The sequence below is a fragment of the Paenibacillus agri genome (assembly GCF_013359945.1).
GTDB classification, from domain to species: domain Bacteria; phylum Bacillota; class Bacilli; order Paenibacillales; family Paenibacillaceae; genus Paenibacillus_AQ; species Paenibacillus_AQ agri.
In genome coordinates this window covers 1-57,671 of record NZ_JABWCS010000202.1, presented here as the reverse complement: position 1 = coordinate 57,671, position 57,671 = coordinate 1, and the positions used below count along the sequence as shown (strand labels likewise).

Below are 57,671 nucleotides of genomic sequence, written 5' to 3'. Positions count from 1 at the left end.
ATATGATTAGAGATTCAGGATTGTCTTTGATTATAAAAGACAATAGTGAAATCCCAGGTGCCGACAAATTCGAGTTCCTCTGCTATACGCCTGAATTAAAAGAAGGAAGCGAAAATGAGGTTGTGCCTGCAAATGCAGGACCTAGAACTCCTGAAAGCTCAGCCTATATTATTTATACTTCAGGAACTACAGGAATGCCTAAAGGAGTCGAAATCGCTGATAAAGGAATTGTTCGATTAGTATATAATAATGATTTGTATCCTATTTCTGATGAAGATGTATCTATGTTCTCAGCTTCGGTTGCCTTTGACGCAAGTGTGCTGGAAATCTGGAGCGCGCTTTTGAACGGAGCTCGCCTTATTGTTCTTCCGGATAAATTACCCTCACTGGAAGAAATGTCAGCTTTAATGAATATAAAGAAGGTATCTGCGTCCTTTATAACAACACCACTTTTTCACCAGCTGATTGCTCACTTTCCCGAATCCTTTAATACAGTCTCCAAAGTTTGGACTGGCGGAGATGTGATTTCCAAAAGCCTGCTGATAAGACTGTTTGAATTGTATCCGAATATAACAGTATACAATTGCTATGGTCCCACCGAAAATTCTGTTGTAACAACCATTCAGATCGTCAATCAGACCAATTTATCAAGCTTTGATTATTCAATCCCTATCGGAAGGCCCATACCCGGTACCACGACTTACATCCTTGATGAACATCTGCAACCGGTTCCTATTGGGGTTAAGGGAGAATTGTATACAGGTGGTTTAGGTGTTGCTAAGGGCTACGTTAATAAAGAGCATTTGACGAGGCAGGCATTTATTAACGATCCCTTCTCCACTGACGGGAATAGCCGGCTTTATAAAACCGGTGATATTGTCCGCTACACCCCAAACGGACAGATTGAATTTTTTGGACGAGAGGACAGTCAGGTAAAAATACGGGGATACCGGATAGAACCTGGAGAAGTAGAGATGAGATTATCGCAGTGCAGCAATGTTCAGCTCTGTGTAGTAAAGGCTGTAGAGGATTTGAAAAACGAAAAATCAATCATAGCTTATATCGTTCCTCAAGATCCTAAAGATGCTTCAGAAAAGGCATATCGGAAAGAACTGGCTGAATCATTGCCTAATTTTATGCTTCCCGCATGTTTCGTGCTATTAGACTCTTTTCCGCTGACACCAAACGGTAAAATAGATAAAAATAATCTTCCAAATCCGTTTAACTTCATATTTGATGATAGCCATAACGTTGACAATCTTTCACTTCCAGATACTCATTCCTATATTGCTAATTTATGGAAGGATATCATGGATGTTCCTTTCATTAAAAGCGACAGCAATTTCTTTAGTCTTGGAGGAAACTCGCTGCATGCCGCCGTCATTATAGGCAAAATTCGTAAGGAAAAAGGACTTGATATCTTAGTCCAGACCCTTTTTGAAAATCCTGTGCTTTATAGTTTTGCTGAGTGTGTAGAAGCATGTTCTAAAATTCAGGTCCCACCTGTGCTGCTGGAGTCAAACTGCTTAAGCAGTGCTCAGGAACGATTGCTTTTTCTTGAAAGAATGGGTTTCCTGACAGAGGGCGTATACAATATTCCTGTAGGGTTTGAAATTAGCGGACCGGTTGATGTGCACATACTAAAAAAGAGCATAGAGCGACTCATAAAAAGACACGAAGTATTAAGAGCAGGCTTTAGGATGGATGGAGAACAGGCTTCTTTATTTTATGTTTCTGATATAGAAGACACTCTTAACGTCCGAGATTGGTCACATCTGCTGCCTAACGAGGCTGAGCATCTAGCTCAAGAGGAGATCATGACCACAGCTGCTAAGCCGTTTGATTTGCAGAAGGGGGGACTTTTCCGGACAAGCTTGTTGAGAGTAACACCGGATCGCAGCATTTTCACACTGGTTATTCATCATATTATTTGCGACGGCTGGAGCCTAGGGCTGCTGCTGCAGGAAATCTCGGAGCTCTATAACGCGTATACCCAGGGAATTGAATTAAGGGATGAAGGACAGGTGCTTTCCTTCAAAAATTATGTGTACTACGAAAATTCGCTGAAAAAAGAATCACAACTGGAAAAAAGCCAGGAATTCTGGGAAAACGAACTTAAAGATCTTTCAGAGCAATATAGTCTGCCTTTAGATTCAAAACGGCCAAGCCAAGAATCCTTTAAAGGCTCATGGATCGAACGCCGTTTAGATAAGGAATTGAGCCGGAAAATCAAAGAATTTGCGATGTTAGAAGAAGTGACTGTTCATTGTGTCTTGCTTGCGGCATTTAATATTATGCTAGCCAAATATACAGGTATGGAGGATCAATGCATCGGTACCCCTTTTCTAAACAGGGTTGAAAATGAGTTTCAGAATATTGTTGGATTTTTCTCAAATACGGTGGTCATAAGAAATCAGGTAGTCGGAAATCTTAGTTATTCCGAGTTTATCCAAGAGGTTCAGGCGAAGACAAAACTTGTTTTTAAGCATGCGCATATTGCGTTTGACGATGTCGTAAGAATTGGAGGGAAGAGTCGAAGTACTGCATATAACCCTATTTTTCAAATAGTTTTCAGTCATCAGGATTTTTCTAATTTGAAGCTTGATTTCCGAGATACGGTTTGCAGAATGATTGGCAATAAATCTATGAACTCAGGAACTGCCAAGTTTGATCTTTCAATGTTTACTTCTTTTGATGAAGATATGCTGCGTCTTGAATTGGAGTATGCCACTGATATCTTCAGTGAAAATACGGTGGAGACGATGATAGACAGATTTATTTATTTAATCGAAACTATTTTATCAGCTCCTTCCGCAAAGATATCGGCTACCTCCTTGCTTGATGAAAGAAAACAACATCAGATGTTGGAAACTTACTCCGGGTTCAAGTCTGAGTATCCACAGGACAAGTCCGTAGCATCGATCTTTCGTGAAGTGGCAGCGGCACATCATAATAAAACGGCCTTGCTATTTGCTAACGATACACTTACTTATGCCCAGTTGGATGTTTATTCTGATGCACTGTCTTTTGAATTGTCCGCACAAGGGGTTTGCAGAGGCGACAGAGTTGCGATAAGTATGGATCGTTCCATGGAACAAATAATTGCGGTTCTCGCTATACTGAAATCCGGAGCTTCTTATGTTCCTATTGATTATAGATACCCGGACGAACGTATGCATTTCATGATTCAGGATACCCGGTGCCGGCTGGCGATTGTTGATGAACATTCTTGTTCAACTATCAGGAAATTTGGAGTGTCGGTCCTAACCGTAAATATGGATAGCATACGTTATCTTGTCGATACCAATGAGTTTGCGGCGCCGTTGATTGAGGGGGAATGGGGAAGAGACGAAGCCTACGTTCTGTACACATCAGGTTCGACTGGCCAGCCTAAGGCCATTATGGTCCCAAATCGGGCAATTGCAAGACTAGTACTTCACACCAACTATATTCCACTGACGGAGGATAATACCTTTCTTCATATGGCTTCAATGTCTTTTGATGCCGCGACTTTTGAGATTTGGGCACCGCTGTTGAATGGTTGGAAGCTGGCGCTTTATCCGGATAGAATCCCTGACCCTGAAGAGTTTCGGAATATTGTTAAAGAAAAACGTGTTACACACTGCTGGCTGACCACAGGGTTATTTAATAGTATTGTCGATGAGGATGTATCAGCTCTGGAAGGTGTTCCCTTTATTTTTACCGGTGGTGAGAAAATCTCTGAAGAGCATGTCAGAAGGGCAGTGCAGGCGAATTCAGCACAGGAGATCATTAATTGCTACGGTCCAACGGAGAATACAACCTTTACCTGTACTTTTTCTAGTAAAGAATGGAATACAGATGAGGATACCTTCCCTATAGGTTATCCGATTGCCAATACTTATTGTTATATTCTAGATGAAAACAGGATTCCTCTCCCGGAAGGCATTGTAGGAGACCTCTATGTTGGAGGGGATGGTCTTGCCTTGGGGTATTTAAATAGAGCGGATTTAACAGAGGAAGTCTTTGTGAACAGTCCTTTTGCCCCTGGAAAGATAATGTACAAAACAGGTGACAAGGCACGTTATCGAAGAGACGGTAGCATTGAATACATTGGGAGAGCAGATGACCAAGTTAAAATCAGAGGATTCCGCATTGAATTGAAAGAAATAGAAAAGGTCTTATCAGCTGTACCTGGGATAGCCAGTTCTGCGGTTATTGTAAGAGATACACGGTTGCTGGCTTATTATACAAGCAGTACGGCTGAGGGGGTCAGCGAATATTACGTTCAAAGATCACTTCATGAACGTCTTCCGGAATATATGGTGCCGCTAGCGTTCATGCAGCTTGAGAAGCTTCCGTTGAATGTAAATGGTAAGGTGGACCGAAAGCGGCTTCCGGAAATGAATTTTGGTCATAACGATTTGAAAAAAAGACTGGAGCATACGTACACTTCCACTGAGTTAATAGTGTGTGAAATCTGTCAGGATATTTTGGATGTGGCAAAAGTAGAGATAAGTGATGACTTTTTCGCCTTGGGCGGACATTCTTTGCTGCTTTATAAGCTGGTTGCCCGATTAAATCAAAAGTTTGAAATTAAGATGGGTCTAGCAGAGGTTTATAAGAATTCTACCATTCTAGGAATTAGTGAAGCTATTGTTAATCACTCAGCCAACCGGCACCTGCTGCCCTATGCTGGAAAAAGGAAACCGGCAGGGGCCGACCATGGTGAACTTTCTTTTTCCCAACAAAGACTTTGGCTATTTGACCAGCTGAATCCGGACCAACGTATATTCAACATGCCGATTAAGCTGGAGTTTAAAGGTAGATTAAATGTTAAGGTATTAGAAGAAACTATTAATGTCCTCCTCTCCAGACACCAATCATTACGTACCAATTTCCAAGCAGAGGAGGGAAAGGTGACTCAACGAGTCCGATCTTCAAGGGTTTGTCAGCTTCCGGTGGTGCACTTAAGAACAACAGAAGAAGCAGAACTTCTTGTAGCAGAGGAAATTCAGAAACCATTCAACCTGGAGACGGATTCTTTGATCAGACACCAATTACTTTCCATTCTTAAAAAAAATCATATTTTACTGATTACCATGCATCATATCATTTCCGATGGCTGGTCCTTTGAAATCTATCTCAAGGAATTCTCTCTGATCTACGAGTCCATTGTAACCAAAACAGAATATTCACTGCCCGAACTTCAATATAATTATCTGGATTTTGTGCAATTTGAGAAGGAGAGAATGGTGTCTTCCGAATTTAAAAACGATATGGAAGAGCTTAGCGCGATACTCGAAGATCTTCCATCCAGCACGTTGCTTCCTTCGGATTATGCAAGGACGGAACAGAAGCAATTCAAGGCAAAACGGACAAGCCTAGAAATTGAGCCTGGAACCATCGAAGCTATACGTGGAGTTGCCAAGAGACATGGAGCCAGTTTGAACATGACCGTACTGGCAGTATTCCATGCATTGATCTACCGCATGACCGCTCAGGAGAAGATCGTTACCGGATCACCAATGACCAATAGAGAAGGTAGCGAATTCGAGAATATAATGGGCTTTTTCGTAAATAATCTTGTGAATGTCACTGACATTAGGGATGATATGAGCTTTGATGAGCTATTGAGTCAGGTTCGAAACCGTTCTCTGCAAATGTATCGTTTAGGCTACATCCCGTTTGAATATATTCTTGATTTCACCAAAAAAGAAAGACGTGTGGATCAGACACCTATTTTTCAGATGATGTTTAACTGGTTGGACAATAAAATAGAAAAATTGGACTTAGGTTCACTTCATGCAGACATTTACTGGGATGCACTCCCGGGATCGAAGTTCGATCTTACCTTATATGCTTTGGAAGCGGACTCCAGATTGAAGTTGGATTTGGTTTATGATTCCGGCTTGTTTAAGAAAGAAAGAATGGAGCTTCTACTGAGAGATTTTGAGAGTCTGCTTGCCGAGTTTGCAGTATCTCCCGGTAGAACGATCATTGATCCGCAATTGATTTCCAGCCATGATTCAGCTCTTCCCAATAGCCTTGAAAGGCTGGAATACAGACCCTCTGGTACAGTTCTTGACAGGTTCAAGTGTAATGCGGAGAGAAATCCTTACAAAGCTGCGATCTGCTATGGAACGGAAAGGCTTCATTATCTAGATCTTGATGTGCGTTCAAGCAGTCGGATGAAGCGCCTCGCTGAGGCTGGGTTTAAAAAAGGGGATATCATTCCGATTTTTGCCGAACGTAATCCAGAGCTGATTATCACTATTCTAGCTATTCTGAAGCTGGGTTGCTGCTTTTCTATTATTGATGCAGGCTATACTTGCGAAAGAGTCCGGATGCTTTTAGAGGTATTAAAATGCACTCGCTTGGTTCATATTATCAGAGAAGATCCAAATGATCTCATTCAGTCATTGTCTGCAGATCCTGGCGAACTTTTCATATTGGATTGCAGTGTTAATGTGCCTTATGCCGTTATGCCGGAGAATAACGTTTCAGAAATCCCTTCCGCCGTTAATCCGGATATGCCTATGTATATTTGCTTTACATCGGGTTCTTCAGGGGTTCCCAAGGCCGTTGTTTCATCGCATGCATCCGTATTTCAATCGCTCGAATGGTTTATTGATTATTTTGAAGTGCAGGAAAATGATCGGTTTGCCAATTTGGCGGGGGTTTCCCACGATCCACTGATTAGGGATATCTTTGTCCCTTTATGTGCCAACGCTGAGCTGTTTATTCCAACAGCTAATTTATTGGACAAGCCGGCCAAGATCGGAAATTGGATGTATGACAGTCAGGTTACTATAATTGCACATACCCCCCCAAGTCTGGCGGAGATTCTGAGTATCAGTTGGGAGAACCGGAGTCATGTGCTGGATCAATTAAGATTAGTATGTTTTACTGGGGAATCGCTGCGGCGAAGTCATGTTGTCAGCTTTACCGAAATTGCACCCCAAGCAAAAGCTGTGAATTTTTACGGCGCTACGGAGGCCCCGCAAGTCCGAAGTTTCTTGGAGGTGGATGAATCAGTCCTCACAGGAAAAAATGTTATTCCGGTTGGTAAGGGAATTCGCGATACTCAACTTTTGATACTCAACAAGAGCAACAAAATGTGCGGAGTAGGGGAATTGGGGGAAATCTGCATAAGAACGCCGTATCTCTCTCTTGGCTATCTCGGTGAAAAAGAAACTACGGACCAGGTTTTTCAAAAGGAGCCTGGCAGTGGGGACAGATATATGCTTTACAAGACTGGCGATTATGGCAGATATCTGCCTACAGGATATATTGAATTTGGAGGGCGCAAGGATAGACAGATAAAAGTTAGAGGATACCGGGTGGAGCTGGATGAAATTGAGCAAACATTGTCCCAGATGCCTGGTGTTCAACTGGCAGCGGTTAAAACACAAAAAAAGGACGACGACAATGAGCAGATTGTAGCCTTTTATATTCCATCATCTGAGAATAGTATATCTTTTAAGGAGATGAGAGAGCACCTGCTAAAGACCCTGCCGCAATATATGATTCCTATCGGGATCGATCTCATTTACGAAATGCCTCGCACCCGGTCCGGCAAAATTGATTATCGTTCGTTGGTGTTTGGAGGGAGACTCCCTTCGCTGCAAACGACAATTCAGCCGACAACGGAAGTTCAGATGCTGCTTTTTAACGTATTCAGCAAGGTGCTTAAAGTGGAGAATATTGGTGTTAACGATAACTTTTTTGATATAGGGGGTAACTCCTTACTGGGGTTTCAGATTATCGCTGAAATAAATAGGTTATTGTATTTAAATCTTGGACTAAAAGAAATTTTTCTGTTCCCAACCATAGAAACTCTTGCAGATAATATCGAAAGTATTCTGCTGGAGGATGAAATGGAGCACAGCCTGGTATAGCTGAATGTGTTATAACTGAACAAAAGGAAGGGATTGGGGGACAACAGAACGATGAAAAGCTTCTATGTACAAAACGGTTCTGTTAGCTTGCATGTATTGGAAACAGGAGAAGCCGGGCAAGGGGGACCCTCTCTCCTTGTCGTTGGTGGGATATGGGAATCGGCTGAGAGGGCAATTCCGCTGCTCTCGGCTCTCTCCGGTCATGCCGTAGCTTTTAGCTTTCGGGGAAGGGGAAATAGCTCGACACCTGAGACTGGCTATGGACTGAATGACCATCTTTCGGATATAGAGACTGTAGTCAAGCATTGCGGCCTCGATGACTATTGGGTACTTGGGTTCTCCAGAGGAGGAGGATATACGTTAGCCTGGGGTCTGGAGAACCAACAGCATATGAGGGGATTAATTGTCGTAGACCAGCCTCCAGTACATGAAGCACTCAGTTCTCAGAAAGTAGAATTTTGGAAAAATCTTATATATCAAGAGGTTCCTGTTACCGAATATATGCGTATACGGGCGTTTGAAGGGCTGGGAAGGGAGGCTAAAGAGATCAGTTTTCTCTCCCGTCTGCCGGAACTGAATATTCCCGTTACGGTTTTTGTGGGCAGAAATAATGATAGTAGTATAAAATCAGACCTGGCAGACAGCATGCTGGACGAGTATATGAAGTTAATCCCTTCTTGCAAGATTGTTGTATTCCATCATTCTGGGCATATGATTCCTGATGAAGAGCGGGAGAAATATATTGAGGAAGTACGTTCAGTTTTGAAAAGTTAAATGAATGAAACAAAATAGAGACGTTTTTGAATAGGACTTTTGTTAGTCTTCGCCTTGCGTTTTTAGACCGGACAGCGGGGAGGAGGGGGACGCTATCTGCGAACGCCCTTCCCAGCCGCTTATTTTCGCAAGTCTATTTTTTGACAGGTATAATAAATATTTTGAGAATCTACCCATTTTATTCCACATATGCGTTAGCCGAATCGTATCGGCAAGAACATCAAAGTTAACTGTAGCTTAGGAGGAGCCCCAATAATTTATGTATGTAAGTTAAATTTTGAATTGGAAGAAGAAATCTTCTGGACTTCGCTTTCCCGTGTGGACACAGTGAAGAGAGAACGGATCCTGCGTTATTATCGGAGGGAAGATGCCTGGCGTTCTTTGGGGGCTGATTTGTTGTTAAGAACAGTGCTGCGTGAACAATTTCATTTAAAAGAAAACGAATTAGTTTTTAGAATAGATACATACGGGAAACCTTATCTGTACAATAGGGAAGATATTAATTTTATCCTGCTGTTTATTACACAGGTACGCTCGACATCCATTTCCAAGTAAATCAGAACGGTATTATCCTGCATTCCGATCAGACTTCAGCTGCTGATACCGCCCCTTTAGTGGATGGTGATCTGATTTCTGTATTCTACGGGGATAATCTGGTTCTGAAAGCGAAGTGGGATGCTGCGGGCAAGAAGTGGGTATATCAGGGCATTGTGAGCATTTTACCGGCTCCAGTTCAAGTTTCGGCAACCCCTTCTTCAAGAACAGATATTAACATTAAGTGGGAGGCGACTCCTAAAGCGGAGTACTATCATATTCTCACAAGCAACTCACCGGAAGGACCTTATACTCCTGTTAAAGATAGTTCGGGAGCACCTTTGAAGGTACAAGAAAACTTTTATACGGATAGCGGGCATGCGCCGCATACAACAGTCTACTATAAGGTGATTGCGGTAGTTAACGGCACCGGCTCGGGATTTAGCGATTATGCTTCAGCCACTACGTTTAATAATGAGCATATGCAATTAGATTTCAATGTTACTGACAGCGTTCAAGACCCAAGCAAGCCAATTATTTATGCAACAGACAAACAAAATAAGAAACTCGTTGCGGTTAACTATGAGACCCAGCAGACTACTGTAGTTTCGTTTGAACTACCTCCGGAAAGCTTAGCTTATGCGGATGGGAAATTGTATGTTGCTCTCCTGAAAGCGGAACATTCGCCTTATATTTTTGATGATCAGCAAAAAGGTGCTGTAGCTGTTGTGGATGCTGCAACTCTTACCATCAGTCATATTTATGATATTAATCTCGATCCTTATAGCATTTCAGTAGACCGCGAAGGCTATGTGTATATTTCATCCGGTTCAGGCCAATGGACGAAAATCCGGTCTTATTCTGGTGATTCCTTTACACCCATCGGATCTTATACAATCAGTCACGCAACGCATACTCTTATGCATCCGACTATGAATAAGATATATACCGTTAACACGAATTCGATTCCAAGAGATATTGGAACATTTGTTATTAAGAATGGCGAATTCCTAAGCAGTTACGATTCTCCTTATCACGGAGATTACCCAATGACGACAAAGATTAATTTATCGCCGGACGGAAAGTATCTTTTCAATGGCGCAGGAACGGTATTTTCAACTAAGTATGACAGATTTGATGATATGAGCTTTGTATTTAACATGGAAAGAACATATGATGATATGGCATTCGATTTGAAGCATGGAAGGTTCTATACTATTAAAGATCGTCTTATCAACTCTTATGACTACAGTAATTTCAGCAAAGTTGATACTATCACCTTAGATGGAGCCGGCCAGCGGATTTTCGATGGAACCAATCAATTACTAGCATTGACCAGCTTAGAGGGTAAGACAATTCTTGAGTTTGTTGATAAACCTTTTGCGGAAGAAGTGCCGCCGGTAGATGTCCCGGGGATTTATTTGGGTGGAACGGTTGTGGGGGCTGTATATGACTCTAATGACAATAAGGTTTACGCTATTGATCAAGCGTTCAAAAATCTAATCGTAGTTGATATCGCAAGCAAGTCTGTTATTAAAAAAGTACCTCTGCCTTATAAACCGTCAGCACTGACTTTATCAGAAGATAGAACAAAATTGTATATTGTGAATAAGGATGCTTATAATCTGTTGACTGAGGTAAGTTTAAGTGATTATTCTGTTACCCGGAGTTTGACGTATTCAAATCCGGCGGATTCCCGGGACTTTTCCCATCGCCATATTTACAACAAGTCAGGCCGTTTGTACGTCGTATTAGGTGACTGGTCTCCAACGCTGTTGATCTTTAATGAAGCGACTTTCCAGCTAAGCCAGCCCAACACAATAATTGATGATGGTATTGGGGATATGGTATTCTCCAGTGATAACAGCAAATTCTATTACTGGAGCCAATTTGGATGGGATGCCGGCTCAGCTAAATCTACGGTATACACGTATTCCATTCATGAAGATGGCGGCATCAATAAGGTTGACGAGTCCGTTCTGGAATATCCGGGCATAACCAGAGAACCGATGGATACGCCGGCTTTATTAGTGGAAAGTCTGGGCATGGTCATTGTAAAGAACAAAGCTTTTAATAAGGATAACCTGCAAGAAGTTAAAGGGTCATTCCCGGAACCGATCTATGCTGTGAATGCAGTGAATAATACGGCATTGGGGAAACAAGGGATTTATGATCTTACAACCTTCCAGAAGGTCCAATCTATTGATTTAGCTGGTGCGACCAGCATATTCTATGATGATAAGGGAAATCTTTATTATTTGATTGATAACTCTTTGTTTATCAATTAAGCACAAAAAAATAGTATGAATTAAAGCTCATTATCAGCTTGCCTCATCCTTCTTTTTCTAACGAGGATTACGGCATGTCGGATAAATGTCTCCGCTACTGCTGCCATAACCAAACAAGCCTGATGCGAAATCGCATCAGGCTTGTTCATTTTCAAAAATATAAGAATTTAATAGTTTACGCTACCGTGTCTACTTGCCACTACGTTGTATCCCCTTCTCCTCCACAAACCTCTTCAGAACTCTAAAATCCTCGGTAACCCGTTTAAATGGTAAAGCCCCCAGCACCTTATCCCGGTAATCCTTCTTGGCTGCGGCGGACAGACGGGAATCGAGAATGCTGAGTACACCAAGGTCAGTTTCACTGCGGATTAGACGCCCGGTTCCTTGTCGTAAGCGGAGCAGCATGTCCGGTACAAAAACATCCTTCAAAGGATTGTCTGCCATTGACGCCTTATATTCATAGACTGGATCGGAAGGAACAGGGAAGGGCAGGCGAAAAATAATTAACTGCGACAAATCGGAACCTTCGATATTCACGCCTTCCCAGAATACACCGGTACTAAGCAGGACGCCTTTGCTGCTCCGGAAATCAGCGATGACCCCGTCCTGAGACGAGCCTTCTCTTTGCACATGCACCGCCCATGCCAGCTTCTCAGAGTTTAACTTCTTATGAATGTACTTCATATCCTCTTTAGCTGAAAAAAGGACCAATGTCCGCCCGTCCGTTAAGTTGCAGAGCCGCATCATTTCCTTGTATGCCGCTTCAAGATAAGCTTCACGGTTCTGATGGTTATAGTATGGGATGTCCTTGGCAATATACATCATGGAGTGGTTGTCATAATCAAACGGCGAGGCCTGGCGCTCCATATAATCTCCCCTGTATCCAAGGGATTGCGTAAGATATGCGTATTGTTCCTCTAGCGTTTCACCACTTTGGCACATGGTAGCTGATGTTAAAATAACAGAGGTCTTCCCGTTAAATAAGGTATATTTTAAAAATTGGCTTATGCCTTTAGGACAGATGCTGAGGGTGCTCTCCCGCTGGGTATTGCTTGCCCAGATCAGATAATTATCCTTCACTCCGGCGAGTACATCAAAAAGTTCTATAAGTCCGTTGATATCCTCAAAAAGATTGTCGATCTCCCGCTCATGCTTGGAAGTTAAGACGGAAAGACTGAGACTGCACTCTTTTAAAATTTGTGCCCCCCGTTTTAAGGGAACTCCTGTGATCTCCGATACTTTTATACGGTCATTGTCCTGTTTGGCTGTTTGGAGCAAATCCGTCTCGACCTGTTTGAAAATATAGCTAACGCATCTTTTTAAAAATTTGAATTGCGCCATAAGGTCCCTAGCTTCGGATTGCTTGAAGAGAATCTGTAGAGCGTCCTCCAGAATACGGCCGGTTCTGCGGAATGTAAACTCGAGCGTCCCGGCATCTCTAACCTTTGCCTCCAGATTATGAGCTTCATCTATTACGATCAGAGCGGGCCGTTCAGTGATTAGTCCCTTCGTTCCTTCTTTTTTCTTGATCAAATCACGGATGAGCAGGTCCTGGTTGACGATGATAAAATCCATATCGCTGGCGTTTGCATTAATTTTAGCCCTCATCTCGTAAAAAGAACATGTACTTTTATATTGGCAACGTTCAAATTTGCAATCATTGACACACACGTTGGACCATACAGCATCACTAATACCGCCCTTAATATCTGCTCTCTCATCAATTTCATAATTCACAATCTGCCGGGCAAGTGTGGATAGCGGGGAACTTGAATCATCCGTCTGTAACAGGTCTGCTGCTCTGTAACGGCAAGCGTACTGTCCCATCCCTTTTCCGACTACAGAGCGAACCCTTGTAAATCCGAGCCGGCTTCCGATGAACCTCAGATCCTTATGTATCTGTTCTGAAAGCTGTATGGAGGATGTGGCAATAATGACCGGCTGCTGTGAGATCTGGTTAATGAGCAGGCTGGGAATGAGGTATGCAAAGGACTTACCGATGCCGACTCCAGCTTCAATCATTGCGTTACGGCCATTAATGTAAGCATCCGCGATATCGAGAGACATATCTTGCTGCCCGATCCGCTCTTTAAGTCCAATCCGGGGAAATCTATCATACATCCGGAAGATGGCATTGACTAAAGAGGGTTCGATGTCCTTTTTTAGCTCCTGCTTCTGTAATTTATAGAGATCACTTAACCAGCTAATAACGAGCGCCCCTTTTCATAATCAATGTTCTTCCTGCTATAGTTTTTTGGTGAGGTTGTAATTATCTTCTAAACTACTCTTACAGTCAAGTGTGAGAACATAAAGCGGAGAGGGAGTACATAGTGGGCAATTGCCAAGGCGTTTGGCATCAACCGGAAGGATGAGTGTATAAAGAAGCGGACGTCGATGGGATTTTCATTGTAAATCATGATATTTTTAGCATTAATTTCAATTCCATTGTAGTAAAATGCTTCTTGTAAATGAAGGATATAAACTCTATTTAAAGGAGATAATCTTTTGAATAAACTGTTAAAATCATTTTCCATTACATTGCTTATTTTTATTGTCGGGGGATGCGGGATCGGATCAAATACTCAAGAAAAAATCTTCAATGATGACCAGCGTTTAATGGATTCAGGAGATAGCTACACATTTGGGAGTAAGACAGGCAAGATTACAGAGGACCATGCAGAGATAAAATTCTCGGGTTTTTCAGGAGTCTATACAGTATGGAGCATAATGTCAGATGAGAACGTGACCACAAAGATTAATATTAGTGGATATGCTAAAAAAGATAAATTTAAAATTATCCAGGTCAATGAAAATAAAGAACTTATAACTCTTTGGAAAGGGGAAGGAGCAACCGAGCTTACAGTATCTATACCTAAAGGAAGCAGTTCAATTAAATGGGCTGGCAAACACGCCTCGGGCAAGGTGGTGATGCAACTAGAAACAAACTCAGAGATGAAAATAGCTTCTCAGAAGGATCTGTTCGAGGGAGATGAATTTTTCAAGTAACATCTTCACCATCTTAGTATGTGGAGTGTCCTTAATGATAAATTGTTGACTATGTAGTCAAGAAGTGATAAAGTAACTCCCATGAGCAGACCAAGAGAATTTGATGTCGATCGTGTGTTGCACCAGTCTATGGAAGTATTCTGGAATAAGGGATTCAAGGCAACCTCTTATGAAGATTTAACCCGTACGACGGGGGTTAAGAAGCAAAGTTTTTATTGTGTCTTTAACGATAAACGGACGTTATTCTTGAAGGCGTTGGTACGCTATCGTGAACACAGCATAGCAATACTTGAAAAGTTAGAAGCGCAGAAAATGTCACCACTGGATAAGTTGGAGTCTTTACGCGAATCTCTTCTAGACGAGGAAGTCTCGTGTCGCGGATGCCTGATGGTAAATTCCGCAATGGAGTTCGGTACAGAAGACGATCAGGTTACTGGTGAAATAGAGCTAATGTTCGCTGAAGCCGAGCATGTATTAGAGAAGATTATTATCAGCGGCCAGGAACAGCAATTGATTACAACCCGTTATTCCAGCAAAGAGTTGGCATCTTATCTGCACAACGCTATTATCGGCGCGAGAATAATGGAGAAATCGGGTGCATCCCGGGAACAGATCGAGGCCGTTTTGCGAGTGTCTTTTTCATTAATTTCGCCTTGATCTTTTTTTTGCCAAGTTTTTGACTCTGTAGTCAAGTAAAAGTCGTTGCTATGAGTAGAACGCCGCTATTGTATTAAAGGAGGTGGTGCGTTTCGGGATGCACCTTTAGGCTAAGTTAGAATCGAAGTAAAGCTGATCTTAAGCACAGACAGTAAGTCTGTGATAATACTTAAATTTTTCAAAATATATATTAAATTTGGAGGCAATTATGAACAATACTCAATCCGTAGAACCCCTGTTTAAATCTATTGAATTAGGCAACTTGAAATTATCCAATCGCATCGTGATGGCACCAATGACCCGTCAATTTTCGCCGGATGGTGTGCCTGGAGCCAATGTAGCTGCTTACTATCGCCGCAGAGCTGAGAATGGTGTGGGACTTATTGTCACCGAAGGAACAGTAATTAATCATCCAGATGCGTCCAATCAAGCTAACGTTCCGTTCTTTTATAGTGAAGCTGCACTAAACGGCTGGGCCAATGTGGTGTCTGAAGTGCATGCAGCAGGCGGCAAGATCATCCCACAGATCTGGCATATGGGAGCAAAAGGCCAAGTGAATGATTATTCGGAAGCGGAAATGGCTGATATCGTTCAAGCTTTCGCACAGGCAGCAGCCGAAGCTAAGCGGCTTGGATTTGATGGGATTGAGCTGCATGGTGCGCATGGATATTTGATCGATCAATTCTTCTGGGAAAAAACCAATCAGCGTACTGACCGTTATGGTGGTAGCATGCTTGCACGCACTCGCTTTGCTGTGGAGATTATCGAGGCCTGCCGTCAGGCCGTAGGACCAGAGTTCCCGATCGTCTTGCGTTTGTCGCAATGGAAATCTACTGAATACACAGCTAAATTGGCTGAAACACCGGAACTGCTGGAACAGTTCCTGGCGCAACTGGTTGATGCTGGTGTGGATATTTTCCACTGTTCCACTCGCCGTTTCTGGGAGCCTGAGTTCGAGGGTTCTGAGCTGAACTTTGCCGGCTGGACCAAGAAGCTGACAGGCAAACCGACCATTACGGTTGGATCCGTTGGTCTTGATGGTGATTTCACGAGTCTTTTCACTGAAGGAAAAGGGGCAAATCAAGTTGGGGTTGATGAGCTAATCCAAAAAATCGAACGTGAAGAGTTTGACTTGGTGGCCATAGGCCGTGCCCTGCTAGCTGATCCTGAGTGGGCAGCCAAAATCCGTGATGGCCGTACGGATGAGCTGGTTCCTTTTACAGCAGAAGCATTAAAAACACTTCATTAATACCTCTCTCAATTGACAGAACACACTATTATATGTAAAATTTAAATCATACTTATCTCATCGACATAATAATATATTGGTGTGGTTGACCAGTTCGACTGGAGACTGAAGCGGAGTTCACGACAGGTGACCCGCCCAGTCTCTTATTTGCGTTTATCGCCAAAGGAGAGAGAGCGGATGAGCGAAAGGCTGAACGGAAGCAAGAAGTGGAGATTCGATACGTTGCAGGTACATGCTGGGCAAGAACCGGATCAGGCTACTGGGGCACGGGCGGTGCCGATTTATCAGAGCAGCTCATTTGTATTCAAAAGCACGGATCATGCCAGTGCGGTGATTAATTTTGAAGAAGAGGGCAACATCTACACACGGATCAGCAATCCGACCAATGCTGTGCTGGAGCAGCGGATCGCCGCACTGGAAGGTGGTGTGGGGGCGCTGGCTGTAGCTTCGGGCTCGACAGCGGTAACGTATGCGATTTTCAATCTGGCCGGAGCCGGAGATGAGATTGTTGCGGCTAACACCTTGTACGGAGGTACGTTCAATCTGCTGGAGGTCAGTCTGCCAAAGCTGGGAATCAACACCGTATTTGTCTCACCGGATGATCCGGACAATTTTCGCCGTGCTATCACAGATCGTACTAAAGCGCTGTTCATTGAATCCATTGGCAATCCAGGTTTGAATGTTGCAGATATTCAAGCTATAGCGGATATTGCTCATGAGCATCACATTCCATTAATCGTAGATAATACGTTCGGCAGTCCTTACCTTGTGCGTCCGTTTGAGCACGGTGCGGATATTGTAGTGCATTCGGCGACGAAATATATTGGCGGACATGGCACCTCTATCGGCGGCCTGATTGTGGATGGGGGCACATTTGATTGGACCAGCGGCAGATTTCCGGGTTTTACGGAGCCAGACCGTAGCTACAATAATCTTCGTTATGTCGAGAAGTTCGGGGAACTAGCGTATATTACCAAAGTCAGAGTGCAGATATTACGAGATATGGGGGCGGCGATCAGCCCGTTTAATTCTTTTTTACTGCTGCAAGGCTTGGAGACTTTATCTTTGAGGTTGGAAAAGCATCTTGCGAACACACGGGTTATTGTTGAGTATTTGGAGAACCACCCGGATGTGGCCTGGGTCAATTATCCGGGCTTGCCCAGCAGCCCATATTATTCGTTGGCTGAACGCTATTTTCCGAAGGGGCCGGGGTCGATCTTTACGTTTGGTTTAAAAGGGGGCTATGAGGCTGCGAATGTCTTTATCAATAGCCTGGAGCTATTTTCGCACCTGGCCAATGTGGCGGACGCCAAATCGCTGGTAATCCATCCGGCCAGTACGACACATGCCCAGCTCTCACCGGAGCAGCAGCTCGCCGGAGGCATTACTCCCGACCTGATTCGGCTGTCGATCGGCATCGAAGATCCGGAGGATCTGAAGGAGGATCTGGAGCAGGCGATTCGGAAGGCACAACTGGCTGCTACGGATGCAACTGAGGGAAGAGAAACCCCGGAGACGGAGCAAGTAACTGGTTAGCAACGTTTAGCCAGGATGGATTAATGCACAAAACGGCCTTGTTTCGCATTTACTTGCGATAAGGCCGTTTTATTTTATGAACATAAAAGCCAATTGCGTACATGGCTACTACCGATTGCAGCCAGCAGTTGTGGGTGCTTATAGAGGTTGAGAATATTCCTTATTTTGCTATAATTCAGGTAGTGTGTAGCCGCCGCCGTCATTCACGAATTAGGAATCCTCTGATTAAGGAGACGTTCTTATGAAAAAGCGCAACAAATACATTTTGCTTGGAATAGTGATACTAATCATCGTTGGTTTAGGCATCTTCTATATGTATCCGAGTAATACAACATTTAAAAAAGCTGTATTAGACCGATTGGATGTAGCAGATGTAAGTTCCATTAAAATTATTAAATCAGGAGATTCTGTAGATGAAAACGAAGTAAACGTCACAGATCCGAGCGAGATCGAAAAAATACTAGGCACGTTCGTTCACATAAACTTGAGTAAGTCGAAGCTATCTAACATTAAATATAATGATTCCTATTGGATGACCATAGAGACTAAGAGTGAGAACTTGAAGTACGGAATAACACTTTTTGATAAAGTTTATTTAAAAACCTTTGAATACAATGCAAAGATTCCTAAAAATCAACTCCAATCCTACAAAATAACGAACGACTTTGATCTAACAGTTATCCGCGATTTATTTGAAAAGTGATATCACTCTCTTGCACTTAGATATTCAAGCATGCAAAAAGCAGCCATTCTCTAGTATTTTAGAGAGTCGCTGCTTTAGTTTTTTTCTGCTGCCAACTATTTTATATGTTCCCCACTACAGAGAAGCAGGTTCCTTAGCTGCATAACGATTCGACGGGACTTCCAGCCCCAGATTCTCCCTCAAAGTGCTACCTTCATAGTCCGTCCGAAACAACCCGCGCTGCTGCAGAATCGGTACGACCTGATCCACGAATTCTTCAAGTCCGTCTGGCAGTGAGGGGGCCATTAGCATAAAACCGTCGGCTGCGCCTTCCAGAAACCATTTTTCCAGAGTATCCGCAATCTTCTCCGGTGTGCCTACCAGATGGTCCTGGCTGAAGGAGCCGATAATAAGGGAATAGACTTCTCTTAGTGTAGGATTCTCCCGGGCAATGACTGGCTGGTGCTTGACATAGTCAGGATTCCGGGCCTCCAAGTGGATCAGTCCTGCCTGCGCGGCGGTGGTCTGTGTCGTAAATCCGCTGAAATCAATCTCTTTAAAATAATCGGCCAGGAAGCCGAGAATATCGCTATCCGGCAGCAAATCCTCCAAGCGTTTCAGCTTGGCATAGGCTTCTTCTTCTGTGGCAGCTATGACTGGAGAGATTCCTTGCAGAATAAAGACGTCGTCCGGATTCCGGTCATATGAGGCTACCTCCTGCTTGAACTCCTGATAATACGCTTTGGCATCCTCAAAATTGTATTTAATGGCGAAAACAACTTCTCCGACGCGTGCTGAGAACTTCCGCCCAGCCTCCGAATTACCTGCTTGAACGAGCACGGGATGACCTTGTGGTGAACGCGCAATATTCAGTGGTCCTTCCACGGCAAAAAACTCCTCTTTATGATGGAGCCGGTGCAGCTTATCTGGATCGAAGAACTGTCCGGACTTTTTATCATACAGAAAAGCATCGTCCTCCCAAGAATCCCACAGGCCGCGCACGACATCTACGAACTCTTCGGCTCTTTTGTAGCGATGGTTGATCTCGAAGTGAGACTCTGCTCCGAAATTCCGGGCTGTATTCCCGGACAAGTCCCGGGTGGTGACGATATTCCAGCCTGCTCTCCCTTTACTGATCTGATCCACGGACAGGAATAAACGAGCCAAATTGAAGGGTTCAATGTAAGAAGTGGAAGCGGTAGCTACTAAACCAATCTTTGAAGAGGAGCCTGCCAGCGCCGCAATTAGCGTAATAGGCTCGAAGCGGTTGAGGATATTGGGGTGGGATTGTTCATTAATCGCCAGACTGTCTGCGAGAAAAGCCACATCGAACTTCCCGCGTTCAGCGGTTCGTACAAGCTCACGGTAATAATCAATATCTATGCTGGCACCGGGATGTGCAGACTCCAGTCTCCACGATGAAGCGTGCATACCTGTTCCGACGAGATAGGCGGATAATTTAATTTCTCTTTTGCGTGTCATTTGGGGCATTCCTCCTAAATGAGGGTCTCCAGTTGACTGGTCGAAACTCATGTAATGAATAAGTATGTAGATTTGATTAATAGGTATTATGCAGAAGATTTTAAATAGATGAACTAGGTTTGTCAACTATTAAATTTTCAAATTATTAGCAAAAAAATAGGTTGTTGACGATCGTTAAAATTTGCGATACTATGACCTCAATATAACCGATTGAATTACTCGGAAATAAATGCGCGACCAGTCAACTGGAGATGCCGCTTCTAAATCAACCATTTAGAGCTGCATCTTTTTTTATGAGATGAGGTGAGGAAGTGGCAAGGATAGGCGCGGCAGTCGTAGAACGAAATGTGCCAGTACCGATGAGGGATGGAACCCTCTTGTATGCGGATGTGTACCGCCCGGAATCCGAAGGCCTTTATCCGGTGCTGTTGCTCAGAACGGCATATAACAAGGAAGATGCTCAGAGTATGAATTATGCCCATCCGTCCTGGTATGCACGGCAGGGATATATTGTTGTGGTGCAGGATGTTAGAGGGAGGTGGGCTTCGGAAGGTGAGTTTCATCCTAATAGCCATGAAGAGGAGGATGGATACGACACGGTTCAATGGGCATCCGCGCTTCCTGGCGCTCTGCCCAAAGTTGGCATGTACGGGTTCTCCTACTGCGGGGCTGTGCAATGGCAAGCCGCATTGGCCCGGCCACCTGCACTGACATGTATTGCTCCGGGAATGATCGGCTCGGATGCCTATCAAGGGAAGACGTATCGCAATGGCGCTTTTGCACTGGCGAGCCTGCTGTCTTGGGTGCTGTTCGTGGCCCAGGATACAGCGCTGCACCGGGGGCGGAGTGATTGGGCGGCGGATATCCCCGGACTGTATGCGGGAATCCATTCGTTATATAGTAAGCTTCCGCTGAAGAACCTGCCGGGGCCGCTGGAGGAACTGGTTCCCTTTTATAAAGAATGGCTGGAGCATCCGGAAAGAGAGGAATACTGGCTTCCCTCGTCACTAAAGGAGCAGTATCAGAAGATTGCGGTGCCTGCTCTGCATATCGGCGGCTGGTACGACCTGTTCATCGACGGAACGATTGAGAACTATAATGGTGTCCGGCAGCATGGAGCCACTCAGGTGGCAAGAGAGAACCAGCAGTTATACATTGAGCCGTGGTTTCATATGCCATGGTCCAGATATGTAGGTGATTTGGACTTTGGCCCGGAAGCGGCTAACCGGATTGATGCGTTGCAACTGCAGTGGTTCGACAGATGGCTCAAGGGGAAGGTGCCGCAGGAGCGTGAAACAGCCGAAGTACTCGCGGCATCTGAAGCATACGCGGAGCATGGGAGATCTAAAGCGATTAAGTTGCATGTAGCAACCAACGCGCATGAATCTTTCGAAGAGCATAAGTCGCACGTAGCACCCGACGCACATGAGTCACACGAAGCACCTAGGTCGAATGTAACATCCAATGGACATGAAGCATCCGGAGCTCCTAAGTCGCACGTAGCACCCGAGGCCTCCCAAGCCCCCATCCAGTTCTTCCTAATGGGAAGCAACAGCTGGAGGCAGGCGGAAGAATGGCCGTTGCCTGGGACGCGGATTACGGATTACTACTTACATAACACGCACAAAGCTAACTCCATCAATGGAGATGGGCGACTGGATACCCTACATCCAGCGGATGAGTACCCGGATGTGTATGTCTACCATCCTTCCATTCCGGTGCCTGCGCTTGGCGGGAGGTCGGGTGCCGTACCGGATCTTACGCCGATGGGGCCGAAGAATCAAATCCCGGTGGAACTGAGGAACGATGTGCTCGTGTATACCTCGGAGCCGCTAACCAAGGGATTGACCGTCATTGGAGAGGTTGTCGCCGTGCTCTTCGTTTCCTCCAGTGCCGAGGATACCGATTTTGTCGCCAAGCTGGTTGATGTTCACCCGGATGGCCGGGCATTTAACGTTGCAGAAGGGATTCTCCGGGTTAGCTACCGGAACGGGCTGGAGCGGCGCGAGCCGATTGTTCCGGGTGAGGTGATGGAGCTTCATCTCTCGCTCGGGCCAACGGCGATCGTATTTTTGCCAGGGCATGCTATTCGGCTGGATGTGACAAGTTCGCTGTTTCCTACTTTCGACCGGAATCCGAACCGGTTGCTGAATCCCGGAGAGGTGACAGAGGAGGACTTCGTTACAGCGACGCAGACACTTTTTCACGATAACAATTATCCATCGAGGCTCAAGTTGCCAATCATCGGAGAATGAAGAACAAAAGAGGTGCAGGGAATGACAGTAGCTTATATCTGGTTCGATCTTGGATACACTCTGGTTTATTTGGAAAGAGAGGCAGCGTACCGTGAATTTTTGCTCGAACAAGGCATAGAGAGGTCGCTTGCGGACATTGAGGAGGCCTATCATCAAACCGACAAGCTGTTCATGCGCCAGTATCCGGGAGCGCTGGGCAGAGACACGAATACCTTCTATTCATGGTACATCGGCGTCTTGAATTATGCGCTGAACGTACATTTCGATCTGGTTCACCAATGCCGGAGGCTGCGGGAAATTGAGGCTCGGCAACAGAGCGGGTGGCGCGCTTATCCTGAGACGCTGGAGGTGCTGGGACTGCTGAAGAAGCATTCTTACGGCATCGGCTTAATTAGCAATTGGGATTTTACAGCTCGAACCGTATTGGAGGAGAACGGGCTGTTGCCCTTCTTTGATCAGATTGTCATTTCTTCGGAGGTGGGCGTGGTAAAGCCGGATGAAGCGATTTTTAAGAAGGCTTTGAAGTTGGCGGGAGTGAGTGCCGGGCAGAGCCTGTATGTAGGTGACAATTATTATGATGATGTCATTGGCAGCCAGCGCGTGGGGATGGAGAGCTATCTCATCAACCGGTTTGGCAGGCTTGGGATTGAGGAGATTGGGCCTGTGCCGACGCTTTCATCCATTAAGGAGCTTCCCCAGCTGCTTGGCGCATCGTCGTAAGAAACTCACAGGGGCTAACGATTTACACATGATCTCAAGGGATTAACGATTGCACATTACTAAGAAAAAGGTGGGGAAGAAGATGACGAACACGAAGATAACGAACCCAAAGAAGTCCTTATATGTCCTGTCTCTGATTACGGCTGTACTCATGGTGCTGGTGTTATCTGCATGCGGCAAAGATACAGCGAATACGAATACCTCACAGTCACAGTCAAAGTCTCAGCACACCAACAGTGCCGAAGCAACGCAGGCCCCTGAGAGCACAGAAGCACCGAGTGCTGAACCGAAGAGCGGAGGCAACGCCGTCGTCATTATCCCGCAGGATCTGGATTATCTGGACCCCCACTTGGCGGTAGCGGCTGGAACGGCTGAGGTGTTGTTCAACGTGTTTGAAGGTCTGCTGAAACCGAATGACAAGGGTGAGCTGTATCCGGCTGTGGCTGAATCTTACGAGGTGTCCCCGGACGGCTTGACCTATACCTTCAAAATCCGCAGCGGTGTAAAGTTCCATAACGGCAACGCCGTCACCTCTGCAGATGTGAAGTATTCCTATGACCGCCTGGCGGGTACCGCCACAGGCAAGCCGCTGTCCACAGCGTATGAGAGTGTAGCCTCCATTGAAGCGCCAGATGCGTCAACGGTTGTTTTCAAGCTGAAGGAGAATAATTCTTCGTTCCTGACCTCCTTGACGGCAGCGAGTGGAGCAATCATTCCGGACGGTTATGAGGACAGCAATAAGACTCCGATCGGCACAGGCCCTTTCAAGTTCAAGGAATATCTGCCCGGACAGCGTCTAGTCGTTGAAAAGAATTCTGATTATTACGTGAAGGATATCCCTTCGTTAGATCAGGTAGAATTCCGGATTATTACGGACAGCGAAGCTGCGCTGCTGGCGCTGAAGTCAGGCGAGGCGGATATTTATCCACGGATCGGGACAGAACGGCTTGAGGAGGTGGCCGATAAGTTCAACGCGGTCAGCGCTCCGCAGAATCTGGTGCAGCTCGTGACCTTCAACATTGCCAAGAAACCGTTTGGTGATATCAAGGTGCGTCAGGCGATCAACTATGCCGTTAACAAAGACGAGATTATTGATGGGGTTGCACTAGGTAAGGGAACCAAGCTAGGTTCCAATATAAGCCCTGTACTCGCCAAATATTATCAGGAAGGCCTGGAGGATAAATACGCCACTGATATTGAAAAAGCCAAGAGCCTGCTTGCCGAGGCCGGTTATCCGAATGGTTTTGAAACTACATTGTCGGTGCCATCCAACTACCAATTTCATGTCGACACGGCACAGGTCTTTGCCCAGCAGCTGGCGCAGATTGGCGTCAAGGTCAAGATCGAGCCGGTGGAATGGGCGGTCTGGCTGGAACGGATTTATAAAGGGCGCGACTACGATCTGACGATTATCGGGCTGGATGGCAAGCTGGACCCTTACTCCATTCTGAACAAGTATCTGTCGGATTCGCCGAACAACTTCTTCAACTATAAAAATCCGGAGTACGATGAGACGCTGAAAGCTGCCGTCAAGGAAGTGGACGATGCTAAGCGGGTAGAGTTGTATAAAAAAGCCCAGACCATTCTGGCTGACGATGCCGCAGCTGTGTATATTATGGACCCTAACCTGAACGTCGCTATCAGCAAAAAGCTCACCGGATACAAGCAGTATCCGATCTATGTACAGGATCTGTCGACCGTGCACTTTACGGAGTAACCTGCGGGAGGATTCCAGGCATGAACTATTACGCACGCCGGTTAGTCACGCTCTTCTTGACGGTATTGTTCGTCGTAGTGTTGACGTTCACCGCCTTTCGCATCATCCCTGGTAATCCGGCGTTGGCCATTCTGGGTACGGAGGCGTCGAATGAGCAGATTGCCCTGCTTGAAGCGAAGCTCGGCACCGACCGTCCCCTTCTGGTCCAATTCGGTCATTGGCTTGGCAACGCGGCTCTGCTGGATTTTGGCGAATCACTGCGATTCTCGGAGCCGGTGCTGAAGCTGATCGTCAGCCGTGTTCCTGTCACGTTGTCACTGGCGCTACTTGCGCTAGTGATTTCCGTGTGTACGGCAGTGCCGCTTGGTATTCTGGCCGCCAAATCGCACGGTAAAAAATGGGATGCCCTCATCTCAATCGGCACACAGTTCGGCTTAGCCATTCCTTCCTTCTGGATGGGAATCATCCTGATCCTTGTGTTCGGACTAACGCTAAGGTGGTTTTCGGTCAGTAGCTATGTACCGTGGTCAGAGAGTCCAATCCTGGCGCTAAAGTCGATCGTGCTGCCTGCTGTTGCGCTGGCGATTCCGCAGATTGCAGTGATTGTCCGGTATTTGCGTACCACGATGCTGGAGCAGTTGAATCTGGACTATGTGCGTACTGCCAGAAGCAAGGGGTTGTCTGAACGATCGATCCAATATATTCATGTGCTCAAAAATGCACTGCTGCCGGTCATCACCATTGTCGGAATTAATTTTGGCGAGCTGCTGGCCGGCAGTCTTGTCATTGAACAGGTCTTCACACTGCCGGGCTTCGGCAGTCTGTTGATTACCGCTATCGGCAATCGTGATTATCCACTGGTGCAGGGTCTGGTGCTGCTAATCGCTGTTACGGTTATTATCATTAATTTTATTGTCGATCTGTCCTACCGCTGGTTGGACCCGAAAATTCGCTTAAAGTAGAGGGCTCTTAAGGATGAGGATAAATAAAAGCTTCAGTCTGGTGCTCGGCAGTCTGTTCGTAGGGCTGTTGCTTGTCATTATGATAATCAGCCTCTTCTATACCCCTTATGGGGAGAATGTCATGAGTATAACCGAACGCTTGCAGGCACCGGGCTCAGCGCATTGGCTGGGAACGGATAATTTCGGGCGGGATGTGCTTAGCCGCATTATGGTCGGGGCACAGACAGCTTTTCTGGTCGGTTCTATATCCGTTGCGATTGGCCTAACATGTGGCTTCATTGTAGGCACCTTAGCCGGGTATGTGGGAGGCTGGGTCGATGAGCTGTTGATGCGGGCTACGGATGCACTGCTGGCTTTTCCCGGCATTCTGCTTGCCCTGTTGTTGGTTTCGATCTTCAAGCCAAATATGTTCCAGACGATTATCGCTATAGGTGTGTTATCCGTCCCATCCTTTGCCCGGGTAATCCGCAGCGGCGTATTGCAGCACCGGGAAGCGGACTATGTGCGGGCGGCGAGAGGAATTGGCGCAGGGCATTTCAACGTCATTTTTATTCAGATCCTGCCTAATATTATTTCTTCTATTATAACAACGGCGGCACTTAGCTTCTCGACGGCGATTCTGGTAGAAGCCGCGCTTAGCTATCTGGGACTTGGCGTCCAGCCACCCGATCCGAGCTGGGGCAGGATGCTGAACGAAGCGCAAGGGTATTTGAACAAAGCGCCTTGGTATGCGTTGGCACCGGGACTATTGATCACCTTGTCGGTGCTTGGCTTCAACCTGCTCGGCGATGGCATCCGCGATTTGCGCGACAACGTGAACAGAGGGGGATGACCAAATGGTTGGGAATCAAGTAGAACGCCAGAAGATACTGGATATCCGTAATCTGCGGATAGAACTGAAGGGGCGCCGGGAACGGCTGGCTGTAGTGGACGGAGTCTCACTGTCGGTTTCTCAAGGAGAGACGCTCGGCATTGTCGGCGAATCGGGCTGTGGCAAAAGTGTGCTGTCTCTCTCTATGCTCGGACTGCTGCCAAAGGCGATGGAAATCAACGGTGGAGAGATCTGGTACGGAGAGCGGGAAGATGAGGCTCAGCCTTTACATCTTTTGAAACCAAAGGAACTGCGGAAAATCCGCGGCCGTGAAGTAGCTATGGTATTCCAGGACCCGATGAGCTCACTGAATAACAGCTTAACTATAGGCTATCAGGTGACGGAAGGACTGCGTCTCCACCTGGGCTATTCCCGCCAAGAGGCTGCCGCACAAGCTATTGAGCTATTCCGTAAGGTTGGTCTGGCACGTCCGGAAAAGCTGCTGAAGGAATATCCGCATCAGCTCTCCGGCGGCATGCGGCAACGGGTGATGATTGCCATTGCTATCGCTTGCAATCCCGGGCTGTTGATCGCAGATGAACCGACCACGGCGCTGGATGTGACCATCCAGGCCCAAATTCTGGAGGTTATGCGGCAGATTCGCGATCAGGACGGGACATCGATTGTGCTGATCTCACATGATCTGGGTCTCATTGCCGAGATGTGCGACCGGATTGCCGTAATGTACGCGGGACGAATCGTAGAGGAAGGATCGGTGGCGGATATATTTGACCGGCCGCGCCATCCGTATACGATTGGGCTGCTGAATTCCATTCCGTCACCGTCTCATAAAGGCCACAGGCTGCACTCTATCCCGGGTGCAGTTCCGGCGCTTCACGAGCGGTCGGTCGGATGTAATTTCGCCCCCCGCTGCCAATATGCCATGGAATGCTGCCGCATAGAGCAGCCTAAGCTGTCGCCGGTTGGATTCGGACATACAACCAGCTGCTTTCTGGTAGTGGAAGAGGGGGTGAGGAAGGGTGACAACCGAAATACCGCTGATCGAGCTGAGGGAACTGGAGAAGTATTATACGAAACGAGTGTGGCCGCAGAAGGGACAGGTGCTGCGAGCCGTTGACGGCGTCTCTGTTTCGATACGGAAGGGAGAGACGCTGGGGCTAGTCGGCGAGAGTGGTTGCGGCAAGTCGACATTAGGCCAGATAACGGCCCGGCTACTCGAGCCCACAGGCGGTGGTCTTTTCTACAAAGGGGAGGACATCGCCGGTTCGGGAAGCCGGAATCAGCAGGATCTGCGGCGCCGGATTCAGTATGTGTTCCAGGACCCGTTCACCTCCCTGAATCCACGCTTCAAGATTGGACGGCTACTGGAGGAGCCGCTGAAGTTGAACCGCCTGGGCAAGGCTGCGGAGCGGTGGAGCAAGGTCAGTGACATGCTGGAAAGCATCGGTCTGGACGAGTCGTACCGGAACCGGTATGCCCATGAATTAAGTGGCGGGCAGCGCCAGCGGATCGGGATTGCGCGAGCGCTCATGTTGAACCCGGAGTTTCTGGTGCTTGACGAACCGGTGTCCGCGCTGGATGTCTCTGTTCAAGCCCAAGTGCTCAACCTGTTAAAAGACCTCCAGCAGGAGTTGTCGCTAACCTATTTGTTCATCTCGCATGATCTGAATGTTGTCCATTATATGAGCGACAGAGTGGCTGTCATGTACCTGGGCAAAATTGTGGAGATTGGCGAGATGGAGGAGGTGTACGCCCATCCCCTGCACCCTTATACGCAGGCATTGGTGTCCTCTATTCCGGCAGAGCGTGCGGCACAGAAGCGGGAACGGATCGTACTTCAGGGAGATCTGCCAGACCCCTCTGCGATTCCATCAGGCTGTGCGTTCCGCACGCGCTGCATGCACGCCCACGACAGATGCTTCTCAGAAACGCCCACGCTTGCGGACGTGAGGGAAGGGCATGCGGTCAGTTGTCATTTGTGGTCTGAGGAGAGTTATAGTGTGAACGAGATTAAAGAAGTCAGAACCGCCTCCCTATAAAATCGTAAAGAACAAAGCTATATTCATCAGAGTGATCTATATATCTTTAGACAAGCCTAAAACGACGCGACGACTGTCTGGCACATGTAACTCTATTGTGCCTATCAGTCGTTTTTTTATTGTAATGAAGAGAGAGGGGTACCCGAATCAGAGTAGGGAGGTGGCAAAGTATCTCTCATCTATTGTCATAACTTAGAAAATACTGCTATATTTATTGGGATATTACATAGACTGGCGGGGTGCATCCTATGGGGGATCGGCTTTGGAAATGGTATCGTTTTACATTTATACAGACGCCAATAGCAGCGCTGGTGATTATTGCTTTGCTGGTGGCAGGAATGTATGCGCTGATGACGAGAATTGAGATTCGCCAGTACAGCTCGGCACTGGGAACGATTGAAGCAGGTACGCACGCGGAGGTTACCTATTTGACTGTCTTGTTAGAAAGAGGAACCCCTGAACTGCAGAGTAACGATGAAGTTGTGTGGTACACCGAAGAAAGCGGAAATCGTTACCCGGCTAAGGTGGACAGTATCCATGAGGAGGAACGAGGAACGGTTGTGCGTATTCAGGTAGAACCAGCGGAGTGGGATCGAGCGAGTGCGGAAGGTTCAGGGAAGCAGAAGCCATATGTCGTGGAGATTCCAATTGGCAAACAGACAGTTATGCAGCGGCTTTTCCAGAAAGGAGAGCGTGATGAGGAATAATTCTCAGCAATCGCTGCGGTCACAGCTGCACATGTTATGGCCCATAATCCGCAGATATCGACTGCCTTTAATCAATCTGTTTCTGTGTGTGCTCGTCACATCCGTCGTCGGCATGGTCTATCCTTACATATTTGGTCTGCTGGTTGATGAGGTTTTCTATCATCGGAACATGTCTTTCTTCTTATTTATTGTAGCAGGTTATGGTTTGATCTATGCCTGCGAGCAAGGTCTTCACTTGGTACTTAACAGTGTGTGGACCTATCTGGTCACACGATTCACATTTGATATCCGCAAAAAGCTGTATGACAAGCTGCTTACACTCAAGTCCACCTTTTTTCATAATAGTCGAACAGGGGACCTGATGACGATCCTCAACCGGGATGCGGAAGAGGTCATGGAGCTTATTCATTGGAATATTTTTTATTTAACAGCAAATGCGCTTAGGTTGTTGACGGCCATAGCCTTTGTCTTATACGCGAATGTATATCTGGGGCTGCTCATGATCATTGTCATCCCTGCTGTTGCGTTTACTACGCTGGCGTTTAACCGGGCTACCAAGTCCCGGATGGAGCGGCAGCGCAAACAATATGGGAAGCTGATGAGCTGGTGTGTAGAGATGCTTGGCGGACTGCGTGATATTCGCTTGATGGGGGCTGACCGTTACACGACCCGCCAATTTGTCCATCAACTTGCGGATTATATGCGGCTTAAGAATCAAACCAGCAGTATCGGTTTTTTCTCCGAGCGGGCGGTCAGTCTGGTTGCACTGGTGTCTGATCTGATTCTATACATAACTGCAAGTATCCTTATTGTAAAAGGCCAGCTGACGGTAGGCGGGTTCGTGGCGATGATTGAATATTTTGCCAGAGCGAGCGGTTTACTCAAGAATATGTCAGGGGCTGGCGCGAGACTGCAGCAAAATAAAGTAGCACTTGAACGCGTAGTGGGACTTCTGGCCAATCAAGAAGAGGATCGCTCGGTGAATTCCCCCGACCTGTTGATCACGAAAGGCAGTATAGAATTCTCGAAGGTCTCGTTCGGTTACCGGAAAGAAACGCCAGTCCTTCGCGATTTAAATCTGAGTATTCAAGGCGGGCAGACGGTAGCGATTGTAGGAAAAAGCGGGAGTGGAAAAAGCACGCTGATCTCGCTGCTTCTTCGTCTATATGATCCGGAGGAAGGAGAAATTGTGATTGACGGAATGCCGATTCAGCATTGCCGGTTAGCTTCTCTCCGCTCTTCAATCGTGGTTGCGCTTCAAGAGCCCTATTTGTTCGAAGGCACGATTCGTGACAACTTGCTCTGGGGCAATGCGAAGCAGAGTGATCAGATGTTATGGCATGCCTGTGAGCAAGCGGCGATCCATGACTACATTCTCGAACTGCCGGATGGACTGGATACCAAGATAGGAGGAAGACTGGGCATATCCATGTCGGGAGGGCAAAAACAACGGATAGCACTTGCTAGAACGTTTATGAAGAAGCCGAGAATGGTTATCTTTGACGAAGCTACGTCTGCACTGGATGGGGAAACGGAGCAGGTGGTCAGAGATAGCTGGCGCAAGCTGGGCCCTCAGACGACGATCCTTATCATCGCCCACCGTCTATCGACAATTAGGGAAGCTGATCAGGTGGCTGTGCTGGATGAGGGACGAATCGTTGCTTATGGGCATCATGAGGAGCTGCTTCAGAGAAGCAGTGCCTACCGTAAGCTTTTTGCAGAACAGTACACAGAATACGGGGAGGTCATAAACGGATGAAGCGGTCGCTGACGATGCGTTTGCAATGGTTCCGATCATTCAAGCCGGAGTGGAGACAGCACCGGTTATTGTTACTGGGATTGATAGGTGCGAGTGCGATGCTGCTCCTGCTGGGGCTAGCCTCTCCGCTGCTTTTCAAACTTTTAGTGGATCGGGTGATGATTGGTCATGAGCTTAGGCTGCTTTTGTACATTTGTATAGGCTATATACTCCTGTATGTCGTAGAAAGCGCAGTGACAGGCGGACAATTGATTGCTCAAAATAAACTGTCAAATCGATTGACCTTCGCTGTCCGCAGGAAAGTGTGGGCCCGATTTGTACAAATGCCGTTCGAGAACTACGAACAACAGAATGCAGGTGACTTGAAGAACCGGATCGACCAAGACGTTGAAGCTGTAGACCGCCTGTTTAAGTCCCATCTACTTGAGTATGGTTACAGTATTGCCTTCCTGATATCGAGTGCAGCGCTTATGGCTTGGTTCAGCTGGAAGCTGACATTGTTTGGCCTGCTGATGGTGCCTTTATCCTTCTGGATGACCAAGTGGCTGGGAAAAGGAGCGAAGGAAGCCGCGGAGAAATACCGGGAGACGTTTGGACGATACGAGGGGTGGCTGCAGCATTCGATTCGCGCCTGGAAGGAAGTCAAGACGAATGGGATGGAGAAAAGAAGCTCGCTGGCCTTCACCGAGTATTGGCATGAGCTCAGCAGGTTATTTTTCAAGCGCCATATGTATTGGTACGGCAATCGGTCATTTCAAGCCATTAAGGATTTCTTTATTACACGCATGAACCTGTACTTTGTGGGCGGTCTGCTTATCATTCATGGGGATATGACGGTAGGCAGTCTCTTGGTGTTCATGAAGTATTACGAACAGTGCTTCACACAGCTTGCCAAAATTATGGATCTGGATATGCAGTTCATGGACGATCTTCCTTCTCTAGAAAAGGTAAAGAATACGCTGGAGGAAACGAAGGAAGATATGAGGAGTTCAGAACTGAGCATGAAGCCATTCTTTCTGCCGGGAGCAGGAACGATTTCCTTCGAAGATGTGAGCTTTCGTTATGGGAATGCCACAAAATCGGCGCTGCAAGGGATCACTTTACGTATTGAAGCAGGGACGAAGGTAGCTATCGTTGGCCGAAGCGGCTCAGGTAAAAGCACGCTGATGAAGCTGCTGCTGGGGATGTATCAGCCGGATTCAGGCCGTATCGATCTGGATGAACGCGATATTTCTACCATTCGGCATCATGAGCTGCACCGGGAGATCGGCGTAGTGATGCAGGACTCTAATATTTTCAACATGTCTGTGCTGGAAAATGTACGCCTGGCCGAACCTGCAGCTACCGACCTTGAGGTAACCGAAGCATGTGCAGCAGCGCAGATGGATGAATTTATCCTTAAGCTGCCTCAGCAGTATGAGACGATGATCGGTGAGCGTGGTGTTCAGCTCTCGGGAGGACAGAAACAGCGGCTCGCCTTGGCACGGATGATATTATCGCAAGCCCGGATTGTAATCCTGGATGAAGCCACTTCACAGCTCGATCAGGAATCGGAAAATGGGATCAACCGTACCCTGGATCAATTGGCGGGAGAGCGGACTGTTGTTATAGTGGCCCACCGTTTCTCATCGGTTAAGCAAGCGGATCGGATCGTGTTACTCGACGATGGGCTGATGCTGGACGAAGGTAGTCATGAAGAACTGTGGGCACGAAGTGAGACGTATCGAAGCTTGTTTACGTATAACCGATGGGAGAGTGAAGCGGGGTAAGCTCAATCTTCTATTTTCACTTACGGCTTTGTTGATTGAAATTGTGATGATCGGAAATTATAGTATACACATGTTTATTGGTTGATAGGTGTTCATAAATATGCGGCTGTACGAAATGGGGGCATTACGATGGTTCGTTATAGATTAGCAGAAGAGCATGAATTAACACAAATAGCGGTGCTATTTGATGAAGCCTTTAAAGGATATCCACTCTTCAGCGTAATGGGAAGCAACAACAAGAGTGATGAGGATTTCTTTTACCAGCTGCATCTTGTAAATACAAAAGCATATTATCGTCAGCATTGCTGTCTGGTAGCGGTTGATGGAGAGCAAATCGTAGCTGCGGCTTTATTGAAGCATCGTGATAAGCCTGATATTGGACTATGGAACTTTGTGCTTGCCGGGGGCCTCAAGTTATTGTGGAGTGCGGGGGTCTCGCGGATTCGGAATCTCCTGGAAGTAATGGATGAGGCCAAGCATGCCTTTGCCGATTTAAAAACGCCCTATTGGTACTTGGAGTCCTTTGCGGTAGCGCCACAGTATCAAAGCCAGCATTTGGGCAGCAAAATGATAGCAGACTGTATCCTCCCTTACATAGCGAAAAACGGAGGGGGCGACTTAACCTTGATTACCAATACGGATAGCAATCGGATATTTTATACAAGACGCGGGTTCTCGGAGTTTGGTGAATCTGTTATTAGCAGATATGGTCTGGAAGTAGGCAACTGGAGCTTTATTATAAAAGTTTAACCTCGGAGGGATACCATGCTTTTTCAAAGTGGTAGCTTGGCAGTACGTGAACTAGAGCAAAGCGATAATATTTGGTTATCGAAATGGCTTTCGGACCCTGCGGTTCTGGAATTTTATGCAGGAAGGGACGACCCTCATGACCTGGACAAGGTGAATGAAGTATTTTACGCCCAGGAAGACGATGAGGTTAGGTGTATTATCGAATATGATGCTAAAGCGATAGGATACATCCAATTCTATCCGCTAGATGACGAATCAAAGAGGGAATATGGCTACACGGATGAGAATGAGAACATCTATGGTATGGATCAATTCATAGGAGAAGCCGATTATTGGAATAGAGGCATCGGAACGCTGCTTGTTACATCTATGGTTAATTACTTAACAGGTGATAAACAAGCAGATGTGGTGGTTATGGACCCACAGACAAGAAACGCCAGGGCTATCCGGTGTTATGAAAAATGCGGGTTTAGAAAAGTGAAGCTCTTGCCGCAAAGTGAACTGCACGAGGGGAAATATCAGGATTGTTGGTTGATTGAGTACCGATGAACCTTGCGCTGTAATACAAAAAAGGTCGAAGCATCCAAACCATGCATCCGAATCTTGCATACACTATATCAAAATTCTTCCTAATATTGATAGGGAGAACTTTTGAGGTGAAGGAGAGGAGGAGCAGACGAGATGGCAATTTTAACTACCGGCCCGATTGTGAATACTCCCGTCAACGGAGTAAGACCAACGCAAACGATAACAATCAAGATCGTGAACAACGATCCGGTGAACACTTCTACAGTGTTGTTTGAAGGGTATTATTTGAATGGAACAAGAACTTTATATGTACTTGAGGCTTTTCCAGTAGGCCCCAATGAGGTCATCACCCACAATAATTATGCTAATTTAGATGGGTATGAATTTCTGTTCACCATCGGCGATGATACTGCCGGGCAGACTGAAATCTCGGTATGGGGTAAGAACGCGGATGGAGAATTGGTTGATGCGCATCGACTCGTATCTTCTGAGGTGAAGTACTAAGCTATGTGCGTTGCCAGTCTGATAGTCACAGAGAAACAGCCCTGCGTTATCTGATTCCGGTCAGAACCGCGCAGGGCTGTTTTTCCTAAAATGCTTTGAACCAATAGGGGGAAGGTTCAATCAGCACCACCACCTGAATCGCTTCCGCCGCAGTCACTCACCGAGTTACTGTCTCCGCTGGAATCGACGCTGCTATGGCTGTACCCAGCATTCGACTCATGACTACCGGGATAGGATGAGTCATCATGATCAGGACGATCCTCCTCATGCGGTTTTGTATAGTCCTGAAATAAATTTGGCTCGGAAGCCGCTATGAAGCCAGCAGTATCATTATTGCGGTATTTTGTTGATTTTCTGCCGGTTTTCTTGCTGTTATCACGTAAAATGGTTTGCATAATGATAAACACCAGCACACCAATTGCTAAAATCCCAACGCCCATTCGATCGCTCCTTTTAAAAAGGACTCCAAGGTCTTCTTCAGAATTGTACCACATTCCCTGAAGCGTTGGAGCCGAAATATGCAGAAAGGGCCATGCAGTACTATATTTATCTGTACTCGGAAGTGCTGTGCAAGATACGTGGTAAGGGCTTGCGTTCTAGCTCCCAATTTGCTAACATGTAATGTAACTTAATCATTGTTTGGTTTTCTAGGGTTCCGCAGCTTCTTCAAGCTGGTCAGGTCCGAGGGAAAACGCACGAATCAAGAGATTCGTGTTCACACGGAGGGATAAAAGCCCGGGAGGAATCGTCTGTTATCGACGAATACCTCCCGGGCTTATTTTATTGTGACCAATGAGAAAGTTAAGTGTGCTAATAAGGGGGAGAAACAGGTGAGGAAGAATCTGGATTGGGCCAAGGTTGTGGTCGCTGCCTGCTTTGAGGTGATCTGGGTTATCGGCCTGAAGCATGCCTCCGCTCCATGGGAGTGGCTGGTCACGATCATTGCAATCGTTGTCAGCTTCTATGGCATGATCTCAGCCAGTCAAAAGCTGCCTGTAGGTACGGTTTATTCTGTATTCGTCGGACTGGGCACAGCGGGTACGATTATGGCGGAGATGATCTGGTTTGGAGAACCGTTCAAACTACTGAAACTGGTGCTCGTGCTGATTTTACTGGCGGGTGTGGTGGGGCTGAAGCTCGTTACCAAGGAAGAACCCAGTAAGGAGGTGGCTTAAATGGCGTGGTTATTTCTCGTAGTAGCCGGGATATTGGAAATGTTCGGTGTAACGATGATTAACAAATTGAACAAGGACCGCAACTGGCAGGCCTTCTGTCTACTGTTGCTTGGTTTTGGCGGGAGTTTTATCTTTCTGGCACTGGCGATGGAGAGCCTCCCGATGGGTACGGCCTATGCGGTTTGGACGGGAATCGGCGCTTCAGGCGGGGCCATTCTGGGCATGCTGTTGTACGGTGAGCCGAGAAACTGGAAGCGGATTGTTTTTATCGTGATGATTCTCGGTGCGGCGGTAGGGCTTAAGGCGATAGCGTAGTTTCGTTCTTTTTATTATTATAAATTTAGACACGTTCCCCAGGTTTCGATCGCTCCTAGGGGGTAAGTATAATAAATATACAACTCACTTATTAAGGGGACTTCAAACATGAACTGGCAGGTCAGTGAAGAAGAATTAGAAGCTATCGGGCAGGCCAACCGCAAGAACCGTATCCAGCTTCCGGATGGCGCATCGGTGCCCAGAATTGGTCAGGGAACCTGGAATATGGGTGACATGTCTTCCGCAAGGGAAGAAGAAATTGCCACACTGAGGCTTGGCGTGGAGCTGGGTCTGGATCTCATCGACACGGCCGAGATGTATGGCGATGGCAGATCAGAGGAAATGATCAGTGAGGCGATTAAAGGAATACGTGATAAAGTCTTTCTTGTCTCGAAGGTATATCCGCATAATGCCGGTAAGGAAAGACTTGTCCAGAGCTGTGAAGAAAGTCTGAAACGGCTGAACACGGATCACCTCGACCTTTACTTACTTCACTGGCGTGGAGAAATTCCGCTGGAGGAGACGGTGGAGGGCATGGAAGCATTGGTGACTGCCGGTAAGATTGCCAGATGGGGTGTGTCCAACCTGGATCTTGAGGAGATGCAGGAGCTCCAGCGCGTTGCGAAGGGAAGCCGCTGTATGGTGAACCAGGTGCTGTATCATCTCGGTTCAAGGGGCATCGAGAATGATCTGCTGCCTTGGATGAGCGGACATAAGATTCCGCTTATGGCCTACTCGCCGCTGGCGCAGGCGGGGGCTCTCCGCAAGGGGCTGGTAGAGAACGAGGTTGTCCGTGAGATTGCAGACGACCATCAGGCAACCCCCCTTCAAGTGCTGCTGGCTTGGTCGATCCGTGAGGCTCTGGTCATGGCCATTCCTAAGGCGTCCTCGCGGAGGCATGTGATCGAGAATGCAGCAGCTGTAAGGATCAAGCTCAATAATGATGAATTGTTGAAGCTGGATTTTGCGTTCCCGCAGCCTTCCTGGAAAGTGCCATTAGATATGGTTTGATTATCAATAAATACGACCGGATTGTAGTTCCAACCGGCTTGCATTTGCTACCTGCTACAGGGTAGCAAATTTGCAGGCCGGTTTTTGTTTGTGTAAGTCTTGCTTCAGGCTGGCATTCTGTTGTCAGAGTGTATGAATTCCCCAGTGCTTGGAGAAATTAACGACAATCTTGTGCTGTCAATAGCAGAAAGATCAAGCGGAAAACTGTTAATATATGAAAGTCTGCGACGGCATTTTTCGCGTAGTTCTGCGGCTTTTCGGACCTTTGATGCCAAATGGCAGGAACTCTTAAATGTTGTCAACAATGTTCATGCCGAAACCGTGTTTTCAATTTGGTGACAAAGAAAGCGCTTTGATTTACGATGTGGTCATAGGGGATTTCCTTTACACCGAAGACGTGAAGGTGTCCCGCTTGAATAACTTTAAGGGGGCTTATTACAATGGCCACGGAAACAAAACAATCTTCATCCGGTGGTGCACGGGTGAAAGTCCAACAATTTGGCCGTACCCTTAGCGGTATGGTTATGCCGAATATCGGAGCATTCATCGCTTGGGGCTTGATTACGGCTTTATTCATTCCAACCGGCTGGTGGCCGAATGAGAAGCTGGCAACCTTGGTTGGCCCGATGATTACTTATCTGCTGCCGCTGTTAATTGGTTACACTGGCGGAACGATGATTCACGGCAAGCGCGGTGGCGTAATTGGTGCAATTGTCACTATGGGTGTCATCGTAGGGGCAACAATCCCGATGTTCCTTGGAGCAATGGTTGTGGGACCTTTATCGGCCTGGGTACTGAAGCAGTTCGACAAGGCTGTGGAAGGTAAGATCAGAGCAGGCTTTGAGATGCTGGTCAACAACTTCTCGATTGGTATTATCGGTGGTATTCTGGCTATCGTGTCCTTCAAAGGAATCGGGCCGCTCATTCAAGCCTTGACGAATGCACTGTCCTCAGGTGTAGAATTTTTGGTGAACCATCACCTGCTGCCACTCGTTAACATTATTATCGAGCCAGCCAAAATCTTGTTCCTGAACAACGCTATCAACCATGGTATTCTTACACCGATTGCTGCAGAAGAATCCCTGAGACTTGGAAAATCCATTCTGTATATGCTGGAATCCAACCCAGGTCCGGGCCTCGGTGTTCTGCTTGCTTACTGGCTGGTTGGACGCGGTTCCGCCAAGGCTTCCGCACCAGGCGCAGTTATCATTCATTTCCTGGGTGGTATTCATGAGATCTACTTCCCGTACATTCTGATGAATCCTCGTCTGATCCTGGCGGTTATCGGTGGTGGTGTGACGGGTACGTTCACATTCCAGTTGCTTGGCGCTGGTCTGACTGGTGCAACTTCTCCAGGTAGTATCATTTCTTATATCGCCATGACTCCTAAAGGCGGTTACCTGCCAATGTTTGCCGGGGTCATTGTAGCAACTGTTGTATCCTTCCTTATCGCTGCTGTTCTTCTTAAGACAAGTAAGAAGAACAACGAAGATACTGATATTGAAGAAGCAGCAGCCAAAATGAGAGACATGAAAGCTGCTGGAAACACTACGGCTCCAACTGCAGCTCCAACTGCAGCAGCTCCAGTAGCAGCGTCTACAAACGAAAGTGCCGCTAATGCAGGAAACGTTCGCCGCAAAGAAGATGTGAATAAGATCGTCTTCGCTTGTGATGCAGGTATGGGTTCCAGTGCGATGGGTGCCTCTGTGCTAAGAAAGAAATTGCAGGCCGCAGGGGTTAACATTACAGTTGTGAACTCCGCAGTCAGTGAAATTCCGTCGGACGCTGATATTGTTGTCACTCAGAAAACGCTGACCGAACGTGCGATTGCCAGCAATCCGAAGGCGGAGCACATCTCTATCGACAACTTCCTGAAGAGTCCGAAGTACGATGAGCTTGTCGAGCGTTTGAAGTAAGTGATAAATGTGTAAGATAATCATTCAAGAGTAGTTTAGGATTAAATAAGGGAGACGCTGGCGGCATTTATGCCAGCGTTTGTCTCCATGTAGGCGAGGGTTCCGGGAATGAGGAAAATGACCGCCAGACAGCGACAAATGATAGGACTTCTCCTTGGGGTGAGCGAAGAGATCACCGCTGCCGAGATCGCTGCGGACACAGGTGTCAGTGTACGCACCGTTCACCGGGAGATGGAGGATATTGAGGGCATCCTGAAGGATTTTGGTCTCGATTTGAGCCGGAAATCCGGTAAGGGGATCCAGCTCAGCGGGCCGGAAGGTGGGCTTGAGAAGCTGCGGGTATACTTGCGGGAAGAGAAGCCGGCGGAATATTCAGGGGAGGATCGTAAGATCTATGAACTGTGCTCCCTGCTGGAAGCTGAGGAGCCAGTGAAGCTCTTTGCGCTAGCCCATTCGCTGAAAGTCACCGTAGCAACCATTAGCTACGATCTGGATGAACTCGAGCCATGGGTCCGCAAATTTGGTCTGAAGCTCGTCCGAAGGCGTGGTTATGGCGTGGAAATTACCGGCACCGAAGTGGATAAACGCAGGGCCATCGGCCGACTGGCCGCTGAGCATCTGGACCAGTCGGATCTGGTCGGTCATGTGCTGCCTGTACAAGGTAACCCGGTATTTAATATGCTGCTGTCCAGCGTGGGCAAGAACAAACTGATGGATGTCGAGAATACGCTCTGGGACATGGAATGGAAATGGACTGCGGAGCTGCCGGAAATCGTCTATATGGAGCTGCTGCTGGGGTTGTCTGTAACTGTACGACGGATCTGTATTGGCAGGGAAATTGATCTCACGGAAGATGTGGGGTACCCGCGAATGTCCGACCACCGGAATATTGCTGCTTCGGAGCAATTCGTCCTGCAACTGGGCCATATCCTGGGTATGACATTTCCGCGAACAGAAATTCTCTATATCGCGGGACTGTTTGACCGGGTGCAGGAGTCATTCTCTTCGACTGGTTTTGCGTACGGGGACATCGAGCTGGTGGAGATTGTTTACAGACTGACAGATAGCATCGCAAAGCGTACCGGGGTTCCATTCCTGCGCGACCGTTCCCTTCGGGAAGGAGTGATAGAGCATATCAATCCTGCCCTGAAGCGGATTCGTGAAGGAACCCGCATCCGTAATCCGCTACTGGGTCCGATTCGTAAGGATTACGAGGATTTGTTTCAGACTGTCCGGGATTCTGTAGAAGATCTGAACCTGGATCTTGTCATTCCCGACGAGGAGATTGGCTTTCTGGTGATGCACTTCGGCGCCTCCATGGAAAGACTGAATCAGCTCAGACGCAGTGTTCGGGCCATTCTGGTCTGTGCCAGCGGACTGAGCTCTTCACGGCTGCTGGCTACCAGGCTGAATAAGGAGCTGCCGCAGATTGAGGTCATGGGCAATGTCTCTTGGTATGAGGCAGCCCGTCTGCCGGAAGAAGATTATGACCTTATTATCTCCACTATCGATTTACCCCTGCCGGGTGATCGATATATCAAGATCAGCCCCCTGCTAACAGGGGAAGAAATAGAGAAGCTGCTGAGCTATATACAAAATACTGTGCCGAAAGAACGTGAAGAGCCTCCTGCAGGTGAATCAGGGACTGTTGTTCGGGAAGAAGCTGCTTTCGACCGAATGAAGAGTTATAGCGTCATTTTGGAAGAGATGCTCAGTCTGATTGAACGCTTCCGCCTCTATTCGCTCGACAATAGCGGAATGAACCTGCCGGCCACTTTGGCCGTCATGCTCGACATGATTGCAGATTTCGGTGTGATCGGTGACACCGGGCTGGTACTGGACCGGCTTCTGGAGCGGGAACGGATGGCCAGCCAGGTGATTCCGGATACCCGGCTGGCGCTGTTCCATACACGGAGCAGCCATATTCATAAGTCTTCCCTGACGCTGTACCGGCTGGAACAGCCTGTACAGCTGGATGGCGAGACGGAGGTCAGGGTTATCCTGCTCATGCTTGCCCCGCGCAAGCTGTCCAAGGAAAGCCTGGAGGTCCTGAGCGAGATCAGCGCTATGCTGCTCAATACAGAGCTGGTAAAGCTGCTGGAGGAGCGGGCGGAGCCGGAAATCCGGCGGTATCTGTCGTCCGAACTTTTACGTTTTTTCGAAAATAAACTTTGAAAGTGAGAGAAACCATATGAGTATACTGTCTGAAAATAAAGTAATGATGAACGCCACTGCCAAGGATAAATATGAAGCCATTCGAATGGCCGGGCAGCTATTAGTAGACGCAGGTCATGTAACCGAAGAATATATTCCGAAGATGCTGGACCGCGAAGAGGTAGTCTCCACTTATATGGGTGAAGGCTTGGCTATTCCTCACGGCACCAAAGAAGGCAGACCATTCATCAAGTCCACTGGACTGTCGATTCTGCGCTTCCCGGATGGGGTAGATTTTGGCGGCGATGAGCCAGCATTTGTTGTCATTGGTATTGCCGCAGCTGGTGACGGACATATGGAGATCCTGACTAATGTAGCGATGATCTTCAGCGAAGATGATGCCATCGAGCGTGTTATGAGTGCAGCGACACCGGCTGACGTTCTTGCTATCTTCGAAGGAGGCCTCGAGTAATGAAGGCTGTACACTTTGGCGCAGGCAATATCGGCAGAGGGTTTATCGGCCTTCTGTTGTCCCAAGCAGGGTATGAGGTTACTTTCGTCGATGTGAATGAGGCGTTTGTCTCGCAGCTTCAGCAGCGTGGTGAATATCCTGTTACCTTGGCCAGCGAAGGTCAGGAGACAGTGGTTGTCCGCAACGTCACAGCACTCAGCAGTGTCACTCACGGTGATGAGGTAGCGGCAGCTATTGCCGATGCTGATCTAGTGACTACCGCTGTAGGTGTATCTATTCTGAAACATATCGCGGGTGCTGTTGCCGAAGGGATTACCCGGCGGCTGGCGGGTTCCTCGTCCCCACTGCATGTCATTGCCTGCGAGAATGCTATCGGCGGCAGTGCACAGCTCAAGGAGCTGGTGTATGCCAAGCTGGATGAAGAGACTAGACGTAAAGCAGATGCTTCGGTTGCATTTCCGAATGCGGCTGTGGACCGGATTGTCCCACTGCAGCAGCATGAAGATATCCTGAAGGTGGTTGTCGAGCCGTTCTATGAATGGGTTGTGGATGCTTCGCAAATGATTCCGGGCTACAAGCCTGTAAATGGGGTTCATTATGTAGATAACCTGGAGCCGTACATCGAACGTAAACTGTTCACGGTGAACACGGGTCACTGTTCTGCGGCTTATCTGGGCTACTTGAAGGGCTACGAAACCATTCAGCAAGCAATGGCCGATGATGCATTGACTGCAAGTGTACGCGAAGTGCTTGAAGAGACTGGGGCTGTTCTGGTGAACAAGCATGGTTTTGATAAAGCCGAGCATGGCAAGTATATTGATAAAATTCTGGAGCGTTTCCGTAACCCGGCGCTGACGGATGAAGTCTCTCGTGTCGGACGTTCTCCGATCCGCAAGCTGTCTCCGAACGATCGTCTCGTTTCTCCGGCAGTTCAGGCGTATGAAGCAGGACTTGCTTTCACAGCTCTGACACGTTCGATGGCAGCTGCGCTGTTGTTTGATGTTAAGGATGATCCAGAAGCAGTCGAGCTTCAAGCTTCCCTTGCAGATATCGGACTATCGGAGGCGGTGGCTAAATATACCGGTCTTGCTGCCGATCACAAGGTGCATCAGTCGGTCTTGGCGGAATATGACAAGTTAAAGGCTAACTAGAATTAGCCCTGTCGGTGGCAGGGCTAAATAAAGGTAAATAAACAAAGACGGCTGGGATATTCTCCCGGCCGTCTTTGTTTCGTTCATATGTGTTTGTCCTGATTAGCTGTTCTCCAGGATTGTCTGCAAGGTGGTACGGTCAAGTCCCTCTACTAGCTTGATCAACAGCTCCTTGGCAGCCGCGTAATCATCGCTATGGATGACTGAGGAAGCCGTGTGGATATAACGGGAGCAGATTCCGATCACTGCCGAAGGAATCCCGATGCCGCTGACATGCACTTGTCCTGCATCAGTTCCGCCTTGGGAGACAAAATACTGATATTTGATACGGTGAGTGTCGGCGGTATCCTGTACATACTCGATCAGGCCGCGGTGGGTGATCATCGTTGGGTCGTAGATGCGCAGAAGCGCTCCTTGTCCAAGCTGGCCGAAGGCCTGACGGTCACCGGTCATGTCTGCAGCTGCACTGGCGTCCAGGCCGAAGAAAATATCCGGATTGAGCAGGTTGGCAGCTGTACGGGCGCCCCGCAGTCCTACTTCTTCCTGTACGGTTGCACCAGCGTACACGGTGTTAGGAAGCTTTTTGCCGGATAGCTCTTTCACAAGCTCCAGGGCCAGACCTACACCGTAGCGATTATCCCAGGCTTTAGCCAGGATCTTCTTGGGATTGGCTAGTGGAGTGAACGGGCAGATTGGCACGATCTGTTGACCTAGAGATACGCCGAAGCTTTGGGCTTCCTCACGGCTATCTGCACCGATGTCGATGTACATTTTGCCGATCTCACTTGTCTTGGTGCGCTCTTCATTGCTCAGCAGGTGGATAGGGGTGCTTCCTACAACACCTGTCAGCGGACCCTTTGGTGTAATGATGTGCAGCCGCTGTGAAGACACCGCTGAGGAGAGCCATCCGCCTAGTGGCTGAAACTTGATCATTCCATTGTCAGTGATGCCGGTAACCATAAAGCCGACTTCGTCGAAATGTCCCGCCACCATGATCTTAGGACCGTTCTCTTCGCCGCGCAGCACGCCGAACAGGCTGCCGAGGCGGTCCTGGACGAATTCGTCGGTATAAGGGGACATAGCCTCTTTGACATAGGCGCGCAGCTCACGCTCGAAGCCCGGGGCTGAAGGGAATTCGGTAAGTGTTTTGAACAAATCGAGTGTTTCTTGATTCATATGCAATCGCTCCTTTACTAACGTCTAGTATGAACATTTTGGAACCACTTGTCCACGTCTCGCGGATAAAACGACACCGGGCGTCGTCTCCACGAATACTATGCAGTAGTAGCCCTGATCGCAGGGGCTGAAAGAAAGGAAGCGATTGATAACGATGAGGGTTATGAGAAGCAGGCCCCAAGGAAGGGTGCAGACCCGGGCTGTCTATGGATATGGTGTCCGGCGCAGATACAGCACGCGGTATGGTCCGCCGAATGAAGCGGTGTTCATCTTAATACTGTTTTTGCTGCTTATTGTAATCCTGCTGTATTTTACCTGAGCACAGGAGGACATAAGGAGGGACCAGATAGCGAACAATAAGGAAAAACTTCTAAGCGAAGACAGTTCTGGAGCCTGTAGAAGCGGGAACCTGACTGCTACAGGCTCCTCTTCGCTAAACCATAGGAGGTGTGCTCATTGCCGGTTAAAACAAAGCGTTCAGGGGTTAAGCTGAAGCTCGATTCCTTGACCCCGGAGTCCTATGAGAAATTGTCCAAGCCTTATGTTCCTGCCCGTCCTGTCGGAAAAAACTGTATCCGCGCCTTTCTGGCTGGCGGTCTGATCTGTCTCATCGGACAAGGCATCCAGGAAGCCTATATGGCGATCTTCGGAATGAGTTCTAGGGTAGCGGCCAGTCCAACCGTAGCTACACTGATTCTCATTTCCGTTATCCTGACCTGTTTCGGCGTCTACGACAAGATGGCGCAATGGGCTGGTGCTGGTACGGCGGTGCCGGTTACGGGCTTTGCTAACAGCATGTGCTCCGCTGCGCTGGAGCATCGGGCCGAAGGGCTTGTGCTCGGTGTAGGTGGCAATATGTTTAAGCTGGCAGGTTCAGTTATCGTTTTTGGAACCGTTGCAGCATTCATCATTGGTGTAATTTATGCCTTGATGGGCTTTGGAGGTGGACATTAAATATGAAGCAGCTTGGCAGCCAGACCTGGGAATTCACTTCACGCCCTGTCATTTTGGGGTCTTCCTCCGTTGTCGGTCCTGAGGAAGGAGAGGGGCCGCTGGCCTCGGATTTTGACTTTATTTATGACTCGCTGAAGATGGGCGAGAAGACTTGGGAAAAGGCAGAACGGGTGCTGTTCGAGAAAGCCTCACAACTGGCACTTATAAATGCCGGCGTGAAGCAGGAGGATCTGGATTTCTTTGTTGGGGGCGACCTGATGAATCAGATTATCAGCAGCTCTTTTGCAGCCCGTAAGCTTGGAGTTCCTTATCTTGGTGTATTCGGTGCCTGTTCTACGTCTATGGAGAGTTTGGCCCTTGCGTCAATGATTGTGGATACAGGCGGTGCCAAGCTTGCACTGGCCGGAACTGCCAGTCACAACTGTACGGTGGAGAAGCAGTTCCGTTTTCCAACAGAGTACGGATCGCAGAAGCCGCCTACCGCGCAGTATACCGTCACAGGCTCGGGCTGTGCGATTGTCGGCCGTAATGATGGTTCTGTCAAAGGGCCGGTAGTGACGCATGCCACAATTGGACGAGTAATGGATTTGGGAGTTACCGACCCCTTTAATATGGGGAATGCCATGGCCCCGGCTGCAGCAGATACCATTACGGCTCATTTTCGCGACACGACCCTCTCCCCTGGACATTATGATCTTATTGTAACCGGAGATTTGGCCTCCGTAGGCCTGCCGATCGCCAAGACACTGTTGGCTAAGGAAGGGATACCAATGGAACAGACCCGGTTCGATGATTGCGGTCTGCTCATTTATGATCTGGAGAAGCAGAAGTACGTCATTGCAGGAGGAAGCGGCTGCGGCTGTTCGGCAGTGGTAACTTATGGACATATCTTGAAGCGCCTGAGAAAAGGTGAGCTCAAAAGAGTATTAGTAGTCGCTACAGGTGCATTACTATCCCCGATATCCTATCAGCAGGGTGAGAGCATTCCTTGTGTTGCACATGCAGTTTCCCTGGAGAGTGGAGGTGAAGAAGCATGATTTATTTGTGGGCCTTTCTGGTTGGCGGAGCAATCTGTGTTATTGGACAGCTAATGTTCGACGTGCTGAAGCTGACACCTGCGCATACTATGAGTACACTCGTCGTAGCGGGCGCAATTGCCGATGCCTTCGGTCTGTATGATCCGTTAGTCAAATTCGCTGGTGCGGGCGCTTCTGTACCTATAACGAGCTTTGGTAATTCCCTGGTGCACGGGGCGCTGACGGAACTGGAGCGGGATGGATGGATCGGCGTAGTGACCGGGATTTTCGACATCACAAGCGCCGGGATTTCATCAGCTATTGTGTTCTCGTTTCTGGCTGCACTTCTGGTCAGACCGAAGGGATAAGGGATACTTACAAGCAGGCTGGGATGACATTCCTGGCTTGCTTTTTCTATGCGCTGAAATATTGGGATTGGCTAGTGATTTTTTTTACATACATAGAAATAGCATTATCCATAATTCAGTTGCTTCAATAATGTACTTTGGGTCCCCTAATCATGTAAAATAAAATTAATACTGCTTCATTCTGACATAGGAGGTTTACCATTCATGCCCGTACGTCAAGAATCTATGCATATCATGAACACTGTACGCCACAACCTTGAATCCTGCATCCTTGGAAAATCATTCGAAATACAGCTCCTGCTGACGGCAATGCTTGCCGGAGGTCACGTCCTCATCGAGGATGTGCCGGGTACGGGTAAAACCCAACTGATTCGTGCACTGTCCAGATCCATGTCCGGCGATTACCGCCGTATCCAGTGCAATCCTGACATTCTGCCGAGTGATATAACCGGTGTGTCCGTCTATCACCCCAGGGACGAAATGTTCCATTTCCGCCCGGGGCCGGTCATGACGAATATTCTACTCGCAGATGAAATTAACCGCGCCACTACCAAGACACAATCAGCGCTTCTTGAAGTGATGGAGGAACGTAATGTCACCGTGGACGGCGAGACGTATACGCTTCCACATCCGTTTATGCTCTGTGCGACCCAGAACCCGATTGATTTTGAGGGGACGTATACATTGCCGGAAGCCCAGCTGGACCGGTTCATGCTGCGAATCAGTCTGGGTTATCCTGATGCGGAGACAGAGAAGACGCTGCTGCTTACCCATCAGGACGGCCAGCCGGTAGACAAGCTTACGCCGGTCACCAGCATGGAGCAGATTGCTATGATCCAGGAAGAGATCCGTGAGGTCTTCATCAGCGAACCTGTGCTGAACTATCTGCTGGATGTGGTGCGGATGACCCGTGAGCACCCACTGGTGCTGCTCGGTGCAAGCCCGCGTGCCTCTCTGTCCTTTATGATGGCCTGTAAAGCCTTTGCCTTCTTGCAGGGGCGTGATTATGTGCTGCCTGATGATGTCAAGATTCTTACCCCTTATGCACTGTCACACCGGATTCTGCTGCGTCCAGAATCGCGCCTGGATAATATTAGTGTGGATTCCCTGCTGCAGAAGCTCCTGCAAAATATCCATGTGCCTGTCACAATGAGGCAATAACATGAGACGTTATCTGTCTGCGGCGGCCGCTGTCATTCAGCCGGCGAAGTTCGCCGGCATCCTCGCAATTTGGGGTATCACATTGCTGTATGTATTGTTCCAAGGTGGAAAAACATCGATCATGCTGTTTATTATGGTTTCTGTTCTTATCCTTTATCTAATTGTCGGAGGGCTCGGCGGTGTTCGCCGGGCTACCGGCTCCCGCAGCTTCCATTCTGAGCAGGAGAAGCCTGATCTGCTGACCGCAGGCGGACATCTGCGAGTGCGGCTTAACGTAACAATCCCCGGCTTTCTCCCGCTGCCCTATGTTGTTGTGCGCGAAGTTATGAAACGACATAACGGCGAGAGCTGGGTATTCGAAGATAGCCTGATTACGAATCTCAAGGGTCAGGGGGAACTACGTTTTCAGACACCGCCAATGGAACGCGGCAGCTATACTTTTGGGGAGACGGATATTCTCAGTGAGGACATTTTCGGACTCGTGGAGCACAAAGGTTCATTTGTGGCCGGAGGCCAGTTCCGGGTCCTTCCCCGGGCGATATTCGTTCCACGCTGGCAGCTGTATGAGCGTAAATCAAGGCTGGCCGGTCCGCAGGTCTCCCTGGCTCAGTCCAGACGCGAGACCACACAGATCAATGGTGTTCGCGACTATGCATACGGTGACCGTCTGACTCGTATCCACTGGAATGCCACTGCCAAGACTGGAGCCTGGAAGTCCAAGGAATTCGAACACGAATCCATTCCCAAGACAATGATAGTCCTGGACGGCGGCTCGGGAGCATATGATACGGCTGCACAGTTGGAACTGGCAATCTCGATAACGGCTTCACTGCTCGGTTTTGGTATCCGGGAACGGATTGGCATTGGCCTGTGCTGTCTGGATAAGACTACCAAGGTCTTCTCTCCGGCTGAGAGCGGGGCGGAGCGGCAGAAGATGCTGCATTACCTGATCGATATCAATGCCGAGGGTCGGGGCTCTATTGTCGCCCGGCTGGAGAAGGCACACCGAATGTTCCCTAAGGGGGCTTATTTCGTGCTGGTCAGCCCGCTGAGTGGACAGCCTGTGCTGGAGACCTTGCGCTGGGCGGAAAGCCGTGGCATGACGCCTTCTCATCTGCATGTGCAGAACCCGGCAGGGGTGAATCGCAGCGGGAGCTGGCTGGAAATTTTGAAGGCCCGCGGGGTTACAGGTTATAGCGTGGATTCGCTTCAAGAACTTCCTGCTGTATTGGGAGGGGAATACTGAGATGAAGAGCTGGCTTAATCTGCTGAAATCAAACTGGCATTATGCTTTTAGTCTGTTATGGGCGACCATCATTGCCCTGCAATGGCTTTCTTATACTGATCCGGTCTGGCTGCGAGAGACGACGGCCTCCGTATTGATTGTTCTTGTTGCTGTAGCAATTATAGAAATACTATTGCCCATTCAGCGGGTATATCGCCTGCTAATCGAAGCCTGTGCAGTGCTGTATCTCCTGTACCGGACGCTTCTGCATTTTGGAATTTATGATACAGATATGATTTATGAGACCAAAGGAGAATGGCTAACGGATATCGCAGCCCAATCTACACCGTATCTGGCCTTTGTCATTGGGGCGTGGGGGCTGTTGCTGTTAACCTCCTGGTGGGTCAATACAAAGGCGCGTATTCTGATGTTTATCGGAATGAACATTGCTGCCTTCGGGGCACTGGATTCCTTCACTTCATCGGTGTTGTGGCAGGAGGTTGCGTGGACAGTGTTCGCAGGGATGGGCTGGCTGGTCAGTCAGCATCTGCGCAGCTTCCAGGTTCGTTATCCGCACGGCTGGTCCTATTTGCTGGATTATCCCTTGAAAGCTGTCGTGAATATCGCCATTATATTTTCATTAGTCATTCTTACAGGTATCAACATGCCGGAGGTTCGGCCTACATTGACTGACCCTTATACCGCTTGGAAAGAATGGAGTGGTGATGGCCCTGGTACTGGTGGCGGGTTATCAAGCTCAACAGACACGGGCGGCGGGAAGAGTTCAGCCAACAAGACCTCGTCCGGGTACAGCCTGGATGACAACAAGCTGGGCGGCGGGTTTAATTTTGATTATGCGCCCGTAATGAGCGTAATATCCGATCTGCGCACATATATGCGTGGAGAGACCCGAAACGTATATTCGGGGAAAGGCTGGAGTGATGATGATCGGCTGACAAGAGGTCCGCTTCGGACTGCAGAGGTCGGTGCAACCCTGGACGCTATCCCTTCAAAGATACAAACTCGTGAGTTACAGCAGACGGTAAGGATGCTGAACACCTATGAGTACCCCGTAATCTTCGGGGGCTACTCCATTACAACCGTAAATTCTGTTAACGAAGAAGCTCAGAGCGATGGCCTGTTCTGGCGGAACCGGGATAGTGAGCTGCTATGGGATGTGGATGGGAAGAAGCGGCCCTACCCTCAGACTTATGAAGTGACTTCTGCGGTTCCAATCATTCCTGTTCAGGAGCTCAGCAAGAAGAGTTTTGAACAATTGTACGGCGGAAAAGAAATTGATCCGGCGCTGTTGAAACTCCCGGGGGATTTCCCGGAACGGGTAAAGGAGTTGGCTAAGGAGATTACGGCGGATGCCAGCACTCCGTATGAAAAAACAGCGCTACTGCAACAATATTTACAGCTGAACTTTCCATACACCAATCAGCCAGATCTCTCGCGTGCCAAGAGTTCTGATTTTGTGGATAGCTTCTTGTTTGAAATTAAGGAAGGCTACTGCGATTATTACTCTACCGCACTTGTCACGATGGCCCGTTCCCTGAATATTCCTGCCCGCTGGGTGAAGGGCTATGCGCCGGGAGAGCAGCCTGAGCTGCCGGATAATCTGGGAATGCGGCCGGGTGGAGCAGCCAATAACAATTATACGATTACAGATGCGGACGCCCATTCCTGGGCCGAGGTGTATTTTGGGGAATATGGCTGGGTTCCTGTAGAGGCGACGCCAGGCTTCAACGTTCCGTTATTAGTACAGAATGAGACCCCGGACCGTGATACTCAAACAGATCAGCAGAAAGAGGAGGACCAGGAAGAAGCAGCCAAAGCTGCAGCGGCAAGCCAAAAGGAATTCCGTATGGGAACTTGGGCAGCGGTATCAGCTGCGGCGGTACTGTTGCTGTGGGGTGGATTCCAGCTTTGGAATCACCGTCTCAAGCTGCGTTTTCTGCTGCAGCGCCTAAAAGGCGGCGGTCCTTTGACCCCCGATCAGAAAGTGCTGATTGAGACCGGCCGTTGGGTCAAATATATGCGGCGCAGAGGCATGAGGAAGGAAAGCCATGAAACGCTGCGTGAATCGGTGGCTCGCTGGAGCAAGGAACGGCCTGCGGCAGCTGAAAATTTGACAGTTCTGTTAGGCATGTTCGAACAGGCGAAATACAGTCCGGATGTTATAGAAGACAAAGACTGGCGCACAGTGTATACTGAAGCTTTGCGGCTGCGGAAAAGCATGAAAGCCGGCAGATGAAGCCCCGGGGCAGATGGAATTCTGCCTTGGCTTTGTTTGCGAAGACCATAGAGTATGATATAGTTTTTTGTATGAAATCGAGGTGAACGTATTGTTTGAAAAGTTGGTCCCGAAGCTCCGGGTGAATACGGTGTTCGATATCGCTCTGGAAGAGCTGTATCAGCAAGGCTACCGGGGCATCATTACGGATCTGGATAATACGCTGGTTGGCGCGAAGGCGCCGTTAGCGACTCCTGAACTGCTGGTATGGTTCCAGAAGGTGAAGGAACTGGGTTTCAAGCTGATTATTGTATCCAATAATAATATGGACCGGGTCTCGCGTTTTGCCACACCGCTCAATATTGAATTTGTACATCAGGCCCGCAAGCCAATCAATGCTCCCTTTCATAAGGCCATGAAGATGATGGATCTGTCACCTAATCAAACGATTGTGGTGGGAGATCAGATGCTGACCGATGTGTATGGAGGCAACCGGCTTGGTTTGTACACGGTGCTTGTGTTACCCATTTCCATCAAGGATGAGGGGATCGGCACAAGGTTCAACCGTCGGGTAGAGCGGATTGCCCAAAGCAGGCTCCGCAAAAAAGGATTGTGGCACGAGGAGGAAAAACCCCAATGAATCAACACAGTGAAACACAGCGCCCTGTTAAATGCAGCGGCTGCGGCATTAAGCTCCAGACTGAGGACAGAGAGCTTCCAGGCTTCATCCCTGAGTCGGCTTTTAATCGGGAGCCTGTGATCTGTCAGCGCTGTTTCCGTATCAAGAACTATAATGAAGCTTCTTCCGTATCGGTAGATCAGGATGAGTTTCTGCGTCTGCTGAGCGGAGTAGGCGAGAAGAATGCCCTTGTCATTCATATTGTCGATTTGTTCGACTTTGAAGGCAGTTTGATTTCGGGTCTGCAGCGCTTTGTTGGCAATAACCCTGTTATTCTCGCAGTGAACAAAAGCGATTTACTGCCGAAGGTTACGAACTGGAACAAAGTCCGCAACTGGGTGCAACAACGCTGCAAAGAGCATGGATTGCGTACAGCCGAGATTGTACTCTGCAGCGCGAAGCGCAATCAAGGCTTTGACCGGCTATTGGAAGCAGTCTCTGAACTGCGTGGTCAACGCGATGTCTACGTCGTAGGGGCGACCAATGTGGGTAAATCCACGCTGATTAACCGTCTGATCTCAGACTATAGCGATCTGGATCAGGAATTGACGACTTCACGCTATCCGGGTACAACCTTGGATACAGTGAAGATTCCGCTGGACGACGGTCATTACATTATTGATACTCCAGGGATTGTCTATCCTTGGCGCTACAGTGAATTAGTGCACCGCCGTGATCTGGATGCGGTTATGCCTGTAAATCCGTTGAAACCTGCCGTGTATCAACTGAATGCAGGGCAGTCGCTTTTCTTTGGCGGGCTGGGACGATTTGATTTTGTGCAGGGAGAACGCCAGTCGTTTACCTGTTTCATTAGTGGAATGCTGAAAATTCACCGCACGAAGCTTGAACGTGCAGACGAGCTATACGCGAATCATCGCGGCGTCATGCTGTCACCTCCGGCAGCGGATATTATGGATGAGCTGCCGCAGTGGCAGCGTCACGAGTTCCGTATTGGCCGGAACAGCCTCAGCGATCTATATATTTCGGGTCTGGGCTGGATTAAAATCAATGGAACGGAAGGTGCGGTTGTGGCCGTTCACGTTCCGCGCGGCGTGAAGGTGCTTACCCGCCCTTCGCTGATTTAGAGAGAGGGGGACGGCCGGTATGGAATCTACTGCCGTGAAGTACAAGAACGGTGATATCCTGCTGGGTGTAATGGGAGACCCTATCGGACATTCCAAGTCCCCGCTGATGCACGGTGCCGCTTTGAAAGCTATGGGCATTCCTGGGGCTTACGTGCCCCTGCATGTGAAGCCTGAGGATCTCGGCGAGGCTGTGCACGCGATTCGGACGCTGGGCTTTCGCGGGGTCAATGTCACGATTCCACACAAGGTAGCAGTGATGGAATATCTGGATCGGCTGGATGGGAGTGCACTTGCTATCGGTGCTGTGAATACCATTGTCAATGATGATGGTGTGCTCACAGGCTACAACACAGATGGCATCGGCTATGTACGTTCTTTGAAGGCAGAAGCGATCTCTGATTTGTCCGGTGCCCGGATCATGGTGATTGGGGCAGGTGGAGCAGCCAGAGGAATTGTGGCTGCCCTGCTTCAGGAAGCGCCTGCTTCCATCGTCATTGCCAACCGCACTGCGGACAAGGCTCAGGATCTGGCGGCAGAATGGAGCGGATCGGGCAGCTTGGCCGGAATCTCTCTGGATGACATGGGGGAGCATTTGAAGGATATCGATGTGCTGATTAACACCACTTCTGTCGGGATGTATCCCCATATCGACGGGCTGCCGGTAAATCCGGCACTGCTGCATCCCGGAATGGTGGTCAGCGACTTAATCTATAACCCGCTGCACACTCGGCTGCTTACGGAGAGCCTGGAAAGAGGCTGTATCATTCACGGAGGCCTGGGGATGTTCGTCTATCAAGGTGCGTATGCTCTTGAATATTGGACAGGACAGACTGCTCCTGTGGATATTATGCGCCAAACCATTGAGGAAAGCCTCGGCGGTGGAGCATAAGCAATGAATTTACTGGTTTAGGGTAATAATATGTTAATTAAGGAGTTTGTTCATTTATGTTAACTGGAAAACAAAAACGCTACCTGCGCTCATTGGCACATCATCTTGATTCTGTATTTCAGGTCGGCAAAGGCGGCGTGAACGATCATCTGGTTCGTCATATCGAGGAAGCCATCGAGAAACGGGAACTGATGAAGATTAGTGTGCTGAATAACAATATTGAAGATCCGAAGGAAATCGGTGCTGCACTGGCCGAGCAATCGGGTTCGGAGCTTGTACAGGTTATTGGGAAGACCATCGTTCTGTACAAAGAATCCCGTGACAACAAGACGATTGAACTGCCGCGTTAACATAGCAGGAATCAACGGGAATTGAAAAGAAAACGGGGAGGCGATCCTCTTGAAGATTGGAATCATGGGAGGGACTTTCGATCCTCCCCATATCGGTCATATGTTGGCGGCGGAATCGGCAAGAGATACCTACGGTCTCGATGAAGTCTGGTTCATGCCTTCACATATTCCCCCGCACAAGCACGAAGCAGGAGTATCGGGTGAAGACAGACTGGCCATGGTGCAGGAGGCGGTGAAGCATCATCCCTCTTTCCGTACACTGGACCTTGAGGTCCTGCGAGGTGGGGTCTCCTACACCATTGATACGATCAGAGAACTGCAAACCGAGCATCCGCATTCGGAGTTTTATTTTATCATTGGAGCCGACATGGTGGAGTATCTGCCGAAGTGGCAGTCAATCGATGAGCTGGTGCAGCGCCTGACCTTTATTGGTGTGGGCAGACCTGGGACGCCGCTGGATCTGGGGTCCCTGCCTGATCATATTGCCGGCCGGGTTACACTTGCGGATATGCCGCAGGTGGATATATCATCGACAATGCTGCGGCAGCGGGCGGCTGAAGGCAGGTCGATCCGGTATATGGTACCGGATGGTGTTTATGAATATGTGCAAAGGGGTGGACTATATGGCATACAGTCGTGAGGCGCTGATTGAGGCAGTCTCTGCGCAGATGCCCGACAAGCGATGGAAGCATACGCTGGGCGTCATGGAGTCCTCCGTCAAGCTGGCGGAAACGTACGGAGCTGACCCTGTTCGCGCGGAAACTGCAGCCATTCTGCATGATGTAGCAAAATATTGGCCTGTGGAGCGCATGCGGGACATTATTGAGCAGAATGGTTTGTCCAAAGAACTGCTGTCCCATGACAAGCAGCTTTGGCATGCAGAGGTGGGAGCTTTTGTCGCAGAACATGACTATGGCATTACCGATTCCGAGGTGCTGGATGCCATAAGGTATCATACCTCAGGCCGTGAGGGCATGGGAATATTGGAGAAGGTCGTTTGCCTCGCCGATTATATTGAGCCGGGACGCGACTTTCCGGGTGTCAATCACATCCGCAAACAGGCGAAAGTCAGTCTTGAGGACGGACTGGTGGCCGGTTTCGATTCTACCATCAGCCTGCTGCTCGAGAAACGCCGAATTGTGTTTCCGCTGACCGTATTAGCCCGAAATGATTTAGTCAGAATATTGGAGGAAAAAGAATGAGTCTACCATCAAGCAAGCTATTGCAGCTGGCGCTTAAGGCTGCTGAAGATAAAAAAGCAATGAATGTCGTTGCGCTGGATCTGCGCAATATTTCACCGATCAGCGATTACTTTGTCATCTGTCACGGTAATTCCGATATCCAGGTGCAAGCCATTGCTACCGAGGTTCGTAAAGTCGTGCATGAAGCAGGCGGTGTCATCCGCGGTATCGAAGGGATGGATTCTGCACGCTGGGTGCTGATGGACCTGGGAGATGTGGTTGTCCATGTCTTCCACCGCGATGAGCGCGAATATTACAATATTGAGCGTCTATGGTCCGATGCCAAGGTTGTGGAGACTGTATGAACCTGATTGCTGGAACTACAGTTACTTTAACGGTAGCACGTGAAGTATCTCCTTACGGTTATTTTTTGACCAACGGTGACGAAGAGGTCATGCTTCACTATACGGAGCTGGCTAACAAAAGCAAACCTAAACCGGGCGACAAGCTGGAAGTGTTTATCTTCTTTGACACGGAAGATCGGCTTGCCGCTACTTTGAATAAGCCTTACCTGCAGCTTGGTGAATTGGCGCTGCTGGAAGTAGCGGACATCCATCCCCGGTTGGGCTGCTTTCTGGAAATGGGACTTGGCCGTCAACTGCTGCTTCCCATCCGTGAGTTGCCTGATCTGAACGAGCTTAAGCCTCAGATTGGCGATAAGGTGTTTGTCCTTATGGAACACGACAAACAGGGCCGTCTGCGTGCGAAGCTGGCCGGAGAGCAGGAGCTAGCTCCACTCGCGGTGGCAGCGCCTGAGTCCTGGAAAGGCCAGACCGTCTCTGCCAGAGTGTACAAGCCGCTGCAAATGGGGACATTCGTCCTTGTGGATGCTGGTGTACTGGGCTTTGGCATCATCGGCATGGTCCATTCCTCTGAACGCAGTCGTCTGCTTCGCCTGGGCGAACAGATTGGGGCGCGGATATCGCATGTTCGCGAGGATGGCCGGGTCAATCTTTCGATGAGCCAGCGTAAGGAAGTTGGCCGTGATGTGGACTCCACAACATTGTTGGAATTCCTGAACTCCCGTCCTGGCGGCTCAATGCCTTATTCGGATGCAACGCCTCCGGACATTATTAAGCAACGTTTTGGCATCAGCAAATCGGCGTTCAAACGGGCGCTTGGCAAACTCATGAAGGAAGGCCTGGTCACCCAAAAGGAAAACTGGACCTACCTGGCGAGTTCGCAGGAGAATGCTTCCGCTGAAGGAAACGATGCCAATGAAGGCGAATCCAGCCAAGACGGACAATAAGCCTGATTATAGAAAGTGCGGTGAACGCAGTGCCTTCCTACGGGAAATTTGCTTATGTATACGATGAGCTGATGGCGGACATGCCTTATCCAGACTGGATTACATTTGCCGAGACGGCCTGGAGCAAATACGGCAAGCCGCTGACGGTAGTGGAGCTAGGCTGCGGAACGGGGACAATCACAATCCCGCTGGCAGGGGCCGGCTACCGGATGACGGGCATTGACCTCTCGGAGGACATGCTAGCTGTTGCCCAGCGCAAGATGGAGGATCATCCGCAGGGACGGCGTTTTCTCAGAGAGGGAAGCGTTCGTTGGGTCAATCAGAATATGAAAGCCTGGGAACTGCCCGAGCCGGTGGACTCTGTAATTTCATTCTGCGATTGCTTGAACTATGTCGTGGAAGAGGAAGATATCCGTGCAGTCTTCGCCCGTACCTACGCTGGGTTGAAGCCTGGAGGAACATTCCTGTTCGACGTTCATCACCCGAATACGCTGATCCGCTATGAGGAAGAACAGCCTTTTATTCTGGATGAGGAATCAGTATCCTATATCTGGACTTGTGAGCTGGACGTGCCACGACGCGAGATTGAGCATCATCTGTCCATATTTGCCCGTGAAGAAAGAGGCAACGGTCTGTATCGTCGTTTCGAGGAGACGCACATCCAGCGCGCTTACGAACCGGATTGGTTAAAGGCGGAGCTGGTTAAGGCGGGTTTCTCCAGCGTGGAGACGTTCGCTGATTTCGAATGGGTTGAGGCGGATGATGATGCCCAGCGGTTGTTTTATATTTGTGTAAAATGATGGTTTGGGTAGTTCATGCTTAGAGTCTAGGGGCGGGGGTTCGCTGAACTGGGACGCTGCGGGCCGGAGGTTTCTTCCGATCGCTGTTAAAGTCCGATTTCTGATTGTAATAAGAGATTATAGGGTGAAATCGGACTTTAAAGGCGAACACTATCGTTTCTCCAGAATTCCTCCGGCCTCCGCTCTTGTTCGAGCGGCAAGCACCGCCCCTAATCTCAAGCATGAACCTTAGGGGGCAGCAGCTTATGCGATTTTCGCAGGCGGCTGCCTTTTTGACTGAATCCGTTTGTGGCCCCTTTGTACCTCTGTCAATAGAGTGGACACAGTAAATAGGGTCAATTCGCTAGTTTTAGATTGCTGTAGTACAGTGACTCGAAACGATCTGGAGACAGATATCCCAGTTTACTGTGAATTCGTT

Annotated in this window: 49 protein-coding genes and 1 riboswitch (1 of these 50 running past the window's edge); of the genes, 45 read left to right on the top strand and 4 right to left on the bottom strand. The window is 48.4% G+C overall.

Annotation, left to right across the window (positions count from 1 at the left end):
- The 4 genes from HPT30_RS09445 to HPT30_RS09435 form a co-directional block, all read left to right on the top strand.
- On the top strand, window positions 1-7,880 hold the 3' portion of the coding sequence (locus tag HPT30_RS09445) for a non-ribosomal peptide synthetase (RefSeq protein WP_175371150.1). The gene continues 331 nt to the left of window position 1, outside the view; the window shows 7,880 of its 8,211 coding nt (coding positions 332-8,211); its start codon lies beyond the left edge, outside the window; the stop codon is at window positions 7,878-7,880.
- 51 nt (window positions 7,881-7,931) lie between these two features.
- Window positions 7,932-8,654 (top strand): alpha/beta fold hydrolase, encoded by a 723-nt coding sequence (locus HPT30_RS09440; RefSeq protein ID WP_175371149.1) that lies wholly within the window; start codon window positions 7,932-7,934, stop codon window positions 8,652-8,654.
- A gap of 282 nt (window positions 8,655-8,936) precedes the next feature.
- Window positions 8,937-9,209, top strand: a complete 273-nt coding sequence (locus HPT30_RS30930) for a 4'-phosphopantetheinyl transferase family protein (RefSeq protein ID WP_376767013.1) — start codon at window positions 8,937-8,939, stop codon at window positions 9,207-9,209.
- 59 nt (window positions 9,210-9,268) lie between these two features.
- Entirely contained in the window at window positions 9,269-11,476 is a 2,208-nt protein-coding gene (locus HPT30_RS09435; protein ID WP_175371148.1) for a YncE family protein, read from the top strand.
- Between the two features lie 189 nt (window positions 11,477-11,665).
- Here HPT30_RS09435 and HPT30_RS09430 read toward each other — a convergent pair whose 3' ends face one another.
- Window positions 11,666-13,597 (bottom strand): ATP-dependent DNA helicase, encoded by a 1,932-nt coding sequence (locus HPT30_RS09430; protein ID WP_217622317.1) that lies wholly within the window; start codon window positions 13,595-13,597, stop codon window positions 11,666-11,668.
- 384 nt (window positions 13,598-13,981) lie between these two features.
- Between HPT30_RS09430 and HPT30_RS09425 the strand changes: the two genes are divergently transcribed.
- From HPT30_RS09425 to HPT30_RS09405, 5 genes are all read left to right on the top strand, one after another.
- Entirely contained in the window at window positions 13,982-14,482 is a 501-nt protein-coding gene (locus HPT30_RS09425; RefSeq protein ID WP_175371147.1) for a hypothetical protein, read from the top strand.
- Window positions 14,483-14,563: 81 nt separating this feature from the next.
- The gene (locus HPT30_RS09420; RefSeq protein ID WP_175371146.1) at window positions 14,564-15,139 is read left to right on the top strand and encodes a TetR/AcrR family transcriptional regulator; all 576 of its coding nucleotides are present in this window, start codon (window positions 14,564-14,566) and stop codon (window positions 15,137-15,139) included.
- Window positions 15,140-15,347: 208 nt separating this feature from the next.
- Entirely contained in the window at window positions 15,348-16,388 is a 1,041-nt protein-coding gene (locus HPT30_RS09415; RefSeq protein WP_175371145.1) for an NADH:flavin oxidoreductase, read from the top strand.
- Window positions 16,389-16,577: 189 nt separating this feature from the next.
- Window positions 16,578-17,924 carry an O-acetylhomoserine aminocarboxypropyltransferase/cysteine synthase family protein gene (locus tag HPT30_RS09410; RefSeq protein WP_217622324.1) on the top strand — a complete coding sequence of 449 codons (1,347 nt, stop codon included), beginning with the start codon at window positions 16,578-16,580 and terminating at the stop codon, window positions 17,922-17,924.
- A gap of 241 nt (window positions 17,925-18,165) precedes the next feature.
- Window positions 18,166-18,627, top strand: a complete 462-nt coding sequence (locus HPT30_RS09405; protein ID WP_175371143.1) for a hypothetical protein — start codon at window positions 18,166-18,168, stop codon at window positions 18,625-18,627.
- A 114-nt stretch (window positions 18,628-18,741) separates the two neighbouring features.
- Here HPT30_RS09405 and HPT30_RS09400 read toward each other — a convergent pair whose 3' ends face one another.
- Window positions 18,742-20,088 carry an LLM class flavin-dependent oxidoreductase gene (locus tag HPT30_RS09400; RefSeq protein WP_175371142.1) on the bottom strand — a complete coding sequence of 449 codons (1,347 nt, stop codon included), beginning with the start codon at window positions 20,086-20,088 and terminating at the stop codon, window positions 18,742-18,744.
- 311 nt (window positions 20,089-20,399) lie between these two features.
- Between HPT30_RS09400 and HPT30_RS29890 the strand changes: the two genes are divergently transcribed.
- The 13 genes from HPT30_RS29890 to HPT30_RS09330 all read left to right on the top strand — a co-directional run bounded on the left by HPT30_RS29890 (window position 20,400) and on the right by HPT30_RS09330 (window position 34,630).
- Complete coding sequence (locus HPT30_RS29890; protein WP_312876323.1) at window positions 20,400-22,343, top strand: CocE/NonD family hydrolase; 1,944 nt, start codon at window positions 20,400-20,402, stop codon at window positions 22,341-22,343.
- Window positions 22,344-22,364: 21 nt separating this feature from the next.
- Window positions 22,365-23,063, top strand: a complete 699-nt coding sequence (locus HPT30_RS09385) for an HAD family hydrolase (protein WP_175371141.1) — start codon at window positions 22,365-22,367, stop codon at window positions 23,061-23,063.
- Between the two features lie 82 nt (window positions 23,064-23,145).
- The gene (locus tag HPT30_RS09380) at window positions 23,146-24,780 is read left to right on the top strand and encodes an ABC transporter substrate-binding protein (RefSeq protein ID WP_175371140.1); all 1,635 of its coding nucleotides are present in this window, start codon (window positions 23,146-23,148) and stop codon (window positions 24,778-24,780) included.
- 20 nt (window positions 24,781-24,800) lie between these two features.
- Window positions 24,801-25,742, top strand: coding sequence for an ABC transporter permease (locus tag HPT30_RS09375; protein WP_066373406.1), 942 nt, complete (start codon window positions 24,801-24,803; stop codon window positions 25,740-25,742).
- Window positions 25,743-25,755: 13 nt separating this feature from the next.
- The gene (locus tag HPT30_RS09370) at window positions 25,756-26,574 is read left to right on the top strand and encodes an ABC transporter permease (RefSeq protein ID WP_175371139.1); all 819 of its coding nucleotides are present in this window, start codon (window positions 25,756-25,758) and stop codon (window positions 26,572-26,574) included.
- A 4-nt stretch (window positions 26,575-26,578) separates the two neighbouring features.
- Window positions 26,579-27,691 (top strand): ABC transporter ATP-binding protein, encoded by a 1,113-nt coding sequence (locus tag HPT30_RS09365; protein WP_175371138.1) that lies wholly within the window; start codon window positions 26,579-26,581, stop codon window positions 27,689-27,691.
- A complete protein-coding gene (locus HPT30_RS09360) occupies window positions 27,594-28,613 on the top strand; it encodes an ABC transporter ATP-binding protein (protein ID WP_175371137.1) in 1,020 nt (339 codons plus the stop codon). The genes HPT30_RS09365 and HPT30_RS09360 overlap by 98 nt, the downstream gene beginning before the upstream one ends.
- A 248-nt stretch (window positions 28,614-28,861) precedes the next feature.
- Complete coding sequence (locus HPT30_RS09355; protein ID WP_175371136.1) at window positions 28,862-29,320, top strand: hypothetical protein; 459 nt, start codon at window positions 28,862-28,864, stop codon at window positions 29,318-29,320.
- Window positions 29,310-31,079 carry an ABC transporter ATP-binding protein gene (locus HPT30_RS09350; RefSeq protein ID WP_175371135.1) on the top strand — a complete coding sequence of 590 codons (1,770 nt, stop codon included), beginning with the start codon at window positions 29,310-29,312 and terminating at the stop codon, window positions 31,077-31,079. The genes HPT30_RS09355 and HPT30_RS09350 overlap by 11 nt, the downstream gene beginning before the upstream one ends.
- Window positions 31,076-32,848 (top strand): ABC transporter ATP-binding protein, encoded by a 1,773-nt coding sequence (locus HPT30_RS09345; RefSeq protein WP_175371134.1) that lies wholly within the window; start codon window positions 31,076-31,078, stop codon window positions 32,846-32,848. The genes HPT30_RS09350 and HPT30_RS09345 overlap by 4 nt, the downstream gene beginning before the upstream one ends.
- 129 nt (window positions 32,849-32,977) lie before the next feature.
- A complete protein-coding gene (locus HPT30_RS09340; protein ID WP_175371133.1) occupies window positions 32,978-33,598 on the top strand; it encodes a GNAT family N-acetyltransferase in 621 nt (206 codons plus the stop codon).
- Between the two features lie 15 nt (window positions 33,599-33,613).
- Window positions 33,614-34,147, top strand: coding sequence for a GNAT family N-acetyltransferase (locus HPT30_RS09335; RefSeq protein WP_175371132.1), 534 nt, complete (start codon window positions 33,614-33,616; stop codon window positions 34,145-34,147).
- A gap of 132 nt (window positions 34,148-34,279) precedes the next feature.
- The gene (locus HPT30_RS09330; protein ID WP_175371131.1) at window positions 34,280-34,630 is read left to right on the top strand and encodes a hypothetical protein; all 351 of its coding nucleotides are present in this window, start codon (window positions 34,280-34,282) and stop codon (window positions 34,628-34,630) included.
- Window positions 34,631-34,746: 116 nt separating this feature from the next.
- On the opposite strand, the gene HPT30_RS09325 is transcribed toward HPT30_RS09330, so the two are convergent.
- Window positions 34,747-35,070, bottom strand: coding sequence for a hypothetical protein (locus HPT30_RS09325; protein WP_175371130.1), 324 nt, complete (start codon window positions 35,068-35,070; stop codon window positions 34,747-34,749).
- A gap of 196 nt (window positions 35,071-35,266) precedes the next feature.
- A riboswitch (guanidine-I (ykkC/yxkD leader) is annotated at window positions 35,267-35,374 on the top strand.
- An 86-nt stretch (window positions 35,375-35,460) separates the two neighbouring features.
- Here HPT30_RS09325 and HPT30_RS09320 point away from each other — a divergent pair.
- From HPT30_RS09320 to HPT30_RS09290, 7 genes are all read left to right on the top strand, one after another.
- Window positions 35,461-35,805: a DMT family transporter gene (locus HPT30_RS09320; protein ID WP_312876322.1), complete on the top strand. Its 345-nt coding sequence runs from the start codon at window positions 35,461-35,463 to the stop codon at window positions 35,803-35,805.
- Window positions 35,806-36,120, top strand: coding sequence for a DMT family transporter (locus HPT30_RS09315; protein ID WP_175371129.1), 315 nt, complete (start codon window positions 35,806-35,808; stop codon window positions 36,118-36,120).
- A 108-nt stretch (window positions 36,121-36,228) separates the two neighbouring features.
- A complete protein-coding gene (locus HPT30_RS09310; RefSeq protein ID WP_175371128.1) occupies window positions 36,229-37,131 on the top strand; it encodes an aldo/keto reductase in 903 nt (300 codons plus the stop codon).
- A 440-nt stretch (window positions 37,132-37,571) separates the two neighbouring features.
- The gene (locus tag HPT30_RS09305; RefSeq protein ID WP_175371127.1) at window positions 37,572-39,047 is read left to right on the top strand and encodes a PTS mannitol transporter subunit IIBC; all 1,476 of its coding nucleotides are present in this window, start codon (window positions 37,572-37,574) and stop codon (window positions 39,045-39,047) included.
- A gap of 108 nt (window positions 39,048-39,155) precedes the next feature.
- Window positions 39,156-41,222 (top strand): BglG family transcription antiterminator, encoded by a 2,067-nt coding sequence (locus tag HPT30_RS09300; RefSeq protein ID WP_175371126.1) that lies wholly within the window; start codon window positions 39,156-39,158, stop codon window positions 41,220-41,222.
- Window positions 41,223-41,238: 16 nt separating this feature from the next.
- A complete protein-coding gene (locus tag HPT30_RS09295) occupies window positions 41,239-41,673 on the top strand; it encodes a PTS mannitol transporter subunit IIA (RefSeq protein ID WP_066373444.1) in 435 nt (144 codons plus the stop codon).
- Window positions 41,673-42,824 carry a mannitol-1-phosphate 5-dehydrogenase gene (locus HPT30_RS09290; RefSeq protein ID WP_175371125.1) on the top strand — a complete coding sequence of 384 codons (1,152 nt, stop codon included), beginning with the start codon at window positions 41,673-41,675 and terminating at the stop codon, window positions 42,822-42,824. The genes HPT30_RS09295 and HPT30_RS09290 overlap by 1 nt, the downstream gene beginning before the upstream one ends.
- A gap of 102 nt (window positions 42,825-42,926) precedes the next feature.
- On the opposite strand, the gene HPT30_RS09285 is transcribed toward HPT30_RS09290, so the two are convergent.
- The gene (locus tag HPT30_RS09285) at window positions 42,927-44,000 is read right to left on the bottom strand and encodes a M42 family metallopeptidase (protein WP_066373448.1); all 1,074 of its coding nucleotides are present in this window, start codon (window positions 43,998-44,000) and stop codon (window positions 42,927-42,929) included.
- A 154-nt stretch (window positions 44,001-44,154) separates the two neighbouring features.
- Between HPT30_RS09285 and HPT30_RS09280 the strand changes: the two genes are divergently transcribed.
- From HPT30_RS09280 to HPT30_RS09205, 16 genes are all read left to right on the top strand, one after another.
- A complete protein-coding gene (locus HPT30_RS09280; RefSeq protein WP_175371124.1) occupies window positions 44,155-44,319 on the top strand; it encodes a hypothetical protein in 165 nt (54 codons plus the stop codon).
- A gap of 137 nt (window positions 44,320-44,456) precedes the next feature.
- Window positions 44,457-44,954: a stage V sporulation protein AC gene (spoVAC, locus tag HPT30_RS09275; RefSeq protein ID WP_175371123.1), complete on the top strand. Its 498-nt coding sequence runs from the start codon at window positions 44,457-44,459 to the stop codon at window positions 44,952-44,954.
- A gap of 2 nt (window positions 44,955-44,956) precedes the next feature.
- Complete coding sequence (spoVAD, locus tag HPT30_RS09270; protein WP_175371122.1) at window positions 44,957-45,991, top strand: stage V sporulation protein AD; 1,035 nt, start codon at window positions 44,957-44,959, stop codon at window positions 45,989-45,991.
- Window positions 45,988-46,338 carry a stage V sporulation protein AE gene (spoVAE, locus tag HPT30_RS09265; protein ID WP_066373454.1) on the top strand — a complete coding sequence of 117 codons (351 nt, stop codon included), beginning with the start codon at window positions 45,988-45,990 and terminating at the stop codon, window positions 46,336-46,338. The genes spoVAD and spoVAE overlap by 4 nt, the downstream gene beginning before the upstream one ends.
- 204 nt (window positions 46,339-46,542) lie before the next feature.
- Window positions 46,543-47,499, top strand: a complete 957-nt coding sequence (locus HPT30_RS09260) for an AAA family ATPase (protein WP_175371121.1) — start codon at window positions 46,543-46,545, stop codon at window positions 47,497-47,499.
- Between the two features lies 1 nt (window position 47,500).
- A complete protein-coding gene (locus HPT30_RS09255; protein ID WP_175371120.1) occupies window positions 47,501-48,745 on the top strand; it encodes a DUF58 domain-containing protein in 1,245 nt (414 codons plus the stop codon).
- Window position 48,746: 1 nt separating this feature from the next.
- On the top strand, window positions 48,747-50,981 hold the full coding sequence (locus HPT30_RS09250) for a DUF4129 domain-containing transglutaminase family protein (RefSeq protein WP_175371119.1): 2,235 nt from the start codon (window positions 48,747-48,749) through the stop codon (window positions 50,979-50,981).
- Between the two features lie 91 nt (window positions 50,982-51,072).
- Complete coding sequence (locus HPT30_RS09245; RefSeq protein ID WP_066374320.1) at window positions 51,073-51,600, top strand: YqeG family HAD IIIA-type phosphatase; 528 nt, start codon at window positions 51,073-51,075, stop codon at window positions 51,598-51,600.
- Window positions 51,597-52,724, top strand: a complete 1,128-nt coding sequence (gene yqeH, locus HPT30_RS09240) for a ribosome biogenesis GTPase YqeH (protein ID WP_175371118.1) — start codon at window positions 51,597-51,599, stop codon at window positions 52,722-52,724. The genes HPT30_RS09245 and yqeH overlap by 4 nt, the downstream gene beginning before the upstream one ends.
- Window positions 52,725-52,743: 19 nt before the next feature.
- Window positions 52,744-53,613 carry a shikimate dehydrogenase gene (gene aroE, locus HPT30_RS09235; protein WP_175371117.1) on the top strand — a complete coding sequence of 290 codons (870 nt, stop codon included), beginning with the start codon at window positions 52,744-52,746 and terminating at the stop codon, window positions 53,611-53,613.
- 56 nt (window positions 53,614-53,669) lie between these two features.
- Complete coding sequence (yhbY, locus tag HPT30_RS09230; protein ID WP_066373463.1) at window positions 53,670-53,963, top strand: ribosome assembly RNA-binding protein YhbY; 294 nt, start codon at window positions 53,670-53,672, stop codon at window positions 53,961-53,963.
- Between the two features lie 49 nt (window positions 53,964-54,012).
- Window positions 54,013-54,603: a nicotinate-nucleotide adenylyltransferase gene (locus tag HPT30_RS09225; protein ID WP_175371116.1), complete on the top strand. Its 591-nt coding sequence runs from the start codon at window positions 54,013-54,015 to the stop codon at window positions 54,601-54,603.
- A complete protein-coding gene (yqeK, locus tag HPT30_RS09220) occupies window positions 54,587-55,165 on the top strand; it encodes a bis(5'-nucleosyl)-tetraphosphatase (symmetrical) YqeK (RefSeq protein ID WP_175371115.1) in 579 nt (192 codons plus the stop codon). Before HPT30_RS09225 ends, yqeK begins: the two co-directional genes overlap by 17 nt.
- The gene (gene rsfS, locus HPT30_RS09215) at window positions 55,162-55,509 is read left to right on the top strand and encodes a ribosome silencing factor (protein WP_175371114.1); all 348 of its coding nucleotides are present in this window, start codon (window positions 55,162-55,164) and stop codon (window positions 55,507-55,509) included. The genes yqeK and rsfS overlap by 4 nt, the downstream gene beginning before the upstream one ends.
- Window positions 55,506-56,453 carry a CvfB family protein gene (locus HPT30_RS09210; RefSeq protein WP_175371113.1) on the top strand — a complete coding sequence of 316 codons (948 nt, stop codon included), beginning with the start codon at window positions 55,506-55,508 and terminating at the stop codon, window positions 56,451-56,453. The genes rsfS and HPT30_RS09210 overlap by 4 nt, the downstream gene beginning before the upstream one ends.
- Before the next feature lie 29 nt (window positions 56,454-56,482).
- Window positions 56,483-57,253 carry a class I SAM-dependent DNA methyltransferase gene (locus HPT30_RS09205; RefSeq protein ID WP_175371211.1) on the top strand — a complete coding sequence of 257 codons (771 nt, stop codon included), beginning with the start codon at window positions 56,483-56,485 and terminating at the stop codon, window positions 57,251-57,253.
- Window positions 57,254-57,671: the final 418 nt, after the last annotated feature.

What these genes read in the sequence shown, in the direction of transcription:
- HPT30_RS09325 (WP_175371130.1), bottom strand. Translation starts at nt 35,070, where the DNA reads ATGGGCGTTGGGATTTTAGCAATTGGTGTGCTGGTGTTTATCATTATG.
- HPT30_RS09260 (WP_175371121.1), top strand. Translation starts at nt 46,543, where the DNA reads ATGCCCGTACGTCAAGAATCTATGCATATCATGAACACTGTACGCCAC.
- HPT30_RS09315 (WP_175371129.1), top strand. Translation starts at nt 35,806, where the DNA reads ATGGCGTGGTTATTTCTCGTAGTAGCCGGGATATTGGAAATGTTCGGT.
- yqeH (WP_175371118.1), top strand. Translation starts at nt 51,597, where the DNA reads ATGAATCAACACAGTGAAACACAGCGCCCTGTTAAATGCAGCGGCTGC.
- HPT30_RS09210 (WP_175371113.1), top strand. Translation starts at nt 55,506, where the DNA reads ATGAACCTGATTGCTGGAACTACAGTTACTTTAACGGTAGCACGTGAA.
- HPT30_RS09285 (WP_066373448.1), bottom strand. Translation starts at nt 44,000, where the DNA reads ATGAATCAAGAAACACTCGATTTGTTCAAAACACTTACCGAATTCCCT.
- HPT30_RS09350 (WP_175371135.1), top strand. Translation starts at nt 29,310, where the DNA reads ATGAGGAATAATTCTCAGCAATCGCTGCGGTCACAGCTGCACATGTTA.
- HPT30_RS09405 (WP_175371143.1), top strand. Translation starts at nt 18,166, where the DNA reads ATGAAAAAGCGCAACAAATACATTTTGCTTGGAATAGTGATACTAATC.
- HPT30_RS09440 (WP_175371149.1), top strand. Translation starts at nt 7,932, where the DNA reads ATGAAAAGCTTCTATGTACAAAACGGTTCTGTTAGCTTGCATGTATTG.
- spoVAD (WP_175371122.1), top strand. Translation starts at nt 44,957, where the DNA reads ATGAAGCAGCTTGGCAGCCAGACCTGGGAATTCACTTCACGCCCTGTC.
- HPT30_RS09430 (WP_217622317.1), bottom strand. Translation starts at nt 13,597, where the DNA reads ATGTATGATAGATTTCCCCGGATTGGACTTAAAGAGCGGATCGGGCAG.
- HPT30_RS09375 (WP_066373406.1), top strand. Translation starts at nt 24,801, where the DNA reads ATGAACTATTACGCACGCCGGTTAGTCACGCTCTTCTTGACGGTATTG.
- HPT30_RS09340 (WP_175371133.1), top strand. Translation starts at nt 32,978, where the DNA reads ATGGTTCGTTATAGATTAGCAGAAGAGCATGAATTAACACAAATAGCG.
- HPT30_RS09305 (WP_175371127.1), top strand. Translation starts at nt 37,572, where the DNA reads ATGGCCACGGAAACAAAACAATCTTCATCCGGTGGTGCACGGGTGAAA.
- HPT30_RS09295 (WP_066373444.1), top strand. Translation starts at nt 41,239, where the DNA reads ATGAGTATACTGTCTGAAAATAAAGTAATGATGAACGCCACTGCCAAG.
- aroE (WP_175371117.1), top strand. Translation starts at nt 52,744, where the DNA reads ATGGAATCTACTGCCGTGAAGTACAAGAACGGTGATATCCTGCTGGGT.
- HPT30_RS09300 (WP_175371126.1), top strand. Translation starts at nt 39,156, where the DNA reads ATGAGGAAAATGACCGCCAGACAGCGACAAATGATAGGACTTCTCCTT.
- spoVAE (WP_066373454.1), top strand. Translation starts at nt 45,988, where the DNA reads ATGATTTATTTGTGGGCCTTTCTGGTTGGCGGAGCAATCTGTGTTATT.
- HPT30_RS09330 (WP_175371131.1), top strand. Translation starts at nt 34,280, where the DNA reads ATGGCAATTTTAACTACCGGCCCGATTGTGAATACTCCCGTCAACGGA.
- HPT30_RS09355 (WP_175371136.1), top strand. Translation starts at nt 28,862, where the DNA reads ATGGGGGATCGGCTTTGGAAATGGTATCGTTTTACATTTATACAGACG.
- HPT30_RS09400 (WP_175371142.1), bottom strand. Translation starts at nt 20,088, where the DNA reads ATGACACGCAAAAGAGAAATTAAATTATCCGCCTATCTCGTCGGAACA.
- HPT30_RS09365 (WP_175371138.1), top strand. Translation starts at nt 26,579, where the DNA reads ATGGTTGGGAATCAAGTAGAACGCCAGAAGATACTGGATATCCGTAAT.
- HPT30_RS09415 (WP_175371145.1), top strand. Translation starts at nt 15,348, where the DNA reads ATGAACAATACTCAATCCGTAGAACCCCTGTTTAAATCTATTGAATTA.
- HPT30_RS09290 (WP_175371125.1), top strand. Translation starts at nt 41,673, where the DNA reads ATGAAGGCTGTACACTTTGGCGCAGGCAATATCGGCAGAGGGTTTATC.
- yqeK (WP_175371115.1), top strand. Translation starts at nt 54,587, where the DNA reads ATGGCATACAGTCGTGAGGCGCTGATTGAGGCAGTCTCTGCGCAGATG.
- rsfS (WP_175371114.1), top strand. Translation starts at nt 55,162, where the DNA reads ATGAGTCTACCATCAAGCAAGCTATTGCAGCTGGCGCTTAAGGCTGCT.
- HPT30_RS09250 (WP_175371119.1), top strand. Translation starts at nt 48,747, where the DNA reads ATGAAGAGCTGGCTTAATCTGCTGAAATCAAACTGGCATTATGCTTTT.
- HPT30_RS09255 (WP_175371120.1), top strand. Translation starts at nt 47,501, where the DNA reads ATGAGACGTTATCTGTCTGCGGCGGCCGCTGTCATTCAGCCGGCGAAG.
- yhbY (WP_066373463.1), top strand. Translation starts at nt 53,670, where the DNA reads ATGTTAACTGGAAAACAAAAACGCTACCTGCGCTCATTGGCACATCAT.
- HPT30_RS09380 (WP_175371140.1), top strand. Translation starts at nt 23,146, where the DNA reads ATGACGAACACGAAGATAACGAACCCAAAGAAGTCCTTATATGTCCTG.
- HPT30_RS09420 (WP_175371146.1), top strand. Translation starts at nt 14,564, where the DNA reads ATGAGCAGACCAAGAGAATTTGATGTCGATCGTGTGTTGCACCAGTCT.
- HPT30_RS09280 (WP_175371124.1), top strand. Translation starts at nt 44,155, where the DNA reads ATGAGGGTTATGAGAAGCAGGCCCCAAGGAAGGGTGCAGACCCGGGCT.
- HPT30_RS09310 (WP_175371128.1), top strand. Translation starts at nt 36,229, where the DNA reads ATGAACTGGCAGGTCAGTGAAGAAGAATTAGAAGCTATCGGGCAGGCC.
- HPT30_RS09335 (WP_175371132.1), top strand. Translation starts at nt 33,614, where the DNA reads ATGCTTTTTCAAAGTGGTAGCTTGGCAGTACGTGAACTAGAGCAAAGC.
- HPT30_RS09345 (WP_175371134.1), top strand. Translation starts at nt 31,076, where the DNA reads ATGAAGCGGTCGCTGACGATGCGTTTGCAATGGTTCCGATCATTCAAG.
- HPT30_RS09385 (WP_175371141.1), top strand. Translation starts at nt 22,365, where the DNA reads ATGACAGTAGCTTATATCTGGTTCGATCTTGGATACACTCTGGTTTAT.
- HPT30_RS09370 (WP_175371139.1), top strand. Translation starts at nt 25,756, where the DNA reads ATGAGGATAAATAAAAGCTTCAGTCTGGTGCTCGGCAGTCTGTTCGTA.